Origin of the sequence: Comamonas sp. 26 (genome assembly GCF_002754475.1) — a bacterium.
Classification (GTDB): domain Bacteria; phylum Pseudomonadota; class Gammaproteobacteria; order Burkholderiales; family Burkholderiaceae_C; genus Comamonas.
Map to the genome: position 1 here is coordinate 346030 of NZ_PEFL01000003.1, position 56363 is coordinate 402392.

A 56363-nucleotide genomic window follows, 5' to 3' on the forward strand; every position below is an offset into this window, starting at 1 on the left:
GCAGGGTAGTCGGTATAGCCGTCTTCGCCACCGCCATAAAAGCGTTTGCTGTCCCACGCATTGAGCGGCAGATTGGCCTGCAGGCGGTGCACCAGATCGGGGTTGGAGATATAGGCTTTGCCAAAGGCCACCACGTCGGCGTAACCGCTTTCAACGGCGTTCATGGCCATCTGTCGGTCATAGCCGTTGTTGACCATCCACGCGCCCTTGCCACCTGCGGTGCGGTAGGCCTGCTTGAGTGCGTGGTAGTCAAACGGCCTGTCAGCCAGCTCGCGCGGGCCACCGGTCGAGCCTTCAATTACGTGGATATAGGACAGGCCCAGTGGAGCCAGCTGGCGCATCAGATGCTCAAACAGCGCTTGCGGGTTTTCGTCCGTAATGTCGTTGGCCGGAGTGACGGGCGAGATGCGAATGCCCACCTTGCCGCCGCCAATGGCATCGGCCACAGAGAGCATGCATTCGCGCACCAGACGGCAGCGGTTTTCGATGCTGCCGCCGTAATCGTCGGTACGGTTATTGGTGCTGGTTTTGAGGAATTGATCAAGCAGATAGCCATTGGCGGCATGCAGCTCCACACCATCAAAACCGGCAGATTTAACGGCCTCAACTGCGGCAACGGTGAAGCTGTGGACGATTCCCGGAAGCTCCTCAGACTGCAGTGCGCGCGGTGCAGAGGTGGGGAGGAAGTTGCCCTCGCCAGTCTTTGGGTCGATCAAATAGGTCTTGGACTGGGCAGTCAAGGCCGATGGCGCAACAGGCGCGTGGTTGCCGGGCTGCAGTGTCGTATGAGAAATACGGCCTACATGCCAGAGCTGGGTGACGATGCGACCGCCCTTTGCATGAACGGCGTGGGTCACTTTTTTCCAGGCCTGCAGCTGCTCTTCACTATAGAGGCCGGGCACGTCAGAGTAGCCCTGAGCCTGCGCGCTGATGGCCGTGCCTTCGCTGATCAGCAGACCTGCCGAGGCGCGCTGTACATAGTAAGTCTGCATTGCCGGTGTGGGCACCGCATTAGGTGCCCGGTTACGCGTCAGTGGCGCCATGGCAATGCGGTTGGGCAGGCGCAGGCTACCTGCTTCAATCGGATCAAACAGAGAGGGCATGCAAAGCTCCAGATGAAAAAAAGCCCGATGAATGACCGAGCTTTTTTGTAAACAGATGCGGAAAATTTACTTGATCAGGCCTTCGGCCTTCATGGTTGCCTGTACCGATGGGCGGGCCAGAATGCTCTCACGGTAGGCTGCAAGGTGCTTGAGGCTGGAGATATCCAGACCCACAAATTGGGCCCAACCTGTCACGGTGAACAGATAGGCATCGGCCACGGTGAATTGGTCGCCCATCAGAAAGGATTTGTTGGCCAGTTGCTCATTGACCCAGCTCAGGCGCGTGAGCACATTGGCACGCACCGTAGGCTTGAAGTCTTCAGGAGTCGTCGGGTTGAAGAGGGGGCCGAAAGCCTTGTGCACTTCGGTACCGATGAAGTTCAGCCACTCCTGCAGGTGATATCGCGCCATGGTGCCATTGGCAGGCGCCAGGTTCTTTTCGGGGGCCAGATCCGCAAGGTATTGCACGATGGCGGGACCTTCGTGCAAGGTGTCTCCGTTATCCAGCACCAGAAAGGGCACATAGCCCAGAGGATTGATGCTGTAGTAGTCAGTGCCATCCTGGAGCTTGTGGCTCTTGGTGCTGACCATTACGGCCTCATGCTGCAGGCCTGCTTCATGCAGCACGATGTGCGGAGACATTGAGCAGGCGCCGGGGCTGTAGTAAAGCTTCATGGTGAGTGGCTTTCGTTCAGTTGAAAAGACAAGCCGCCATGCTAAACCGGATACGCTTCTGCGACATGCAGGAGGCTGACAGTGACCCGTCTCCAGGTGGGTCAACAAAGATCCAGACTGGGCAAGAGATCGTTCAGGTAGAGCAAGGCGTCGTTGCCACTGGCCGTTGACATCTGTGCCAGAGATATTTCCTCATCCACTTCGGCATATGCGATGGACCAGCCTTTGAACTTGCGCTCTGCCTGCATGGGGCCATGCAGCTGTAGCTTTACATCCATGTGCCGCTGATCTTTTTTGATGCTGGTCAGTACATCCTCCAGCTTTTGTGCCGGACCTTCCAGGTACTGGCAAAAACGGGAACCATCAAAAATCAGAATACCGGTCAGTCCTAAATGCAGGTTCTTTTCCCGCGATGTGCGAACGATGTCGCCCACGCACTCAACAGGCTGCGACGGTTCGAAAACACTGCAGTACAGAAAAGCGTGAAGTGCGGAGGCTGTAGACACGGTCAATCTTGATAGAGGTTGAGATGGCTTGATCGTAGAGGATGAAACCTATTTTTTAGGTGAAAAGTATTCCGCAATAACCAGCTTGCCTTATTGAAACCGTCGTGCAGCCCATAGGACTTGCTCGACCAAGGCCTGCATGGCCTGTTGATCATGGCTGCGCTGCAGCTGGTTTTGCATATCAAACGCATCAGCGGCATGTGCCACCGCATGGCTGCGCGGTGCAACCCAGCATTGCAGATTCAATAGCAGTGGGGCGAGGTGTGACTGGGCGCGCAGCCCACCCATGCCACCCGGCGAAGCACTGGCCATGCCTACTACCTTGTTGCGAAAGGGCAGCGTGCCGTCAGACCACAGAGCATCGCCCTTCACGGGGCTGGAGGCCCAGTCGATGGCATTTTTAAGCAGGGCAGGATAGCTGCCGTTGTACTCAGGGCTGCAGATAATCCAGGCCGAATGGCTGTGCATGGCCTGCTTGAGCCGGATGACATCGGCAGGTGTGCCGCGAGCTTCCAGATCCGCGTTGTAGAGCGGAATATCAAAGTCCGAAAGTTCCAGCAACGTGGCTTGTGCGCCTTGTTGCTCTGCAATAGCCGCAGCCGCCTTGGCCAACTTGCGGTTGTACGATTCTTGGCGGGTACTGCCCGCAAAAATGAGGATGTTCATGCTGTCATTGCAGCACAGGGCCGGCGCATTTTTCCTTCAAAAATAGGCCTCTCAGGGCAAACGCCAGGGTTCATGTTTCACGTGAAACACCTGCCTCAACCCTTGCCAAGGCATTGTTGCGGCAATGGTGGGAAAATTGCGGGTTCCCCGCAGGGCAGGACATGAGATGAACACATGTCTGCCTGCCATGAGAGCCGAGGCATGGTTGCTTCGTGCAGGGGCAAGGGCCGGGCGAGGCCCCGGAGCAAGAACATGTTGTACCCACAGGAATTTGATGTGATCGTGGTCGGTGGCGGCCATGCCGGCACCGAGGCTGCGCTGGCCGCTGCGCGTATGGGCAGCAAAACATTGCTGCTGACCCACAATATCGAAACCCTGGGGCAGATGAGCTGCAACCCCAGCATCGGCGGTATTGGCAAGGGCCATCTGGTCAAAGAGGTTGATGCGCTGGGCGGTGCCATGGCATTGGCCACAGACAAGGGCGGTATTCAGTTCCGCATCTTGAACAGCTCCAAAGGCCCTGCCGTGCGCGCTACGCGTGCTCAGGCTGACCGTATTTTGTATAAGGCAGCCATCCGCGAGATGCTGGAGAACCAGCCGAATCTCTGGCTGTTTCAGCAGGCCGTTGATGACCTGATGGTCGAGGGTGACCGTGTGGTCGGTGCCGTGACCCAGGTCGGCCTCAAGTTCCGCAGCCGCACCGTGGTGCTGACGGCTGGGACTTTTCTTGACGGCAAGATCCACGTGGGTCTGAACAATTACGCGGCTGGCCGTGCTGGTGATCCTCCCGCCGTGTCGCTGTCTGCTCGCTTGAAGGAGCTGAAGCTGCCCCAGGGCCGCCTCAAGACCGGAACGCCTCCTCGGATTGATGGTCGCTCCATCGATTTCCGCCAGTGTGACGAGCAGCCCGGTGACGGCATGCCCGGAGGCGTGAACGAGGGCGAAGTGCCCGTGTTCAGCTTCATGGGCAACCGCGCCATGCACCCCAAGCAGATGCCCTGCTGGATCACGCATACCAATGCGCGCACCCACGAGATCATTCGCAGCGGTTTTGATCGCAGCCCCATGTTCACCGGCAAGATCGAGGGCGTGGGCCCACGCTACTGCCCTAGCGTGGAAGACAAAATCAATCGCTTTGCCGACAAGGAAAGCCACCAGATTTTCCTGGAACCCGAAGGACTGACTACCAACGAGTTCTATCCCAACGGCATCTCCACCAGCCTGCCATTCGACATTCAGTACGAACTGGTGCGCAGCATGAAGGGCATGGAGAACGCGCATATCCTGCGACCTGGCTACGCCATCGAGTACGACTACTTTGACCCTCGCTCGCTCAAGAGCAGCTTTGAGACCAAGCAGATTCAGGGGCTGTTTTTTGCGGGTCAGATCAACGGTACGACTGGCTATGAAGAGGCGGCAGCCCAAGGTTTGTTCGCAGGCCTGAACGCCGCGCTGCAATGCCGTGGTGAAGGCCCATGGATGCCCGGGCGCGATGAAGCCTATCTGGGGGTACTGGTCGATGATCTGATTACCAAGGGTGTGAACGAGCCCTATCGCATGTTCACCAGCCGCGCTGAGTTCCGTCTGCAGCTGCGTGAAGACAACGCCGACATGCGCTTGACCGAACAAGGTCGCCGCATGGGTCTGGTTGACGATGCCCGCTGGGATTCATTCAGTCGCAAGCGCGAAGCTGTTTCACGTGAAACAGAGCGCCTCAAGTCCACCTGGGTGAACCCCCGCGTGGTGTCGAACGAAGAGGCTGAGCGAGTACTAGGCAAGGCCATGGAGCGCGAATACAACCTGTTCGATCTGCTGCGCCGCCCCGGTGTCGATTACGAAAAGCTCGCGAGCATGAACGAAGGCCAGTACGCAACTGCCGCCGTTCTGCCCGAGGCTCTGGGTGAGCTAAGTGCTTCGGTTATTGAGCAGGTGGAGATTACGGCCAAGTACTCCGGCTATATCGATCGCCAAAAAGATGAGGTGGAGCGTGCTGCGCATTTTGAGCGTCTGCGCCTGCCTGCGGACTTTGACTACATGTCGGTCTCAGCCCTGTCTTTTGAAGTGCGTCAGACGCTGCAAAAGCATCGCCCTGAAACACTGGGTCAGGCTTCCCGTATGTCCGGGGTGACACCCGCAGCTATCTCGCTGCTCTTGGTTCACCTGAAAAAAGGCGGCTTCAAGGGCTTCACCGCACAGAATGAAGAGGCATCGGCATGAGCCAGGCATTGCGTACCCAACTCGAACAAGGCATTCAGGCGCTGAAGCTGGAGCTGGCTTCTACACAGGTTGATCTGCTTATGTCCTTCATGGATCTGCTGCAGAAGTGGAACAAGGTCTACAACCTGACCTCCGTGCGTGACCCGCAGGAAATGCTGACGCATCATTTGCTCGACAGTCTGACCGCGGTACCCGCTCTGCTGCGCCATGTGAATACGCTTCCGGTAGAAGAGGGCAAGCGACTGCCTTTGCTGGACGTTGGCTCGGGCGGCGGCTTACCCGGCGTGGTTTTTGCCATCTGCTGCCCACAGATCGATGTGAACTGTGTGGACACCGTGGGCAAGAAAGCGGCCTTCATTCAGCAAGTGGCGGCGTCGCTGCGCTTGCCTAATCTGCACGGCATTCATGACCGGGTGGAAAACCTCAAGACCCAGTACCCTGTCATTAGCTGCCGTGCTTTTGCATCGTTGGTGGATTTCACTACCTGGTCGCGCAAGGCATTGGCCGACGGCGGTATCTGGTTTGCCATGAAGGCCAAACATCCCGATGAAGAGATTACAGCCCTGCCTGCCGACGTGCAGGTGTTTCACGTGGAACCTTTGCAGGTTCCTGGCTTGGATGTCGAGCGCTGCGTGATCTGGATGAAAATTGAGTAACCCCCTGAGCGGCTTTGCCGCTTCCCCCTGAAAGGGGGACGACGCCTTCGCCGCAGGGCGGCCCTTGCTCGGCGTCTCTGGTCTGGGGCGATAGCGTGTCAGTCGCAGATGGGCGACAGCAAAATGGTTTTTTACACACTGAAGCAAGCAACATCTGTGCAATGCAGATGCGTTAGTGATGGCCCTCGCATAAACTTGCTGTTTTCCATCGCGCAGGGTTTGAATGTTTGGCATCTCTGATTACGGCGCTTTTGCTGCGGCCGTCACCGTTTTCTTGCTGATACCAGGGCCCGGTAATCTGGCCTTGATTACCTCGACAGGCAAGGGCGGATGGAGGGGCGGTATCGCATGCTGTCTGGGGGTGATGGCTGCCGATCAGGTGCTGATGTGGCTGGCCGTTGCCGGTGTGGCGGCAGTGCTGGCTGCCTATCCAGCGGCGTTCAATGCGGTGCAATGGGTAGGGGCGGCTTATCTGGCCTGGCTGGGCTACAAGCTGTTGACGGCCAAGCCCGGCGATGCCCCGGCCATTGATATTCAGCCACGCCAGTATTTTCGCCAGGGTGCGCTGATCACCTTGATGAACCCCAAGGCCATCGTGTTCTATATGGCATTTTTCCCCATGTTTGTGGATCCTGCAAAGCATCAGGGAGTCGTCACCTTTGGCGTGATGGCAGCCACAGTTGCGGTGATTACTTTGATTTACAGCGTCATCGTGGTGACGCTGACGAAGCTGCTGGCAGAGCGTTTGCGTGCCAACCCTGCGGTGGTGAAGTGGCTGGAAAAAACAGCCGGAGTGTTTCTGATCGGTTTTGGCCTCAAGCTGGCCGCCAACTAAAAAGAGAAGTTCAATGGCCAAAATTTTCTGCGTTGCCAATCAAAAGGGTGGAGTGGGCAAGACCACCACCACGGTCAATCTCGCCGCGGGCTTGGCCAAGGTCGGCCAACGTGTGCTGTTGATTGACCTGGACCCCCAGGGCAATGCCACCATGGGGTCAGGGGTGGACAAGCGCGCACTGGAGCTGACGGTCTATGACGTGCTGCTGGAAAACGCCAGCATCAAGGAAGTGGCCATCAAGTCCGAGCAGGTGGGCTATGACGTTCTGGGTGCCAACCGCGAGCTGTCGGGTGCCGAGATTGAGTTGGTGTCGCTGGAGCGCCGCAATGACCGCCTCAGGACCGCGCTGCAAAGCGTGAACGCCGATTACGACTTTGTGTTGATTGACTGCCCGCCCTCGCTGTCCATGCTGACCTTGAACGGCCTGTGCTCCGCCCACGGCGTGATCGTGCCCATGCAGTGTGAATACTTTGCGCTGGAAGGCCTGACCGATCTGGTCAACACCATCAAGCAGGTGCACGCCAATATGAACCCTGATCTGGAGATCATCGGCCTGCTGCGCGTGATGTTTGATCCGCGCACCACGCTGCAGCAGCAGGTCAGCGACCAGCTCAAGGAACACTTTGGCGACAAGGTGTTCGACACCGTGATTCCGCGCAATGTGCGCCTGGCCGAAGCACCCAGCTACGGCCTGCCCGGCGTGGTGTTTGATGCATCTGCCAAGGGCAGCAAGGCCTTTGTCGAGTTTGCGGAAGAAATGGTGCGTCGCATCAAGAAGAAGTGATGTTTCACGTGAAACAGCACACGACCCCATATCAATCAAGCGCTTGCAGCTATGACATCTGAAGCATTGAATCCGCAGGATGTCTGGCTGCTTCCCGGTTGGCAAAACTCGGACGCCGGTCACTGGCAGAGCCTATGGCAGCAGCAATTTGGCTTTCAGCGGCTGGAGCAGCACAACTGGCAGCACCCGCTGCGCGGTGACTGGAGCATTCGGCTGCAAGAGACTGTGCTTGATGCCCCCGGCCCCGTCACGCTGGTAGCGCACAGTCTGGGCTGCGTGCTGGTGGCGTGGTGGGCTGCACATTCGCAGGTCGCCAAGACCAAGGTGCGCGGCGCTTTGCTGGTGGCACCCGGTGATACGGAGCAGGAAGGCCTGCGCGGAGTACTGTCCGGCTGGTCGCCTGTGCTGCTGCAGAAGCTACCCTTCCCATCGATACTGGTGGGCAGCGACAACGACCCGAATTGCTCTCTGGCGCGGGCGCAGACCATGGCCGATGGCTGGGGCAGCCGCTTTGTGAATGCAGGCGCTGCGGGCCATATCAACACCGCCAGCGGATTAGGACTCTGGGATGACGGCCTTGCGCTACTCAAGACCCTTTAAGGAAAGATTTCAGCAATGGTGACTAAGAAACCCAAGGGCCTGGGACGTGGTCTGGAAGCCCTGCTGGGCCCCAAGGTCAGCGAAAAAGAAGCTAGCACTGTCAGCGGTGCTGTGGCGAATTTGCCCAGCACACTGGCGCTCAATGTGATGGTGGCAGGCCAGTACCAGCCGCGCACGCGCATGGATGAAGGCGCGCTGTACGAACTGGCCGAAAGCATCAAGGTGCAGGGCATCATGCAGCCGATTCTGGTGCGCCAGCTCAGCAAGGGCGAGCATTCGGGCAAGTACGAAATCATTGCCGGTGAACGCCGTTTTCGTGCCGCGCATATCGCGGGTCTGGCCGAGGTGCCGGTGCTGGTGCGCGAAGTCCCTGATGAAGCTGCCGCTGCGATGGCGCTGATTGAGAATATTCAGCGCGAAGACCTGAACCCGCTGGAGGAGGCGCAAGGCCTTGCCCGTCTGGTCAAGGAGTTTGGCCTGACCCATGAGCAGACTGCACAGGCGGTGGGCCGCTCGCGCAGCGCAGCCACCAATTTGCTGCGCTTGCTGAATCTGGCTGAACCTGTGCAGACCATGCTGATGGCTGGCGATATCGACATGGGCCACGCCCGTGCGCTGCTGGCGCTGGACCGCGCCACTCAGATCACGGCGGGCAACCAGATTGCCGCCAAGAAAATGTCGGTGCGCGAGGCGGAATCGCTGGTTAAAAAGATTGGTGCCGAGTTCAATCTCACGCGCCAGAAGGTCAAGAAGGATGGCAAGTCACGCGACGTCAAACGCATCGAAGAAGAGCTGTCTGACCTGCTGACTGCCGATGTGGAAGTGCGCATCAAGAAGACCGTGCGCCGCCAAGGCAAGCTGCATGAAATGGGCGAAATTGCCATTCAGTTTGGCTCGCTCGAAGAGCTGAACGGCATCATCGAAAAGCTGCGCGGCGAAGTCTGATTGAGGCTTAAAAAATAAAAAAGAGCATCCTCACGGATGCTCTTTTGCATTCAGCAGCTGCGTTTTAATGGCTGTAGCTGGGGTCTGTTTTGTGGAGTTTGCGCAGCAGTGCCGGCCATGCAAACTGGCCGCCCAGCCCACCGGTTTGCACCTTCATCGCATGGGCCACGCCTTCAATGATTTGTGGATGAACCTGCGTCAGTTCAGTGCCGCCGGACTGGGCCGAAATTTGAATTTGGCAAGCCGATTCAAACACGTACATCGATAGAAATGCATCGGCAATCGTGCTGCCGCAGACCAGCAAGCCGTGGTTGCGCAGCATGAGGAAATTGGCCCCGCTCATGTCTGCGACCAGCCTTGGCTTTTCCTCTTCGCGGAAGGCCACGCCTTCATAGCCGTGATAGGCCAGCGAGCCCAGCACAAACGTGCTTTGCTGGCTGATGGGCAGCAGGCCATTCTTCTGCGCAGCGACTGCTACGCCGGCACGCGTGTGGGTATGAATCACGCATTGCGCATCGGCCCGCGCTTCATGCACGGCGCTGTGAATGACGAAGCCCGCAGGGTTTACGGGGAAGGGCGAGTCCATGAGTTTGTTGCAGCCCAGGTCCACCTTGATGAGGGATGAGGCCGTGATCTCGTCAAACATCAGCCCGTAGGGGTTGATGAGAAAGTGGTGCTCAGGCCCCGGTAGCCTGGCGCTGATATGGGTGAAGACCAGATCGCTCCAGCCATACAGCGCCACCAGCCGGTAACAGGCCGCGAGGTCCACGCGCAGCTGCCACTCCTCGGGGCTGACCAGATGCTGCACGCTGGGGATATTCAGGCTGGGTGCGGATGTCATGGCGGCTCTCTTTCATCGTTGATGCCTTGAATGTAGAGACTCGCCTGGCTGCAGTCTGTTGGCTAGGTGACAGAAGCGGGAATGAGGTGTTGGCATTCGCCTTGAGCACAGGAATCAGACAGCCACAGTCTTTAGCCACGGCTTACATTGCACCCGCCCATAAAAAAGGAGCTTGCAGCGCAAGCTCCTTATGGTTTTTAGATCGCTTCAGACTTGAAATCAATGCAAATCAAGCGTTGGAAGCTATCAAAAAATTCTCACTTGATCTGGCCTTGCGACAGGTCCTGAATCATGCGCGCTGCGAGATACAGGCGCGGAGCGATGGTGCTGATCTGCACATATTCGGCATCGTTGGAGTGTGCGCCATAGCCCGACAGGCCAAAGCCTTCAATCACACCGCCCTTGGCCTTGAGTGCGGCAAAGGCTGCATCTGTGCCGCCGCCCGTTGCCTTGTCCATGACCTTCATGGGCAGTTGCAGTTCCTTGTCGTAAATGCCTTGCGCGTGCTTGGCCAGCTTGAGCGCGACGGCATTGGCCTCCAGCGGTGGGCGGCGCACTTCAAACTTCAGCTCCACCTTGCTGGCGGGCAGCAGCTTGTGGCTGATCTTCTCGCGCATGGCTTTTTCCAGCGCGCCAAAATCTTCAACGCGCAGTGCGCGGGCATCGGCCTGAGCGGTGGATTCTGCTGGGACCACATTGCGATTGGTGCCGGCTTTGGAGACGGTCCAGTTCAGCTTGAGTCCTTGCTCGGGCTTGGACAGATCCTTCATCTGCAAAATCTGGTGCGAGATTTCGTACAGCGAATTCACGCCGTCTTCGGGCTTGGCGCCTGCGTGCGATGCCTTGCCAATCACCTTCAGATAGGCCGAGCCAATGCCGCTGGTGGCCAGACGCAGGCTGCCGTCGGTGCCGCCTCCTTCAAAGCTGAACACGGCATCCTGCTCGGCACCCAGACGCGTGATGGTGTTGCGTGCGCCGGGCGAGCTGATTTCTTCATCGCCGTTGATCAGCACGGTCAGCGTGCCGTAGTTGTCTATGCCCAGCTTCTTGAGCAGCGGGGCGATATGCATGATCAGCGCCACGCCTTGTTTGTCGTCTGCAATACCCAGACCATAGGCCTTGTCGCCGTCAACGCGAAACGGCTGGTCTTTGAGCATGCCGGGCAGATAGACCGTGTCCATGTGCGCAATCAGCATGATGCGGCTTGTGCCTTTGCCCTTGAATTCGGCGTGCACCATGGGGCCGACTTTCTCGGGCGTGTCATCCAGTCGGTAGATGTCGGTGGGCTCGATCACCTCGGCCTTGGCTCCCTGTGCGCGCAGCTTGCCGGCGATGTATTCGGCAATCTTTTTCACGCCTTCCACATCCTTGCTGCCAGACTCGATGTGCACCAGATCACGCAGCGTATCCAGATAGGGTTGCTGCTCTTTTTTAGCCTGCTCCAGTAGCTCGGCCTGAGGCGCGGCATGGGCCGCACCAAAGGCCAGTACCAGCGCCAGAGGCAGGGTGCGCAGCAAGGGGGAAGAGGGCATGAAAAGTCTCCTGAGGTCTATGAATAGTGCGAATCAGCTTAGCAGCCGATTAGCGTGTTTTGAGAAGTTGCGTATTGGGATTTACGCTAGGCGGGATGGGTGCAAAAAAGCCCTGCAGCGTTCGCGTACAGGGCTTGTGGGGTGCATATGGCCGGGCCAGTCAATCAGGCTGCGGGAGCCAGAGCGGCCTTGCTTTTCTTGCTGACGCCATCACCCACGATGACGGCCGACACCACGGACAGCACCAGCGCAATGGCCGAGCCGTAGAACACCGCGTTGTTCATCTGATGATCAAGCATGTAGCCAAACACGGGGGCGGCCAGACAGAAGCCCAGATCCAGACCCGAATACACCGTGCCATAGACGCGGCCTGTCGCGCCGGGGGGCGCTGCGCGCTTGATGAGCATGTCTCGTGATGGCCCTGCAAGGCCGGTACCCAGACCCGCCAGCGATGCAACCACCACGGCCACCATGGCGGGTAGCCAGCCCGTGCCGACGATGAACAGCAGCAGGCCTGAGCCCAGCATGCAGATCGAGATCACTGTCTCCAGTCGCTTCACGCGGCCTACCAGAAAGCCGCCAACCACCATGCCGGCTGCGCCGCAGAGCATGTAGCCGGTGACGATCAGTGCTGTGACCGACAGTGGTAGGCCGTACATGGACTGCATGGCGGGGCTGGCAAAGGTCTGGATGGCGCTGAGCGCGCAGGTGCTCCAGAAGAAGAAGGAGAAGCACAGCCACACCGACGGCAGTTTCATGAAGGCCATGGGGTGCTCTTGCGGGGCCGCAACGGCTACGGCGGGCTTGTCCGCGGCTTTGATTGCGTCAGCGCGGTCATTCAGTGCATCGCGGTTGAGCACCATGATGACCAGCACCACCAGTGCCCACATGGCACCGCAAAAGCAGGCCGTGCGCCAGGAGCCGGTAGCGGTGGTGATGCCCGCCATGAACACGGGTGCCAGTGCCCAGCCGATATTGCCCGACAGGCCGTGTACCGAGAAGGCATGGCCTATGCGCTGCTGCGATACGCGCTTGTTCAGAATGGTGAAGTCCACTGGGTGGAAGGGCGCATTGCCCAGACCCGCAAAGAACGACGCGGCCAGCAGCATGGCATAGCCCTGTGCCGTGCTGGCGATCAGACCCGCGACCGTGAAACTGCCCAGCGCGGCAAACAGAATGGGGCGCGCGCCAAAACGGTCTACCGCAAAGCCGGCCAGCGCCTGCCCGGTGCCGGAGACAATGAAGAACAGCGAGACCAGCACGCTGAGTTCTGAATAGCTGTAGCCAAAATCCTTGATCAGCCATGGGAACAGCGGCGGCAGCAGCAGGTGAAAGAAGTGCGAGGAGCCGTGAGCAAGGCCGATGAGGCCAATCGTGCGCGCATCGCTGCGCAGCGTCTCTGGCGCCTGGTTTTGAGGTGTTGTAGAGGCAGGGCGGGTCATATGTCGCATCTTAGGCAGAAGGCTTGCGTCTTGTATGCGATAGTCTGCCAATTGCTATCGCGGGTAAGCCAACCATCATGACCAGCCTTCAAGCGCCAGAGCCGCTGCGTGCGGGCAAAGCCACCGCCTATGTGGAGACGCTGACGCCGCATCTCTATGTGCCAACGGCCGAGCGCCCGGTGCGTGCCAAATGCCGCTGGCTGGAGGCCGATACCCAGGTCAAGCCGCATCGCCACCCCTGGGGGCAACTGGCCATCTCTACCACGGGCACCATCCGGCTCACGGTGGCGCAAGGCACATACATCGTGCCGCCATCGCGTGCGCTATGGGTGCCGCCGGGCATGGAGCATGCGGTGACCATGGTGGAAAGCGCCGATCTGCGCACCCTGTACTTTTTTCAGACCCATGGCCGCTGCGGCCCTGATGTGGGGCCGGAGGAAGAAATCGCCTGGCGGCAATGCCGTGTGCTCAATGCCTCAGACCTGCTGCGCGCCGTGGTGCGCGAGCTGCCCACGGTGCCCGATGACAGCCTGAACCTGTCTGACCAGGACAAGGCGCGCGAGCATCATTTGAGCGAGCTGCTGCTCGATGAACTGCGCCGCGCCAGCGCCGTGCAGCTGGGTGTGAACCTGCCGCAGGACAAGCGCCTGCGCCTGCTGTGCGAGGCCGTGCTGGAAGACCCCACGCGCTTTGAAACGCTGGAAGACTGGGCTCGTGACACAGGGGCCAGCCCGCGCACCGTGGCGCGTCTGTTCCGTCAGCAGCTTGAGTGCAGTTTTACCCAGTGGCGCCAGCAAGTGGTGCTGGCCCATGCCGTGAGTCTGGCGGCGCGCAACTGGCCCATTCAGCGCATAGCGGCCGAGCTGGACTACAGCCCCAGCGCCTTCAGCGCCATGGTGCGCCGCACGGTGGGTATGCCGCCCGCCCAGTTCTTTGGCATGCATACGCAAAAGTTATAGCTGCTTGCGCTTGATGTACAAGGGCTTGAGGCTTTTTTGACGTGAATTCTTGTGCCGCAGCTCAAAAATATTTGCAGCCGCATGGAATGAAAGCGGCGGCCCTGCGCTCTTTAGCACCATGATCTTCTCCGCCGAGTCGCGCTACAACCAGTGGGTACGTGAGCATTACCGTTTTTTGCTGCGCAGCGCCTGGGCGCTGACGGGCTCGCGCGCCACCGCCGAAGACGTGGTGCAGGACTGCTTCACCAGCGCCTGGCGCTTCAGGCACCAGTTGCGGGACCAGAGCATGGCCCGTGCCTGGCTGTTCCAGATCATGCGCCGCCATGCCTTTCGCCACTTTGATCCTGCGCAACTACAGGCTCAGCCGCTGGATGAATCGAACGAAGAGAGCATCAACCACCACGATGCGCTGGATGCGCAGCTGGACGTGGTCAAGGCGCTGGGACGCATCGCTCCTATTCACCGCGAAGTGCTGGTGCTTTACTACTTTGACGACATGACCACGGCGTTGATGGCCGAGGCGCTGGACATTGCCCCCGGCACCGTGCTCTCGCGTCTGGCAAGGGCGCGTGATGCGCTCAAGACCGCGCTGCAAGAGCCTGCACGCGCAGCAGTTCCCCGCCATGACGACTCTTCTTCCGCCCCCGCTGCGGCCAGCGTGATTCCGCTGAGAAAGCGCACACCATGAAACACCAAGATCGCCCCGACGAAACCGCCTTTGACCTGCGCGCCCGAGCCGAGCTGGCGCTGGCCTTCGAGCCCGGTGAAGCCCCTGGGCACCTGCTGCGCCACACTCCTTGGTACTCGCACAGCGGCGTAAAGCGCATGTTTGCGGCGCTGCTGGTGGGTGGGTCTGTCACCGGCGGCGTGTTTGCCATGCGCCCGCCAGAGATGGTGCGCTCGGCCATTGAGCATGAGTACTACGAGCGCACGCTGCGCGGCCAGTTCGTCCCAGAGGCCGAGATCGCCAAACACATGGACTGGCCTGCAGACCAGAAGCTGCCCGGCTACACCCAGCTGATGCGCCCCTGCGATATCGATGGCAGCCGGGCGTATCACCTGACGACCTTCTTTGAAAAAGGCGGCATCGTTACCGTACTGGCCTTCGACCAGCCCCTGCAGCTTGCCGACGGGCAGGGCTGGTGGGCTAACACCTACTGGCAGGTAGTGCGTTCACGCGAGGGCCGCCCGCTGGTGCTGATTGCACAGAAGAAACAGGCTCTGGCCGTCGCATCGCGCGCGCTGGGCCAGGCCGATAGCTGAGCCGTATTCATTCGCCCCACCCTTAACCATAAGTAACGAGGAGACACCATGCAACAACCCACATCTCTGCCCCGCCGTCGCCTGCTCGCTGGTAGCGCCAGCGCTTTGGCCGCAGCGGGTCTGGCCAGCTTCCAGAACCAGGCCATGGCACAAGCCGCAGCGCCCGCCGCCAAGCCCTTGCCCGGCTATGCCAGCTTCAAAAATGCAGACGCGGTGATCGTGCACGGTTCCACCACCATCGAGACCAAGCGCAGCGCGTTTGGCTCCAGCGTGATCACGCCAACCAATCAGCTGTACGTGCGCAACAACCTGCCCACCCCCCCGAATCCATCGTGGCTGACCGTGATGCATGGGCCGTGCAGATTGAGGGCGTCAAAAAGCCCAAGCAACTGACGGTGCGCGAGCTCAAGTCCATGGGTCTGGAGACGGTGACCATGGTGCTGCAATGCTCGGGCAATGGCCGTGGCTTCTTCCCCAGCAAGCCCAGCGGCACGCAGTGGACCGTAGGTGCTGCAGGCTGTGTGGTCTGGAGCGGCGTGCCCGTGCGTGACGTGGTCAAGGCCCTGGGTGGCGTGGCCGACGGCATGGTCTACATGACTGGCACCGGCGGCGAAGTGCTGCCCGCAGGTCTGGACCCCAAGAGCGTGATCGTAGAGCGCTCCGTGCCGCTGGCAGCCATGGAGGATGCGCTGCTGGCCTGGGAGATGAATGGCGAGCCCGTGTCACTGGCTCACGGTGGCCCGCTGCGCCTGATCGTGCCCGGCTACACCGGCGTGAACAACATCAAGTACGTCAAGCAGCTGGCTTTCACCGCCAAGGAAAGCGAAGCGCACATCATGTCGCACGGCTACCGCATCTCGCCCCCCGGCAGCAAGGGTGACCCCAGCCAGCCTTCGGTGCAGGAGATGAGCGTCAAGTCGTGGATCAACAGCCCTATTCCTGAAGACGGCAATCAGGCGGCTGGCACGGTGCAGATTCAGGGCGTGGCCTTTGGCGGCATGAACGCCGTCAAGGGGGTTGAAGTCTCCATCGACGGCGGCAAGACCTGGAAGCAGGCCCGTCTGGTGGGCCCCGATATGGGCAAGTTCGCATGGCGCCAGTTTGTGCTGCAGGCACAGCTGCCCAAGGGCACTTACCAGCTGGCCAGCCGCGCGACTGACGTCAAGGGCAATGTGCAGCCCGAAACGCGTGGTGAAAACCAGAGCGGCTACAACAACACCAGCTGGGCCGATCACGCCGTGACCGTCACCGTGGCCTGATCGCCGCGTCTGTACCCCTCATGCCCGGTGCCGCTACCTGTGGCACTGGGCATGCATTCAGTCCCCGATGAATTGCATTTCCCAAAAACAATGATCAAGACTAACTACACCCTCGCCGCTCTGGTGTTGACCGCCTTTGTGGGCACAGCGGCACATGCCGATCAAGCGGCCCAGATGGCGCGCGGCAAAGAGCTGTTTATTACGGCTTCGGTCCCTGCCTGTGCCGTGTGCCACACCCTGAAGGACGCTGGTACCGAAGGCGCTATCGGCCCTGTGCTGGACGAGCTGCAGCCCGATGCCGCCCGTGTGGCCCGCGCGCTGAAGGATGGCATTGGTGCCATGCCTTCTTTCAAGGCCACCATGAGCGAAGCCGACATTGCCGCAGTGGCGCTGTACGTGAGCAAGGCCAGCGGCGGCGCCAAGTAAGACCGTATCAGCTGCGTTCTGCGTCATCCAGCGGCATGGCGTAGATCCACACCTTGTGGCGGCTGTTGCCTTCGAGGCAGGCCGTAGCCTCCACCCCCGGCAGCTGGAAGTCCAGGCTGACCAGCCAGCTGCCGGGCTGCATCTCGGTCGCCGCCTTGACGGCTGCGCGGCCCATGCTCTCGGGTCGCTGGAAGAGATAGACCAGCTGGTAGCCGCTCCAGTCCGCCAGCCAGATATCGCCGCGCCGCACACGCGCCCAAGGGCAGCGCAGAGCGCAGGCCAGCGTTAACGGCCAGCTCCATTCAAGACCTTGCAAGCGCGCATCTGGCAGTTCGCTGCGCAGTGCGCGCAGGCCATCTCCCAGGCCACATCCAGCATCCAGCACCACAGCTTGCTCAGGCAGTTTCACCACCTTTGCCAGCCCCTGCAGCGCAAGCGCTGGCGTAGGGAAGACGGGCGCATCACGCCAGGCGTTGATGGGGTAGATCAGTAGCAGCAAAGCCAGTGGCAGCAACCAGCCCCACGCGGGCAACTGGCTGGCGCTGAGCACCACAAAGGACAGAGGAAACCCCGCTGCAATCATCAGCCGACGCCACCAGCTATGGCCCCAGAGGCTGGCGAGTGAGCTGACGACGCCCGCTAGCAACAGGGCCAGCCACCAGGGAGCGACACGGCTGCATCCAAAAAAAATGACCCAGGAGAGCAGCCAGGTCAGCAAGGCGGGCAAAGGCCAGATCAGCGAGGGCAGATGTTTAAACATAGATCTGATATTTACCAGCCCAGAGCATGGGCAGCATCTGATATGAGCGGCAAATAAGCTATTAAGAAATCAAATCAATCGCCTGTAGCTATTAATTTGGGGCTTCTTATGAAGACGGACTGAGCGATTTGGCAAGTATTGTCAAGAATGCGTAAAAACCTGCGCAAACTGCTTCGGTATACTTTTTCGGTTTCACCGGCTGAAAATCAAGGGGAGATATTCATGCGCCTGGTTCTACCAAGCCTTTCTTTGGCCGCTCTTGCACTGGCAGGTTGCGCTGCGCAGTCGCCGCAAGACCAGCTTGCACCGACGTCGCCTACCGTGCGTCTGTGCGAAGGCAATAACTGTTCAGATCTGCCGCGCAATGTGGCGACCTTCCGTGGCGAGCCCGTCAATCCTGAAGCCGAGCGCCGCCGTCTGGCGCTGGAGCAGAAGGCCGAGTCAGATCCTCGTGCGGCCTATGACCTGGGTCTGCGCTATCTGCGCGGCGATGGAGTGGAGCGCAACAGCTATCAGGCCATTGAATGGATGCGCAAGGCCGGTGATGCAGGCAATGGCAATGCGCAGTTTGCGCTGGGACGCCTGTACCTGCTGGGGTTTGAGGAGATGGGGCCAGACCCCGCAGAAGCCGAGGCCTGGCTGTCGCGCGCAGCGGCCAAGGGCTTCAAGGAAGCCAAGCGCCTGCTGCCTCAGGCACAGGCAGCCAAACAGAATGCGCAGGCACGCTATCAGGCCATTGAAGACGAGCGCAAGTCCTGGAACACCTGGTACATAAGCGGACCTTATTACATGAGCTGGGGTTCATCGGGTTGGTACTGGCGCTGATCGCAGATCAGCGGGTTGGTTTTTCATTTTTGTTAGAAAGCATCAATATGTCCAAGAAGACAACGCTGCGCCTTGCAGCCATCGCATCCGCACTGGCACTGGGGGGCTGTGTGACTCCCGGTGGCGGCACCATCTCGACCGGCACAGCGCCCACAGCGGCAACCGGTGCAGCGGGCGGCGCAACCAGCGTGAATGCCAATCCCACGCTGGAGCGTTGCGATGCACCTCTGGGCACGCTGGCGGTGGACGATGGTCGCGGCAAGGAGTGGTATGCCAGCTTTGGCGCTGCGACCAAGATCACGACCATTGAGCCGCTGATCCGTCTGGCCGTGCAGCAGTCCAACTGCTTTGTGATCACTTCCGTCGGCAACAACCGCACGGAAAGCAAGATGTCTGCCATTACCGACAAGCAGCGCAACTCCGGTGAATTCCGTGCCGGCTCCAAGCAGCAAAAGGGCCAGCGCGTGGCTGCTGACTACTACATGGAGCCTTCCATCATCATCGACAACGATGCCACCGGTCAGCTGGCTGCCGGCGTGGGCGGCCTGTTCGGCAACGTGGGCTCGTTGATTGGCGGCGCCATGCAGAGCAAGGCTTCGGTGGTGACGCTGAGCATGTTCGACATCCGCTCCGGCGTGCAGATCTCGATTTCCGAAGGCAATGCCACGGCCACCAACTTCGGTGCTGCCATGGGTGCGTTCGGCGGCGGTGTGGGCGGTGGCCTGGGCGGCTTCTCGCGCTCGCCCGAAGGCAAGGCCACCGTGGCCGCTTTCATGGACGCCTACAACAACATGGTGATCTCTCTGCGCAATTACAAGGCACAGGAAGTCAAGGGCGGCCTGGGTCGTGGCGGCCAGCTGAAGGTCGGCAAGTAAGCTCGCTCCAGCGACAAAAAAGGGCCTGAATATTCAGGCCCTTTTTTCATGCTTTCGCTTATCGATAAAGCGTTGGCGGCTCTGCTTATTGAAGCTGAAAGATCTTGCCGGGGTTGAGAATGTTCTTGGGGTCAAGTGCCTGCTTGATGGCCCGCATCATCTGCACCGCGCCAGCACCGGCTTCTTCGAGCAAAAAGTCCTGCTTGTGGATGCCAATGCCATGTTCGCCCGTGCAGGTACCGCCCAGCGCAATGGCGCGTGCTACCAGCTGGTGGTTGAGCTGCTCGCCCTGCTGGCGCTGGGCATCGTTATCGGGGTCGATCAAATAGCCGAAGTGGAAGTTGCCATCGCCCACGTGGCCCACCAGGAAGTAGGGAATGCCGCTGGCATCAGCCTCGGTCACGCACTCCAGCAATGCATCGGCCAGGCGGCTGATGGGCACGCAGGCATCGGTGGTGATACAGCGGCAGCCGGGCACGCTGGACACGGCGGCAAAGTAGGCGTTGTGACGTGCGGTAAACAGGCGTGTGCGGTCTTCGGGGCGTTCTGCCCATTCAAAGGCATTGCCACCAAATTCATTGGCAATGTCCTGCACCATTTCCGCTTGCTCTTTCACGCCCGTTGGCGAGCCGTGGAACTCCATCAGCAGCATGGGTTCTTCACGCAGATCCAGCTTGCTGTAGGCGTTGACCATGCGCACGGAATTCACATCCACCAGCTCCACGCGAGCAATCGGAATGCCCATCTGAATGGTCTGAATCACGGTGTGCACCGCGTTCTCTATGCTGACAAAAGAGCAGATGGCCGCACTCACTGCTTCAGGCAGCGGATAGATGCGCAGCGTGATCTCGGTGAAGATGCCCAGCGTGCCTTCGCTGCCCACCATCAGGCGTGTCAGGTCGTAGCCTGCGGCGCTCTTCTTGGCACGGTTGCCGGTGCGGATCACGTCGCCATTGGCCGTTACCACCTCGAGAGCCAGCACGTTCTCGCGCATAGTGCCGTAGCGCACGGCATTGGTGCCGCTGGCGCGGGTAGATGTCATTCCGCCAATCGATGCATCAGCACCGGGGTCTATGGGGAAGAAGAAGCCCGTGTCCTTGATCGCATCGTTGAGCGCCTTGCGCGTGATGCCAGGCTGCACAGTAATCGTCAGGTCTTCGGTGTTGACCGAAAGCACCTGCTTCATGCGACTCACATCGATGGTGATGCCGCCTTGCACGGCCAGCAAATGGCCTTCCAGCGACGAGCCAGCGCCATAGGCAATCACGGGAGCGCCGTACTGGTCGCAGAGCTTGACAGCGTCTTGCACGTCCTTGGTGGACTCGGCAAACACCACGGCAGCCGGTGGTGGCGCGGCAATCGAGCCTTCATCGCGGCCATGCTGCTCGCGTACCGCCAGAGCGGTAGAGCACTGGCCGTCAAAGCGTGCGGACAGGGCTTGCAAAAATTCATCAGGAATCGGGCGCTGCACAAATTCAGGCTGCAGCACGGTAGGGGCAACGGGTGCGTTCATCAGGGTCTCCAGAGGAGAAAAAGAATACCACCGCAGCTGCGCGGGCGTTGTACGTATTGCGTACTAGAACGGTCGTGCTCAAGTCTGCGCAAGTGTCGATCCGCGTGTCTGCTGGGACTGGCTGGCATCGCGTATACGCGATGACCAAAAGCGTGCTGCTGTTGGCTTATAGATAAGTTTTGCTCTAGCTAATGAGAAATGACTGTTTAGCGTTTGAGGGGGGCATGCCTATATTGGGAAGCCTTATGGCGTGCGCTGCAGAGCTCGCTTCAAACCACAAGCAGTTCAGAGGGCGGAGCTATGCGCGATACAGGTCGCAGATCATTCATACAGGGGCTTGCGGGTGTATCGGCGGCATGCGTTTTTGGTGGTGCCATGTCTGCACGAGCGGTACAGACGCAGCCCTGGCCGACGCGGCCTATCAAGCTGGTTGTGACCTTTCCACCCGGTGGTTCCAGCGATATCGTGGCGCGTGTTCTGGCACCTCTGCTTTCCGAGAAGCTGGGGCAGAGCATCGTCATTGAAAACAAGCCCGGCGCTGGCTCCTCTATAGGGGCGCAGATCGTGGCCCACAGTGCCAATGACGGCTACACGCTGCTGGTCTCCAACTCGGCCGCTATGTCGATTGCTCCTTCGCTGCTGCAAAGTCCCGGTTACGACCCCGTGCGCAGCTTTGAGCACCTGGCCTATATCGGTGCAGTGCCCACGGTGTTCGCCGTCCATCCATCGGTGCCTGTCAACACCTTGAGCGAACTGGTGAGCTGGATCAAGGAGCAGCCGGCCCCCGTGGCCTTTGGCAGTGGCGGCGCGGCCTCGGTTGGGCATCTGGTGGGTGAGCAGTTTGCACAGACGCTGAAGCTACCCATGGAGCATGTGCCCTATCGCGGTGCAGGGCCCATGCGCGCAGACCTGCTCAGCGGCCATATCAAGATCGCCATTGATGCGTTGCCGCAGAACATCGCGCTGCAAAAACAGGGGCGGCTCAAGCTGCTGGCCTTGACCTCGCCACGCCGTGTTGCGCAAGCTCCCGCAGTGCCCAGCGTGGCCGAGCTGGGTCTGGCACAGCTGGTGTCCGAAAACTTTGTCGGCATATCGGCCCCCGCTGGATTACCCAAGGCATTGGGCGAAAAAATCGCTACCGCCGTGCGGCAGATCAGCGCCCGCGCCGACTTTGCGCAGTCGCTTGAAACACAGGGTTTTGTGATGCGCGACATGGAAGCATCCGCCTTCAGCAAATTGATTCCTGACCAGCATCAGGCATGGGCAGGGATTGCCAAAAAAACTGGTGCTCGACTTTAAAAATGAGAAAAAACAATGATAAATAACAAGCAGATTTCCCCTAGAAAGCCGCGTTACGCTGTGGTGCTTTTCGGGCCTGAAGGACAGGGTAGTTTCAATGAGTCCGGCCTGCAGGGCGTGCGCAAGTCCAGGCTTGCAGGGTATGAAGTCGATGTGCTGTGGGTGGCCGCTCAATCCGCACAACAACGGGCCGAGGAAATGAGCGTGCTGGGCGGTGGCAGCTTCGACCTGATTCTGGCCCACGGCGGTCAGGGCGATGGCCCGGTGCAGATACTGGCCGAGCGCTGGCCCGCACAAGCTTTTGTGGTCACCCAGGGCAGCTGGAGCGCCCCCAATGTGGCGCGCTATGAGGTCTTGCAGGAACAGTCCGCTTTTCTGGCCGGAGTGCTCGCCAGCCAGTGGAGCCAGACGGGCAGCGTGGGGCACTTTTCCGGTGAGAAAGTGCCACCCGGCTTGCGTGGCCGTGCGGCTTATGCAGACGGTCTTAGAAGTGCTGGTTTTCATGGCGATTTGGCCACGCTGTTCTGCGGCCATCAGCATCGGCCCGAGTGGGCGAAAACCTGCGTCTCGCAAATGATCGAGCAGACGGGTCTGGACATTGTGTTTGCCATGATTGATGGCGGCCGCCCCGGTGTCACCCAGGCCTGCCGCGAACATGGCGCGGTGCAGATTGGCAACGTGCTTAACTGGGTGGAGCGCGATCCCTCGGTGTTTGTCGCCTCGGCCATTTGCGACTCGGGTGAGGCCTTGTTCCGTGCGATTCAGGATCATGAGCGCGGGGCGCTGCCACTGGGCGGCTACCGGGCGTTTGGGCTGGAAGAGCCGGAGCTGGTGCGGCTGGAAATGGGCGCGCGCGTCACCACCAAACACCGGGCTATCGTCGATGAATGGGCGCATAAGCTGGTGAGCAGCCAGCACCTCATCGAGCTGAGTTATGGTGGTGCCGAGTTCCCCTTGCCGAAAGCAGAATTGGTGAGCTGATTGGCATGCTTGAGGCGAGGGTGTTCCATCGGTCAAGCACAATCAAGGCCTGCAACGCATTGATTCAAAAGGACGACTTATGGGCAACCGCCTCTCGCAAATCGCCACTCGCACCGGCGACGATGGAACCACCGGCCTGGGTGACAACACCCGCGTATCGAAGAACAGCGGCCGCCCGCACGCCATGGGCGATGTGGACGAGCTGAACTCCCATATCGGTCTGCTGCTGTGCGAGAACTTGCCGCAGGATGTGCGCGACCTGTTGGTTGAGGTGCAGCACCAGCTGTTCAATCTGGGGGGGGAGCTGTCCATGCCCGGCTACGAGCTGCTCAAGGACGATGCGCTTTTGCAGCTTGATAACGCGCTGGCCCACTACAACGCCAACCTGCCGCGCCTGCTTGAATTCATCTTGCCCGCAGGCACACGCGCAGCATCGCAAGCCCATATCTGCCGCACGGTAGCCCGCCGCGCCGAGCGCCATGTGGTGGCGCTGGAGCAGGCAGAAGCCATGCGCCCCGCGCCGCGCCAGTATCTGAATCGCTTGTCTGACCTGCTGTTTGTTCTGGCCCGTGTCCTGAACCGTGTGGACGGTGGCGATGATGTGTACTGGAAGAGTGAGCGACTGGCCAAGAGTCAGGCCGAATCTGAATAATTGACTGCTATTTAATTCGAAGCTGCTTGCGCTTATTAATAAATGGTTTCAAGGCTTTTTTTCCTTAAGTCATTGATTAGCAAGCGCAGGAAGCTTCTGTTTTAAGAGCAAATTACTCAGTAAGTTTCGAGGTGAAGACGTCCTTCGCGCTTGAGTTTTGTGCCCAGATCTTCCCAGCTTAGACCGGCTTGCTGCGCCACATCACACAGGGCCAGCACCACGCCTTCTTCCATGCTTTTAAGGCCGCAGACATAGATGTGCGTGTTGTCATCGCGCAGCAGCTCCATCAGGTCTGCGGTACGCTCGCGCATGGCGTCCTGCACATAGCGCTTGGGTTGGCCGGCGATGCGCGAGAAGGCAAAATTGCTGTCGATGAAGTCCTTGGGCAGGCTTTGCAGCGGGCCGAAATACGGCAGTTCTTGCGGCGTGCGTGCACCAAAAAACAGCAGCAGTTTTCCACCTTCAAATTTTCCGCTCTTGCGCAGTCTGCGACGCCACTCTGTCATGGCGCGCATGGGCGCACTGCCGGTGCCGGTGCAGATCATCACGATGTGCGAGCGTGGATGGTTGGGCATCAAAAAGCTGCTGCCAAACGGGCCTATGACCTGCACCTTGTCACCCACCTGCAAATCACACAAATAGTTGCTGGCCACGCCACGCACCGCCAAACCTTGGTGATCTTCAACCACGCGTTTTACCGTCAGCGCCAGATTGTTGTAGCCGGGGCGCTCGCCATTGCGTGCGCTGGCAATCGAGTACTGGCGTGCCACATGCGGCTTGCCGCTGGCGTCCACACCGGGCGGAATGATGCCCAGCGACTGACCTTCCAGCACAGGAAAAGGCATGGCACCAAAGTCCAGCACGATGTGGTGCGTCTCGTTGTCAAAACCCGCTTCTGTGCAGTTGAGGTTGCCGACCACGGTGGCCGTCACCGGTGCCTTGGGCCCGTGCAGATTGGTATAGGCATGGGCAGCCGACCATGGCGGTGTGGTGGCCCCATAACTGGCTGCGCGAAATGCATCGCCGTCGGCACTGCTTGCACCGCTGGCTGCAAGGCCTGCCGCTGCGGCAATCACGGCCTGTGCCTGACTTAAATCATGCACCTCGGCCGCATTGTCACCACCTTGTGCTGCGGCCAGTGCATCGCCTGAAAGCTCGGAGGGAAGGCTCTCCCAGCCCAGTTGCTCTTGCACGCCATAGGGCTTGCTGACGGGCACCAAGCGCCAGTTGTCGATGGAGCCCGTGGGGCAGGGCGAAATACAGTCCATGCAGCCATTGCACTTGTCTGCCATGACGACGTAGTTGGTGTCGTCATGCGTGATGGCTCCTACCGGGCAGGTTGCCTCGCAGGTGTTGCAGCGAATGCAGATTTCCGGGTCAATCAGGTGCTGCTTCAGGATGCCGTTTTCAACCAGTGTGGTGCTCATCTTCTTCTCCTGACATGGCGTAAAACTGGCGCGATCGAGAGCTAGTTAAATCTGACGTAATCAAAGTCCACAGGCTGGCGATTGATGCCCATGACGGGCGGTGCAATCCAGCCCGCAAACTTGCCGGGTTCCAGGCATTGCTTCATCAGCGATGACACATAGTTTCGGTCGTCATTGGTGGCCAGCCATTCGTCTTTTTTGACCTGCCATTCTTGCTCGTTCACGGGGCGGCCATCAGGGCTTACGCGCACGCCAGCCAGTGCGCCAATCTGGCGGTTAAAGGCTTTGTGCGGAACCGTCAGGCGGAAGTCGATTCCGGCCTTTTCCATCACCTTGTTCCAGCGGCCAACGCCTGCATTGCTGTCCTTGATGTAGTCGTCGCGCAGCACCTCGTTCAAGGCGTTGAGCATGGGGACTTCTTTCTCCTGCAATTTGCCATCCACCACCTCCAGAACCTTGTAATTCTGGTCGTGCAGCTTGTGGTCGTCTTCGCGTTTTCCTTCTTCATAGCGGCCCTTGAGCCCCGAGCTGTAGAAGGTTGCCGCATTGCTCGACTGGTCCGCGCCAAACAGGTCAATGGTCACGCTGTAGTGAAAGTTCAGATAGCGCTGAATCGTGGGCAGATCAATGACGCCGGCATTGCGCAGCTTGTTTACATCATCGGTCTTGAGTTCATTCATCACCTGGCAGGTGCGAGCCAGCACGCGCGAAACGCCAGACTCGCCCACAAACATGTGATGCGCTTCTTCGGTCAGCATGAATTTGGTGGTACGTGCCAGCGGATCGAACGCGCTTTCAGCCAGCGCCGCGAGCTGGAATTTTCCGTCTCTATCGGTGAAGTAGGTGAACATGAAAAACGCCAGCCAGTCCGGTGTTTTTTCATTGAAGGCACCGAGGATGCGCGGATTGTTTTCGTCACCGCTTTGGCGCTCCAGAAGTGCCTCGGCTTCCTCGCGTCCATCACGGCCAAAATGCTTGTGCAGCAGGTAGACCATGGCCCACAGATGGCGGCCTTCTTCCACGTTGACCTGGAACAGGTTTCGCAGGTCATACAGCGATGGCGCTGTCAGGCCCAGATGGCGTTGCTGCTCCACCGAGGCAGGCTCGGTATCACCCTGTGTGACGATGATGCGGCGCAGGTTGGCACGGTGCTCTCCGGGCACGTCTTGCCAGACTTTTTCACCCTTGTGATCACCGAAATGTACGTTGCGATTTTTATCGGCGGGATTGAGAAAAATGCCCCAGCGATAGTCGCGCATCTTCACGTGACCAAACTGCGCCCAGCCTTGGGGATCAACGCTGACAGCGGTGCGCAGATACACATCGTGATTGGTTGATCCTTCGGGGCCTACATCGTCCCACCATTTGATGAAATTGGGCTGCCAGCTCTCCAGTGCACGCTGCAAGGTTCGGTCGCCGCTGAGGTCCACGTTGTTGGGGATTTTCTGGCTGTAGTCGATGCTGCTCATGGAGGTCTCCTGAATGCTTTGCTTATCAAACGCGATTGAAGTCGAAGCCGGCCTTTTGGCCTGTTCCGTAAAGCTTCAACGCGCCTTTTTCACCCACGGCATTGGGGCGATTGAAGATCCAGTTCTGCCATGCAGAAAGGCGGCCAAAAATGCGTGTGGCCATGTTCTCGTGGCTGGCAAAGCGCAGGTTGGCTTCAAGGCCTGTGAGGGCATCGGGTGACATGGCAGCGCGCTCTTCCATGGCGATGCGGATTTCGTCTTCCCAGTCGATATCGTCCAGCGATGCGGTAACCAGACCGAGCTGCTGCGCCGCATCGCCATTGAGTGCTTTGCCGACGGCAGCCAGCGCCGCTTCAAGCGGTGCCGATTCTTCGTAAAAGCGGCGTTGCAGACGGCTTTGGTCATTGACCAGCGGCAGCAAGCCAAAGTTGAATTCGTCAAGCTGAATGACGGGCTCGCGCTGGGCATCATCGGGCAGCACCAGCATGTAGGCACGGTCGGCGCAGAAGGCCAGCTCGGCCAGCATGCCGGCAAAGCAGGAGCCGGGCTCGATCAGTGCAAACAGCGAGCGCGATGACACATCGAGGCGCGCAAAGGTGCGGCGCAGCAGGCCCAGCGTTTGCTGCACCAGCCAGTGGTCTTTGTGTGCGATCAGGCTCTGGTCTGCGGCCAGCACCGCGGCGGCATCGCCTTCGGTTTTGAGAATCCAGGTGCCCACATCCAGCTCATTGGTGCGCAGGTGCAGGATGGCGTCATCCAGCTCACGGCCCATGGCCAGCGGCCACCATGCGGCACCTGCGTTTTCAATCGCTTTAATGCTGCTGGGCTGCGAGCCCTGCGGGGCTTTGACAGTGATGGTTGCGCTGCGCTTGCTGCGGTCAATCTGCACGCTGACATGGGTGTAGTTCAGAGCGTCAGCAGACTCTTGGCGCTGCAGTTTTGTGAGCTGTATTCCTTTGCCAGATGCCGGGCGTGAGCTTTTTTCGCTCAAAGTAGCTGCACGCTGATTCACGGCTTCGGCAAACTGCGCGGGTTTGGCGATGGCGTCCACCAGTCGCCAGTCAACCGCGCGCTGGCCGCGCACGCCTTCTACGCTGGTGCAGAAGATGTCGGCGAGGTCATGGCGTACATGGCGCTTGTCGGTCACACGGGTCAGCCCACCGGTGCCGGGAAGTACGCCCAGCAGCGGCACTTCGGGCAGCGATACGGAAGATGATCGGTCGTCGATCAGCACGATGTCATCGCAGGCCAGAGCCAGCTCATAACCGCCCCCGGCGCAGGCACCGTTGACGGCGGCGAGGAACTTGAGCCCGTCATGCTTTGAGCTGTCTTCCATGCCGTTGCGCGTTTCGTTGGTGAACTTGCAGAAGTTCACCTTCCATGCGTGGGACGAGACACCCAGCATGAAGATGTTGGCACCTGAGCAGAAGATGCGGTCTTTGCCACTGGTGACGATGACGGTACGCACCTGCGGTTGCTCGAAGCGGATGCGGTTGAGCGCATCGTGCAGCTCTACATCCACGCCCAGGTCATAGCTGTTGAGCTTGAGCTTGTAGCCGGGGCGTATGCCGCCGTCTTCGGCAATGTCCAGCTTGAGCCGGGCCATGTTGCCTTCCACTTCAAACGACCAATGCCGGTACTGGCTGGGCTCGGTGCGGTAATCGACGACGGGTTGCTGCTGCATGCTCGGCTCCTGCTGAGATGAAAGATAGTGCAGTTGTTGAATCGGTTCTGGCACAATTATGCAGATTTAATCCAAAAATGCACGCAGGTTTAGGCACTATGTTGCATGTTTTGCGATTTCTAAGGGAAATCCTTAGCGCCATATATCTCGCCTTCGTCGAGCAGGATTTCAAGTGTTTTGGACCTCTGGCGCATGTCAATAAAGCGCTAACAGCTATCAATAAATGAGTAAATCGACGCTTGGCGGAAAAATGATTGAACCCAGTACATGCGCTGGGCCATGCGCTGCTTGCACAATGGCTTCACCATGCTGACCTATGCAGATATCCAAGCCGCCGCGCAGCGCCTGAACGGCGCAGTCCTTCAAACCCCTTTCGTGGAATCGCGCACGCTCTCGCAGATTACGGGTGCGCAGGTCTATCTCAAGTTCGAGAACCTGCAGTTCACTGCATCCTTCAAAGAGCGCGGTGCGCTCAACAAGCTGCTGATGCTGACCGATGCCGAGCGCGCCCATGGCGTGGTCGCGATGAGCGCCGGCAATCACGCGCAGGGCGTGGCCTATCACGCGCAGCGACTGGGCTTGCGTGCCGTCATCGTCATGCCACGCTTTACGCCGGGCGTGAAGGTTGAGCGCACACGTGGTTTTGGCGCCGAGGTGGTGCTGCATGGCGACACCTTGGCCGAGGCCCGCGCCCATGCCTACGAGCTGGCGCAGGCGCAACAACTGACCTTTGTCCACCCCTATGACGATGAAGCCATTGCCGCAGGCCAAGGCACGCTGGCACTGGAGATATTGCAGGCCCAGCCTGACCTGGACACTCTGGTGGTGGCCATTGGCGGTGGCGGCCTGATTGCCGGCATTGCCACGGCGGCCAAGGCGATCAAGCCCGGGATTGAAATTGTGGGCGTGCAGACGCAGCGCTTCCCCTCCATGTTCAACGTGGTGCGCCATAGCGATCTGCCCATGGGCACATCGACGATTGCCGAAGGCATTGCCGTGACCCAGCCCGGCGTTATCACCCAGGAGGTGGTGCAGCGCTGTGTCGATGATTTGCTGCTGGTGGATGAGGGCGATATCGAGCAGGCCGTGCTCATGCTGCTGGAGATTGAAAAAACCCTGGTTGAAGGCGCAGGTGCTGCGGGCCTTGCGGCTTTGCTACGTCATCCCGATCGCTTCAAAGGCAAAAAAATTGGCCTGGTGCTGTCGGGCGGCAATATCGACCCGCTGCTGCTGGCCGCCATCATCGAACGTGGCATGGTGCGCTCTGGCCGTCTGGCGCGCATCCGCGTTAGCGCCCGTGACATTCCCGGCGTGCTGGCGCAGATCACGGCTACCGTGGCCGGTGCGGGTGCCAATATCGAAGAAGTCCACCACCAGCGCGCCTTCACCATGCTGGCCGCGCAGAACGTGGAAATTGAATTCGTTCTCCAGACCCGCAACCAGCCCCATGTGGAGCAGGTGCTGCAGGCGCTGAGGGCCGCAGGCATGGAGGCGGCCCTGACGTGAATCTGGTCGCTGTCACTCAGGTTTGAAGGGGTACGGCTTTCTTGAGCAGTGGCGTCAGCAGATCCATGGGCAAGGGGAACACCACCGTGGTGTTCCTGTCCGCGCCGATCACGGTCAGCGTCTCCAGATAACGCAGCAAGATGGCCTGAGGCTCCTGCGCCAGCACTTTCGCGGCCTGGAACAGTTTTTCCGATGCCTGCAACTCGCCCTCGGCATGAATCACCTTGGCACGGCGTTCGCGCTCGGCTTCGGCCTGACGGGCAATCGCCCGGATCATGGATTCGGTCAGATCGACTTGCTTGATCTCCACATTGGAGACCTTGATGCCCCAGGTGTCGGTTTGCGCGTCCAGCGCCTGCTGAATGTCCAGGTTCAGCGATTCGCGCTCCGCCAGCATCTCGTCTAGCAGGTGTTTGCCCAGGACGGAGCGCAGCATGGTCTGCGCCAGCTGGCTGGTGGCTTCCAGATAGTTGACCACCTGGATGACTGCTTTTTCGGCATTCACCACACGCAGATAAATCACGGCATTGACCTTGACCGAGACGTTGTCGCGCGAGATCACATCTTGCGCCGGAACCTCTAGCACCACGGTGCGCAGATCTACCCGCACCACTTGCTGAATGCCGGGAATCATGAAGATTAGCCCCGGCCCCTTGACCTTCCAGAAGCGCCCCAGCGTAAAGACCACACCACGCTCGTACTCACGAAAAATCCGGATGGAGACGGACAGCAGGCCGATGACTAGCAGCAAGACGATAGGCCAGAACAAAAAAGAGGCAGTCAGCATATTGACCATCCTTTCGGAGATGGACTTCGCTGCCGCGCGCAGGCCTTGCACACTGTCTGTGACCGGCATCGAATCATCCACGGGTTCAGCATATTCCTATGCACCAGCGGTGCGCATTTGTCTGCGCATGGCCGACATCAAAGCAGTGCTGTTCACCCTTGCTGACTCCTGCGCAATGAGAACGAAGCTGCTCGCATCAGCGTCGACGAGCTTGTGCGGCTATGGCTTTCCCTGAGCACGGCAGCAAGGGCTGTGCCTAGAATGGACGCAGAGATTGCTTGTTTCAACGCCAGCTTCAGGAGGAGCATTGATCACATGTCAGATGATTCCGCAGTGAACCACGAACCACTGGATGCGGCAGAAGCCGTGGTGCCCTATATCCCTGTCATCATTCCCGCCGCTGGCGCCGTGATGATGTTTCTGCTGGCCTTCATCGCCGTGAACATGGCCTAGCCATTCCAACCTTCCTGTACAGAACCCCGCATGGCGGGGTTTTTTTATGGCAGCGCAGGTCATGGATGGATACATGTTTGCATATATTGATGCTCAGAATGCATAAATATTGCCGGTGATTTGCTGACAAATCGATGGCCTCTCCCTAAAATCGATCTCCCGCTGCCATATAAAACAAGGCAGTTTTGACTATTTCAGACGGATTTCAGCTGCTGACAAGCGCTAGGAAAGTCGGTAAGACGCCTTCAAAAGCCTTTTTTCAAAGAAACAGTCGCCACAGTCCACAGGACTGCTTCTTTGAAAAACTGGTTTTTTAATTGAAGGACTTCCCCATGAACGCCGCTGTGCAAAGCCTGAACATTCAGGCTCCTGAATACGTCAAGAACCCCAAGCTCATCGCCTGGGTGGCCGAGATGGCTGCGCTGTGCAAGCCCGCCCAGATCCACTGGTGCGATGGCTCGCAAGCCGAATACGACGCCCTGTGCCAGCAACTGGTGGACGCCGGTACCTTCAAGCCCCTGGCCAAGCGCCCCGGCTCTTTCCTGGCCTGGACCGATCCTTCGGACGTGGCCCGCGTGGAAGACCGCACCTATATCTGTTCCGCCAAGAAGGAAGACGCCGGTCCCACCAACAATTGGATGGAACCCGCGGACATGCGTGCCACGCTGAACCCGTTGTTCGACGGCTGCATGGCTGGCCGCACCATGTATGTGGTGCCTTTCTCCATGGGCCCTCTGGGCTCGCCCATCGCTCACGTGGGTATCGAGCTGTCTGACAGCCCTTATGTGGCCGTCAACATGAAGATCATGACCCGCATGGGCAAGGCCGTGTATGACGTGATAGGCACCGACGGCGAGTTCGTGCCCTGCGTGCACACCATTGGCGCACCTCTGGCCGCAGGCGAGAAGGACGAAACCACCTGGCCTTGCAGCAAGACCAAGTACATCGTTCACTACCCCGAAACCCGCGAAATCTGGTCCTACGGCTCCGGCTACGGCGGCAACGCGCTGCTGGGCAAGAAATGCTTTGCGCTGCGCATCGCTTCCACCATGGGCCGCGACCAAGGCTGGCTGGCCGAGCACATGCTCATCCTGGGCGTGACGAATCCTGAAGGCAAGAAGTACCACGTGGCTGCCGCTTTCCCCTCGGCTTGCGGCAAGACCAACTTCTCCATGCTGGTGCCGCCCAAAGCCTTCGACGGCTGGAAGGTCACGACCATCGGAGACGACATCGCCTGGATCAAGCCCCAGGCCGACGGTTCGCTGCGCGCCATCAATCCCGAAGCCGGTTACTTCGGCGTGGCTCCCGGCACCAACATGCTGACGAACCCGAACTGCATGTTGAGCCTGGACAAGAACGTGATCTTCACCAACGTGGCGCTGACCGATGACGGCGACGTGTGGTGGGAAGGCCTGGAAAAAGACCAAGGCAAGCTGCCCGATCACCTGATCGACTGGCAAGGCAAGGACTGGACGCCCCAGATCGCCAAGGAAACCGGTGCCAAGGCTGCTCACCCCAATGCCCGTTTCACCGTGGCTGCCACCAACAACCCCGCGCTGGACGAGGCCTGGGACGACCAGAAGGGCGTGAAGATCGATGCCATCATCTTCGGCGGCCGCCGCTCGACCACCGTGCCTTTGGTGACTGAAGCCCGCAACTGGACCGAAGGCGTGTACATGGCAGCCACCATGGGGTCTGAGACCACGGCCGCCGCCTTTGGCGCGCAAGGCGTGGTGCGCCGCGACCCCTTCGCCATGCTGCCGTTTGCTGGCTACAACATGAGCGACTATTTCCAGCACTGGCTGGACATGGGTGCCAAGATTGAAGGCCAGGGTGCGACTCTGCCCAAGATCTTCACCACCAACTGGTTCCGCAAGAACGCTGACGGCAAGTTCGTCTGGCCCGGCTACGGCGAAAACATGCGCGTGCTGAAGTGGATGATTGACCGCCTGGAAGGCCAGGCCGAAGGTCAGCCAACCGCTTTCGGTATTGCGCCACAGTACGCCGAAATCAACTGGACCGGCCTGGACTTTGACGCAGCCCAGTTCGACAGCGTGACCAACATCGACAAGGCTGCCTGGGCTGAAGAAATGAAGCTGCACGGCGAGCATTTCGACAAGCTGGCCTACAACCTGCCCAAGGCCATGCTGGATACCAAGGCCAAGCTGGAAGAGCGTCTGTCCGCTTAAGCCGTCAACGGTTTGAAACAAAGCCATGCAAGCCATTGGCCGCAGGGCTTTGTTGTCTGGAGTGCATTATTTTGATAGCTGTCTACGGTTATTAGATAAGGGCCTGAGCCTGATTTCATGCAAATCCCGGCGAGGTATGAAAAAAGCCGCTGCCTTGTGGGCAGCGGCTTTTTGCGAGAAGACTTCGAGCGCTTAGCGGCTCTGGCGATCCATGGCGCGGGCCAGATCAGCCATCAGGCGGGCGTCTTGTAGAGCGGCGTTCCAGACGCGTTCATCGGTAGCTGCCTGTTGGCGGCTGTTGATCCAGGCGCGATAGGCTGAGCGTACGGCGCGGATGGCACGACGGGCGGGTGTGGAGAACAGGGCGACGCTGGCGAAGGCCATTGTCCATACAACCATCCAGGCGGTCAGCATGGGAATATTGCCTTGCAGTTCGGTGGTTTCAAGCCAGTGGGCGAGCAGTACAGCTAAAACAGCGGAGCCAGCAATCAGATAGCTCAGCAGAGGCTGGCGTGGATATTCCACACGGCGGCGTGCAGGTGCTGCGGCAGCGGCCAGGCGCTCTTCCTCAGTTTGATAAATACGCACCACACCAGGGTGCTCGACACAGTAGGAGTTGTAGATGAAATTGCTCATGGCAGTTAACCCTTTGACCCACGCTTTTGGCGACATGCCCGGGGAATAGGTGTAACTATAGGGATTACCCTATATATGTTCAAATTTATATTTTGAATCTGTAGCATTCACAGCAATGATGAATTGAGCAGACCATGCCCTTGAACTTTCGATCGCTAGACCTCAACCTGCTGCGCGTCTTTGATGAAGTCATGTCCGAGCGCAGCCTGACGCGCGCTGCACACAAGCTCAGCATTACTCAGCCGGCCGTCAGCAACGCCATGCGCCGCCTGCGTGAGGTGCTGGGCGATGAGCTGCTGGTGCGTCAGGGGCAGGGCGTTGAGCCCACGCCGCGCGCTCAGGCCTTGTGGCCGGTGATCCGCGAGGCGCTGCAGCACCTTGAAGGGGCGCTGGCCCCCGATGAGTTCAACCCCGAGACAGCGAACACCACGTTTGTCATCGCCATGGCCGATGCCACGGCCGCCACGCTGATTCCGCCGCTGTATCCGATACTTGAGCAGGAAGCGCCTGGCATAGGCATACGGCTTTTGCCGCTGATAACGCGCGACCCCAGGCCTTTGCTGGACGCTGGCGAGGCCGACATGGCCGTAGGCTACTTTCCCGCCGTGCTGGCCGATCTGACGGCCCGCGCTCAGGCGGGTGGGCTGGTTGCGTTTGACAGCCGCCGCCTCTATGAAGGCGAGTACCTGTGTGTGATGCGCAAGGGCCACCCGCTTGAGCATGTACCGCTCACGCTCGATAACTACTGCGCCGCGCGCCACATGCTGGTCAGCTTCTCGGGCCGCTCTTTTGGCTTTATTGATGAAGCACTGGCCTCGCTGGGACTTACGCGTGAAGTGGTGCTTACCGTCAACCAGTTTTTCACGGCGGCGCGTGTGGTGGCCAATTCAGACTTGCTGACCATACTCCCGCGCCACTTTGTTCCAGTCACAGGCATGGGCGACGAGCTGGTGCTGCGCGATCTGCCGTTTGATGTGACGGCTGTGCATGTTGATGCCCTGTGGCGCCGCCGAGGCCCGCACCCGCAGGCCTATGACTGGCTGCTGAAAACGCTGTCGCGCGCGGCCGAAATCACTTTTGCCAACGGCTCTGCGCAGGTGACCCAGCACGGTTGATTCGGATTTGTTGAGAGTTGCAGCGCGATCTTCGATCAGACCTCAACAGACTACTAAACTAGTCACATGAAGATCCAGCTACTGTCCGACTTGCACCTTGAAGTCCACCCCCAATTTGTGGCCGAACCGGCGGCGGGCGCCGATGTGCTGGTGCTGGCCGGCGATATTGGCTCCTACCAGAGCAGTTCCCAGCTGGATGGTGAGAATTTTGGACTGGAGCGCTTTTCGCCTCTGCCGCAGTACGCGGGCTGGCCCACGCCCGTGCTGTTTGTGCCTGGCAATCACGAATACGACATGCAGGACTTTGACGAAGCGCGTCTGCGCCTGCAGCGCAGCTGTGAAAAGCTGGGTCTGATTTGGCTGGACCGTGAAACCGTGGTGATGGATGGTGTGCGCTTCATCGGCACCACGCTGTGGAGCGACTTTGATGCCATGGCCATGAACGAAGGCGTGACCGACACCACCCGCCTGCACAGGCTGCGCGAGAAGGCGTTTCGCGCAGCCAATTTTTACCTACGCAAGACCGGCGGAACCCGCCAGGGGGACCCCTTTCTGGCCGCGCCCATGCGCGATGAAAGCCTGTTGTGCCAGGACTGGTTGCGCGCCGCGCTGCAGCAGCCTTTTGACGGCCCCACTGTGGCCGTGACGCACTTTGCGCCCAGCCTGCGCAGCGCCGACCCGCGCTACGGGCTGGTGCCCGGAACGGCCGGTTTTTGCAACGTGATGGATGACTATCTGCCCTATGCCCAGCTGTGGCTGCATGGTCACCTGCATTGCGCCAGTGACTATGTGGCAAAGGGCCTGCGTGATGACGGCAGTGAGTGGCAGTGCCGGGTGGTCGCAAACCCGCTGGGTTATGCCCGCAAGGGCGAGCAGGATGACTTTCTGCCAGCATCGACAATTGACTTGAGCCAAGTCAAGATGAGGTCAACCGCAAGCCTTTAGTCTTGAGGTATCAACAAGGAGAAATTGGTATGAAGATCTTGCTCGCTGTGGACGGAAGTGCGTATACCCAGAAAATGCTGACCTATTTGACCTCGCATCAGGAGATGCTGGGTGCAGGCCAAGAGTACACCATCATCACCGTGCAACCGTTGCTGCCTCCGCGTGCCCGCGCTGCGCTGGGTAAGGAGGTGGTGGACGAGTATTACGACGAAGAATCCACCAAGATTTTGCAGCCCGTGCAGGAGTTCCTGAAGGGGCGTGGCGTCGAGGCGCAAAGCATCTCCAAGGTGGGCCCCATTGCCGACACCATCATCCATGCAGCGCAGGACGGCAAGTTCGACCTCATCGTCATGGGCACGCATGGCCACGGTGCGCTGGGCCGTCTGGTCATGGGCTCGGTCAGCTCGCAAGTGCTGGCTGGCTGCACCATCCCTGTACTGCTGATTCGCTAAAAATCATAGCGGCTAGCGCCTGATTTACATGTATTTCAGGCAGAAATCAGCTTTGTATCAAGGATAGTTGAGCGCTCACAGCTACAAAAACCAAAGCACCTCCGTTTGAAATAAATTCTTCCAAGGCCGCGCTGTAAAGCATGGCCTTTTTTCTTGCGCGATTCAGAGTGGCTTCACGCCACTTGAAGCAACTGCTGCGCCTTGTGTAGCAGCGCCTGACTGACACGCGCCAGCACAAGTGACTCCAGATTCCAGCAATGCCAGTACAGCGCAATGGCCAGTGCGTGGCCGGGAGCGACATTGACCAGATCACCGGCCTGCAGCGCGGGCTGTACCAACAGCTCTGGCAGCACGCCTATGCCCCAGCCCGCACGCACGGCGCGCACTTGCGCCTCGCAGCTGGGCAGCAAGATTTGATGCTGCAGCGACAGGTTGCGCAGGCCCAGGCAGCGCGTCACAAACTCGGCCTGCATATCGTCTTTGCGGTTAAAGGACAGATAGGGCTGCTGATTGAAATTCTTGCGCGTCAGCCCCTGCGGCAGCTTGTCACTGGCAAAGTCAGCCGATGCCACGGCCACATAACGCATGGCCCCCAGCGGCTGTACCGTGCAGCCGCGCAGAGCCTGACTGAGTGTGGTCACGCAACCCATCACCTGGCCTGATCGCAACAGCTCTTGTGTGAAGTCCTGATCGTCCACCACCACCTCCAACGGCAGGCCGCTGCGCACCAGTTCATCCAGCGCCGTCATGGCCCAGGTGGCAATGCTGTCGGCATTGATGGCGATGGAGACAATTTCGCCGGCCAGACTCTGCCCGGACTGCGGTGCCAGCTCTTGCAGCTCATGCGCCAGATCGGCGCGCAGCAGGCGAAGCTGCTTGGCGTGTTTGAGCAGCAACCGCCCCGCGCTGGTGGGTTTGACGGGGCGTGTGCGCTCTACCAGCACCGAGCCCACTTGCGACTCCAGCGCACGCAGGCGCTGGGACACAGCGGACTGGGTAATGTGCAGCTTTTGCGCGGCACGCTCAAAGCCACCTTCTTCGACGATGGCGGCCAAGCATTCCAGCGCAGCGGGGTCCCAGGAGGTCATGCAGTAAATCCATTAGCCAAACTGATAAAACTGCTGAAAATTTAATGGTGCTTTTGATTGCCCGCAAGAGTGCAGACACTGGTCGCATGAACATCATCGTCCTTGGCGCCGGCATCATCGGCATCAGCACCGCCTGGCATCTGCGTGAGCGCGGTCATCACGTCACCGTGGTCGACCGCCAAAGCGGCCCGGCGCTGGAGACCAGCTATGCCAATGGGGGCCAGATCTCGGTCAGCTACTGCGAGCCATGGGCCAATCGTCAGGCGCCATGGAAGGCATTGAAATGGATGTTCGACAAACAAGCGCCGCTGCTGTTCAGGCCTCAGCTTGACCCAGCGCAATGGCGCTGGTGTCTGCAATTTCTCGCCCAGTGCAATGACAAGGCATTTGCGCGCAATGTGCAGCAGATCGTGGCGCTGGGGGTGTACAGCCATGTGGCGCTCAAAGACATGGTCAAAAAAACCGGTATCAGCTTTGAACGACTGGAGCGCGGTATTGCCCATTTCTACAGCAGCCAGCAGGCCTTCGATGAGGCCGCTGAAGGTGTGGATCTGATGCGCCAATACGGCGTGCAACGCCGACTGGTCAGCCGCGATGAACTGCTCAAAATCGAGCCTGCCTTCACCCCGTATGCCGCGCAGATTGCGGGCGGCACGTTTACCGAAACCGATGAGTCTGGCGATGCCCGCGTCTTTACCGAAAAGCTGGCTGAGCTTTGCGTCAGATCCGGTGTGGAGTTTCTTTACGACCAGCAGATTCTGCGCCTGCAGGCTGCGTGCAAAGGCCAGCCCGCCCGCGTGAAGATTCGCGCTAACAAAGCGAACGAAGCCGGTGCAGAGCGCACGCTGAGCGCGGATGCTGTGGTGGTCGCCTGCGGCTCTTACACACCGCTGCTGCTCAAGCCGCTGGGCGTGAATATGCCCATCTACCCCGGCAAGGGCTATAGCGCCACGCTGGCGCTGCTGCAGCCCGAAAAAGCGCCTGTTGTCTCAACCATAGACGACAGCCGCAAGGTCGCCATCAGCCGACTGGGCAATCAGCTGCGCGTGGCAGGCACCATAGAGTTGGGCGGCTTTGACATGCGTCTGGACACGCCCACGGCGCGTGCGCGCTGCGAGATGCTGGTCAAGCGGGTCGAAGAGCTGATGCCCGGTGTCTGTGACACACGTCTGCCCGAAGAAGGGGGCGACCCGCAGTTCTGGTGCGGCCTGCGTCCCGCCACGCCCACCAACATCCCCTGCATTGGCGCTACGCAGGCGGCAGGCATCTGGGTGAATGCTGGCCATGGCACGCTGGGCTGGACGCATGGCGCAGGCTCTGGCAAAGCCATGGCCGCCTTGATGAGTGGAGAGCAGCCTGCGTTGGATTTTGGCTTCTGGGGTGCAAAGCCCACGGACGCTGGGCAGGAGGCGATGGTTCTGCATGTCTGACTGACACTTTTGCCCAGATTGACGCTATCGCGGAGCGGGGCTCTTACATACAATCGTGCCAGCTAACAGCCCATGTCATGACTGTGCACGACACCACCTCAGCCACCCCATCCTCGCGCTCTTTGGCGCACTCCCTGCCTATGGCCTTGCTCAAGGCCAGAGAGGCCGTCATCGTGCGCTTTCGGCCAGCCCTGCGCGCACGCGGGCTGACCGAGCAGCAATGGCGGGTGTTGCGCGTTCTACACGCGACTGATGAGCGCCTGCGCCCCATGCAGCTGTCGCAGCTGACCTTCATCAGCATGCCTAGCCTGTCGCGCCTGCTTAAAACGCTGGAAGGCCGTGAGCTCATCAAGCGCGGTCGCCATGTGGCGGATTTGCGTGGTTCGGAATTTGTGCTGACGCCTGAAGGTCAGGCGCTGGTGGTCGGAACCCTTCCGGAGTTTGAAGCGATTAACGCTGAGATTGAGGCGCTGCTTGGCGTTCAGAGCAGGGCTCAGTTGCTTGGCGTGCTGGAGCATGTGGTGCAAAGCCTTGGCCTGCCCGGCGAAGACGAGCTGGGGACGGACTGACTCAGCCCCTGCCGCCCGCACGGCACAATGCAGGCATGAGTTCTGCGATTGCCGTCATCGACTTTGAAACCACGGGCATGACGCCCACACAGGGTGCGCGTGCGACCGAAGTCGCCATCGTGCTGCTGGAGCAGGGCCGCGTGGTCGATCGCTTCCAGAGCCTGATGCAGACCGGGGCATGGGTGTCGCCCTTCATCACGGATCTGACAGGCATTACCAACGAGATGCTGCGCACTGCGCCGCCTGCCGCCGAGGTCATGCGCGACGCAGCCCGTTTTGTGGGCAGCGCGCCCATGGTGGCGCACAACGCAGCGTTTGACAGCAAGTTCTGGCAGGCCGAGCTGGAGCTGGCGGGCGAGCCCGCACCCCAGCCCTTCGCCTGCACAGTGCTGTTGTCGCGCCGCATCTACCAGCAGGCGCCCAGCCATAGTCTTGGCAACCTGGCGCGCTATCTGCAGCTGCCAAGCACAGGTCGCGCTCACCGAGCCCTGGCCGATGCTGAAATGGCCGCAGCCTTGCTGGCGCGCATGCAGCAGGATTTATGCGCCCGCCACGCCTTGCCCTGGCCTGAACATGCGCTGCTGATGCAGCTACAGCGCTGCACCAAGGCCAAAGTCAACGGCTGGCTGCTGGAGCAGGCAGGGCAGAGCCTGCTGGTACCCCAAGCAGGTGTTTTACAGGTTTCTGCCCTCTAGCCTCTGTCAATAAAGCGCAAGCAGCTATTAAATTTGATGAGATCGACCTGCAAACCCTTATGGTTTGTGACCGGTGGGGTTCAAGTTGATAATTGGTAACGCCCTGCAGCTGCCCCTGGCGCTGCTGAAATTGAACTGTGGCGCGCCTTTGTGGTCGCCGTTTTGTGCTGCTAATTTCGTGAACTCTGCCTTGCCTACCTCCGTCTTGCGTTCGGCCTTGCCCTTCTCGCAGCGCGAATTTCGTGATGCGCTGGGGCAATTCGCCACTGGCGTGACCATCATCACGGCGCGTAGTGCAGAGGGTCATGCGGTGGGAACCACCGTCAGCTCTTTCAATGCCGTGTCGCTGGCGCCGGCGCTGGTGCTCTGGAGCCTGGGTCAGCATGCCAATTCGCTGCCCGTGTTCCGCCACAGCACGCATTACGCGATTCATGTACTGTCTTCCGCGCAAAAGCCGTTGGCCGAGCTGTTTGCACGCAAGGGTGTAGACCGCTTTCTCCATACCGCCCACCATGACTCCGAGCATGGCGTGCCGCTGCTGGAAGGCTGCACCGCCGTCTTTGAATGCCGCAATCTGCGCCAGCATGAAGAGGGCGATCACCTGCTCTTTATCGGCGAGGTGGACCGCTGCGAGCACCATGCGGACCGCACCCCGCTGCTCTATCACGCGGGTCATATGCACAGCCACGGCATCCAGAAGTAAGCCTGTGCCTGACTAGGTGCGCTACCTAGTCGGCTTGAACGATACCGATCTCTCCCGCTCGCTCTAGATTGCTTCGCATGCCTGCAGACCGCAGGACAACCTGCAACGCTTTGGAGAGACGTCATGATCGATTGCGAAGACAGCATCAGCCATACACAGGCCCGCGTGAATGTTGCCAGCCAGACGGGTATTGAGTTCAAGCGCATCTCCCCCGCCATTGGCGTGGAAGTGTCTGGCTTAGATCTGCGCCAGCCGCTCAACGATGAGCAGGCGCAGGAGCTGCGCCAGGCGCTGGTGGAGCACAAGGTACTTGTCTTTCGCGATCAGAACATCACGCCAGCCCAGCATGTGGCGTTTGCCCGGCGTTTTGGTGATCTGGAGCATCACCCCGTGCTGCCGCAGCACCCAGAACATCCTGAGCTGGCGCTGCTGGGTGGCAACAGCAAGATTCCGGGGACTGAGAACGTCTATCACACCGATGTGTCATGGCGCGAGATGCCTTCTACGGCATCGGTGCTGCGCTGCGTGGAATGCCCCGAGGTGGGCGGCGATACGGTGTGGGTCAATATGGAAGCGGCTTACGAAAAGCTGCCCGAAGCGCGCAAGCAGCAAATTGCCAAGCTGTTTGCCGTGCATGACATCCTGCCCTCATTCGGCGCGCGCATGACGCCTGCAGAGCAGGCGCAGGCGCGCGGCAAATACCAGCCCGTGGTGCACCCGGTGGTGCGCACCCATCCTGAAAGCGGCAAGAAAATTTTGTATGTGAACGAAACCTTCGTCACCCACTTTGCCAACTTCACATCGGACTTCAGCGGCTTTCGCTCGGCCAACGAAATTCACGCCCAGCAGCATGACCTGATGGAGTATTTGCTGCGCCAGCCCGCCATGCTGGAGTACCAGATGCGCCTGCGCTGGCAGCCCAACACCATCGCCATGTGGGACAACCGTTCCACCCAGCATTACGCGGTTCAGGACTACTTTCCGGCCGTGCGCCGCATGCACCGGGCGACCGTCATTGGTGACAAACCGTTTTAACAAGGGCTTAAGCCACATGCTGCATTCTTGTCTTGTAGAGTTCAACGCAGAGCGCAACGGCGTTGAGCATTCAATCAAGCGAGACAGAACATGCAGCAACAAGACTTTGATTACGACTTTCTGGTGATTGGCGGCGGCTCGGGTGGAGTGCGCGCCAGCCGCATGGCGGCAGGGCTGGGGGCCCGCGTGGCGGTGGTCGAAGCGGCCCAGCTGGGCGGCACTTGCGTCAACGTGGGCTGCATTCCTAAAAAGCTGCTCAGCCACGCCGCGCACTTCAGTCAACTGGTGGATGAAGCCAAGGGCTTTGGCTGGCAGCTAGCCCAGCCCCAGTTCGACTGGCCCACGCTGATTGCCAATAAAGACCGCGAAATTGAGCGTCTGAACGGCATTTACGACCGCATGCTGACGGGCGCGGGCATCACCATTGTGCGCGGCCATGCGGTGCTCTCAGGCCCTCACAGCGTGCTGGTCAACGGCCAGACCATCAGCGCTCATCACATTCTGATCGCCACCGGCGGCACGCCGCGCCTGCCTGCGATACCGGGTGTGGAGCATGCCATCAGCTCTAACGAGGCATTTCACCTTCAGCAGATGCCGCAGCGCGTGGTGGTGGTGGGCGGCGGCTATATCGCTGTTGAGTTTGCTTCCATCTTCAACGGGCTGGGCGCGCAGACCACTTTGCTGCACCGCCACCGTCAACTGCTGCGCGGCTTTGATGCCGATCTGGGCCTGCATCTGGCGCAAGAGATGGCACTGCAAGGCGTGAACTTCCGCTGGGATGAAGAAATTCAGTCCATCGACAAACAGCAAGACGGCCTGCATCTGCAGCTGAAGAGCGGCGAGCATCTGGTGGTGGACTGCGTGATGTACGCCACGGGCCGTGTGCCTTATACGGAAGGTCTGGGCCTTGAAGCGGCAGGTGTGCACCGCAACCACAAGGGTGCGGTGGAGGTGGATTCGCACTTCACCACCAATGTGCCGTCCATTCACGCCGTGGGCGATGTGGTTGACCGCATGGCGCTGACACCGGTGGCGCTGGCGGAGGGCTCGGTGGTGGCCCATCACCTGTTTGGCCAGGGCGGCAAGAGCGCGCCTGATTACGAGCTGGTGCCTACGGCGGTGTTCTCGCATCCACAAATTGGTACTGTGGGCCTGTCGGAAGAAGTGGCCCGCGAGCGCTTTGGTGCGGTGCAGATTTTCCAGTCCAGCTTCAGGCCGCTGACCAACCGCATGGGGGCCGAGCCAGAGCATGTCTTTCTCAAACTCATCGTCTCCAAGGCCGACCAGCGCGTGCGCGGCGTGCACATGGTGGGTGAGGGCGCGGGCGAGCTGATGCAGGGCTTTGCCGTGGCGCTGCAATGCGGCGCGACCAAGCAGCAGTTTGACGCGACGATTGGCATTCACCCCACGGTGGCCGAAGAGCTGGTGACCATGAGAGAGCCGGTACGGGAATAAAAAACGGGCCTTTTCAGGCCCATTCCTTTATCCATCAAGCGCAATGCGCTATGAATTAATGAGTTAATTAGCGAGTGCCTGCCGCGACCCCTCCCGCGCGGCGAGAGAGGGGATGTGGCATGGCCGCTCAGGGGGTGACCCTGGTCTCCGGCAGCTCGATCTTTACTTCAAGCACTTCCAGATTTTCCTGGCGTTCCAGCTGCACCTTGATGTCATTGGGATTTATATCCACATACTTTGAAATCACGGCCATCAACTCTTTTTGCAGAGCGGGCAGGTAGTCAGGACGGCTGCTTTCACCACCGCCCACGCGTTCACGCGCCAGAATGATCTGCAGGCGCTCCTTGGCGACCGACGCGGACTTTTTCTTTTCTCCGAGCAGAAACGACAACATGGACATGAGGCTTACCTCCCACCAAACATACGCTTGAAGAAACCAGGCTTGACCGCTTCCGTAAAGCGCATGGGCTTTTCTTCACCCAGAAAGCGGGAAACCACGTCCTGATAGGCCTCGGCCACATCCGTGCCCTGCATGTGCACGGCGGGAATGCCCTGGTTCGAGGCTTGCAGCACGGTTTCAGATTCAGGAATCACGCCAATCAGCTCGATGCGCAGAATGTCCTGAATGTCTTCCAGCGACAGCATCTGGCCATCTTCCACCCGGTTAGGGTTGTAGCGGGTGATCAGCAGGTGCTCCTTGATGCTCTCGCCCTTGGTGGCGCGCTCCGTCTTGGAGCTGAGCATGCCCAGAATGCGGTCAGAGTCACGCACGGAAGAGACTTCGGGGTTGGTCACCACCAGCGCTTCATCGGCGTAGTGCATGGCCATCAGCGCGCCGCTTTCAATGCCGGCGGGCGAGTCGCAGATGATGAAGTCGAAGTCCATGGCGGACAGATCGTCCAGCACCTTCTTCACGCCTTCTTGCGTCAGCGCTTCCTTGTCGCGTGTCTGCGATGCAGCCAGCACGAACAGGTTGTCGCACTGCTTGTCCTTGATCAGGGCCTGATGCAGATTGGCTTCGCCCTGAATGACATTGATCAGGTCATAGACCACGCGGCGCTCGCAGCCCATGATCAGATCTAGGTTGCGCAGACCCACGTCAAAGTCAATCACTGCGGTCTTGTGGCCGCGCAATGCGAGGCCGGATGCGAAGCTGGCGCTGGTAGTGGTCTTACCGACACCGCCTTTGCCAGAAGTCACGACGACGATTTTGGCCATGTTTGCACGATTCCTTAAAGACAAATAGAGCAGGTTGATTGGGCGACCGGTGTGTCTCTCACACCGGCTCGATAATGATTTTTTCCCCCTCCAGACGCACCTTGGCAGGCTTGCCGGCAACTTCTTTGGGGAGATCGGTTTCAATTGTGCGATAGATACCTGCAATAGACAGCAGTTGTGCCTCCATGCAAGTGCTAAAAATCCTGGCATTGGTGTTGCCGCTGGCTCCCGCCACGGCGCGACCGCGCAGCGGTGCGTAAACGTGGACGTTGCCGTCGGCAATCACCTCAGCACCATAGCTGACGATGTCCAGAACCACAATGTCAGTTCCCTTGGCATAGACGCGCTGACCTGAGCGCAGTGGCTTGTCCACAATCACGGCATCGGCCAGTGGTGCGGGTACTTCGACCTCATGCACCACTTCCACCTCGCGGATGATTTCGTGAATTTCTGGCTCGGCCCTGCGTGCGGGCATGACGTCAGGGGCGGCGGTCAGTCCCAGAGCATTGGCGGCGGCCATCTGCGCTTCATTGCCGCCGCGCACGGCCACGGGTATGGTACGGTGGGCGCGCAGGGCGTCGATCAAGGCCGGAAAGTCGATTTCTTCCTCAGCGTCGTTGACCTGGCTGAGGTCGATGAGCACGGGGTCGTTGTCGAAAAAGTCGGGGTCATCGCTCAGGCGCTGCTTCAGGTCCTGAACCAGCGCCTGCATGTCGGTGCCGCGCAGCACCACGGACAGCACTGGTAGTTGAGCACTTTTGAGGTCAAAGCTGGGGCGCACGGCGCCGGTCGATTCAACAGACATGTATGAGATCAGCGCACACAAGGTGCTCTATGAAGACGTCAAAGTGTACCTGTGTACTGGGAAAAAATATGGTCACCGAGTGTTTGCACTGCAACACTTGATGCGGCACAGATACCCGAAGTTGCGCGAGTCTGGATGAAAATACAGTCATGTCTCCAGAGTTATTGATTCAGGGCACCTGTGCCAGCATCACCCTGCGCCGCCCCGAAGTGGCCAACAAACTGATGCCTGAAGACCTGATCACGCTGCGCCGCCAGCTGGATGAGGTCAATGCCAACCCCGCCGTACTGGTGCTCACGCTGCAGGGAGTGGGCAAGCATTTTTGCAGCGGCTATGACATTGGCGAGATCGCCAACAGCCAGAACGAAGGCAGCTCCTTCGGCGAAATGGTGGATGCCATCGAGAACTGCCGCCCCGTCACCATTGCGGCCATTCAGGGCGGTGTGTTTGGCGGTGCCACCGATATGGCGCTGGCCTGCGACTTTCGCGTGGGCGGCTCCAGCAGTCAGATGTTCATGCCCGCCGCGCGGCTGGGGCTTCACTTCTATCTCTCGGGGCTGGAGCGCTATGTGACCCGTCTGGGGGTGGATACGGCCAAGCGCCTGTTCCTGACTGCGGAAAAGCTGAATGCTCAGGCCATGAAGGACTGCGGCTTTCTGACGGATCTGGTGGATCTGGCTGATGGCCCCGATATCAGCGCGCGCGTGGCCCAGTTGCAGACCACGCTGGCTGGAATGGCCCCGCTGGCGCTGCTGGGCATGAAAAAGCACCTCAACGCCATTGCGCGTGGGGTGCATGACAAGGCCGGGATTGATGCGGCTGTGCAGGCCACGATTGAATCGGCTGACCTGCAGGAAGGCGGTGCGGCATGGCGCGAGAAGCGCCAGCCGCAGTTCACCGGCCGTTAAACCGTCGTTTCGGTCTTGGCCAGATGCTCTCTGGCAAAAGTCTCGTACCAGTCCAGACAGCCGGGGTTGGCCATGGCGTCTTTGTTGACCACCTTGGCCAGCGGCTGGCCTAGCAGCAGTTTTTTGATGGGCAGTTCCTGCTTTTTGCCGCTCAGGGTGCGCGGTATCTCGGCCACGGCAAAGATATCGTCGGGCACAAAGCGCGGCGAGAGGGCGGAGCGGATGGCGGCGTTGATGCGACCGCGCAGGGCATCATCCAGCGTCACGCCGGGGCGCAGGGCCACAAACAGCGGCATATAGCTGTCTTTGCCCAGATATTCCAGATCGACCACCATGCTGTCCAGCACCTCGGGAATGGCCTCGACGGCGCTGTAGATCTCGCTGGTACCCATGCGCAGGCCATGGCGGTTGATGGTGGCATCGCTGCGGCCGTAGATGATGCAGCCGCCTTCCGTCTGCAGCTTGATCCAGTCGCCATGGCGCCAGACAGGGCCCATGTCGGGTGCACCGTCGCCGCCGCCGGGCTGGCGGCCATGACCGGCCGGGTACATGTCGAAATAGCTGCTCAGATAGCGCTTGCCTTCGGTATCGCCCCAGAGATACAGCGGCATGGAGGGAATGGGCTGGGTGCAGACCAGCTCGCCCACTTCATCCATCACAGGCTGGCCTTGCTCGTTCCAGGCTTCGACGGCTGCCCCCAGCTGGCGGCATTGCATGATTCCGGGCACCAGCGGCAGGTCGCGGTTGCCGCCGATGAAGGCGCCCGCAAAGTCGGTACCGCCCGAAAGATTGTTCCACCAGATGTCGGGATGACCGAGCTTGGCAAACTGCTCCGTGCCCCATTGCTGCACCTCGGCCGACAGCGGCGAGCCCGTGCTGCCCAGCCCGCGTATGCGCGACAGATCGCCACAGTCAGCAAGATCAACCCCTGCTTTCATGCAATTGGCATAAAAGGCCGCGCCTGAACCAAAGCTGGTCACACCCGTCTCGGCGGCAAAGCGCCACAGCACGTTCCAGTCGGGCTTTTCCTTGCTGCCGCCGGGGCTGCCGTCAAAGATCACGCAGGTGGTGCCGCCCAAGAGGCCGCTGACCTGTGCATTCCACATCACCCAGCCCGTGGAGCTGTACCAGTGGTAGCGCTCGCCCCAGCTATTGGGTTCGTAGCTGCAGCCAATGTCGTTGTGCAAGGCCTTGAGCTGCAAGGCCACCATCACCATGCCGCCGTGGCCGTGAACAATGGGCTTGGGCAGGCCGGTGGTCCCGCTGGAGTACACAATCCACAGCGGATGGTCAAACGGCAGCCATTCGGGCTCGAAGGCCGCAGTTTCAGCATCATTTCTGCCTGTAACGCTTGTGTAATTTGCGGTGCCAGCTATCTTTATTGATGTGTCCAGATTGGGCACCAGCACCACATGCTGCACGCTGGGCAGGCCGGCACGCAGCTCCTGCAGCACTTCGCGGCGGTCTATGTCCTTGCCTGCGTAGTGCACGCCGTCCACGGCAATCAGCACCTTGGGCTCAATCTGCTTGAAGCGGTCAAGCACGGCGTTTGTGCCCATATCAGGCGCGCAGATGCTCCACACCGCGCCCAGGCTGGCGCAAGCCAGAAAAGCGATGATGGCTTCGGGAATATTGGGCAGATAGGCGGCGACCCGGTCGCCTTTGCCTACGCCTTGTGCGCGCAGGTGCAAGGCCAGCGCGGCCACTTGTTGCTGAAGCTGGGGCCAGCTCAGCTCGCGCTTGAGGCCTTGCTCGTTGCGACTGATGACGGTGGGCATGCCCGCAGCATGGGCGGGCTGCACATGGCGCAGCACCTGGCGCACGTAATTCATCTGCGCGCCCGGAAACCACTGCGCACCGGGCATGACATTGCGCTCCAGCACCGTGCTGTGCGGCGTGGGGGATTGCAGTTCGAAGTAATCCCAGATGCTTTGCCAGAAAGCGTCCAGATCGCTGGTGGACCAGCGCCACAGCGCGTCATAGTCGGCGAAACTCAGGCCACGCGTTTCACGCAGCCAGTTTTGATACAGCCGGATTTGTGGAATGTAAGGAGCGGGGTGTTGGGGTGCGGAAGACATGAGTCCAGCCTAGCGCTGCAGCCTGTGCAAGTCATTGGTGGTGGCCCCCTCAGATGTCACCTGTGCAGCACGGATGCGCGGTCAAACCGATAATCGAGGCCTGTCTTCACCGTCAACGGCGCTTGCCGACGACCTGCACCTCATGTCCGCCTTGCCTACCCGCGTGCTGGCCGTCATCCCGCCGATGACGCAGCTCAACACCCCTTACCCGTCCACCGCCTACCTCACGGGCTTTTTGCGCTCGCGCGGCATTGCGGCTGTGCAAGAAGACTTGGCGCTGGCGCTGGTGCTGGAGCTTCTCTCGCCCGATGGCCTGCGTGCCGTGGCCGAGCGCATCCGGGCGCTACCTGCCAAAAAGCACACACCTGCCGTGCAGTCCTTTGTGGCGCAGCAGGATCGTTATCTGGCCACCATCGGCCCGGCGATTGCCTTTTTGCAAGGGCGCGATTCCACGCTGGCCCACCGCATTGCCGGGCGCCACTACCTGCCTGAAGGCCCGCGCTTTGCCACGCTGGATGTGTACGAGGACGAAGAGGGCGGCGACCCGCTGGGCTGGGCCTTTGGCGCGCTGGGCCTGACCGACAAGGCCAAGCACCTGGCCACGCTGTATCTCAACGATCTGGCCGATGTGCTGCGCGACGCGGTGGACGAGCGCTTTGAATTTGTACGCTATGCCGAATCGCTGGCGGGCAGCCAGCCCACGTTTGACCCCTTGGCCAACGCACTGGCCGCTGGGCCTAACTTGGTCGACGACATGCTTAAGCGCCTGACGCTGGCCGCCATTGAGCGCCACCAGCCCACGGTGGTGCTGCTGTCTGTGCCCTTTCCCGGTTCGGCCTACGCGGCGTTTCGCATTGCGCAGACCATCAAAGCCAAGCACCCGCACATCAGAACCGTGCTGGGCGGCGGCTTTGTCAACACCGAGCTGCGCGAGCTGGCCGAGCCACGCGTTTTCGACTACTTCGACTTTGTGACGCTGGATGCGGGCGAGCGCCCCTTGCTGGCGCTGCTGGAGCACTTGCAGGGCGAGCGCGGCCAGTCGCGTCTGGTGCGCACTTTTGTGCGGGGTGATGATGGTGCGGTGAAGTACGTCAACATGATGGAGGCGGATATTGCCTTCGCTGAGGTGGGCACGCCCACCTGGGATGGCCTGCCGCTGGACAAATATCTGTCGTTGCTGGACATGCTCAACCCCATGCACCGCCTGTGGAGCGACGGGCGCTGGAACAAGCTCACCGTGGCCCACGGTTGTTACTGGAAGAAGTGCAGCTTCTGCGACGTCAGCCTCGACTACATTGGCCGCTACGAAGGCGCCAGCGCCGAGGTGCTGGCCGATCGCATTCAAGCCATCGTGGCTGAAACCGGCCAGACCGGCTTTCACTTTGTCGACGAAGCCGCGCCGCCCAAGGCGCTCAAAGCGCTGTCGGCCGAGCTGATTGCGCGCAACGCCGGTATCAGCTGGTGGGGCAATGTGCGGTTTGAGAAAACCTTCACCCCCGAGCTGGCTGAGCTGATGGCCGACAGCGGCTGCATCGCCATCTCCGGCGGGCTGGAGGTCGCGTCTGACCGCCTGCTGCAGCTGATGAAAAAAGGCGTCACCGTCGATCAGGTGGCGCGTGTGACCAAGGCGTTTGCGGACGCCGGCATTCTGGTTCACGCCTATCTGATGTATGGCTTTCCCACGCAGACCGTGCAAGACACGGTGGATGCGCTGGAGTACGTGCGCCAGTTGTTTCTCAACGGCTGTATTCAAAGCGGCTTCTTTCACCGCTTTACCTGCACCGTGCACTCGCCCGTGGGCCTCAACCCCGAGGAATACGGCATTGAGCTGCCGCCGCTGCCTCCCGGTGACTTTGCCAAGAACGACCGCCCCTTCATCGACCCCACCGGCGTGGACCACGATGCCTTGGGCAGCGCGCTCAAAAAAGCCATCTACAACTACATGCATGGCATTGGTCTGGAAGAAGATGTGCGCATGTGGTTCCCGTTCAAGGTGCCCAAAACCACGGTCAAGCGCGACCGCATCGCCCGCGCGCTGCAACAGTAAGCTGATTTTTTGATAGCTTCTAGCGCTTGTTAAATCATGGTTTCAAGTGGTTTTCTATCTGGAATTAATGAATAAATGGCGCTGAAAGCTATTGATTTGATAGCTTTCCTCTGAACAAGCAGGCTGACTGCGTGCGCCAGACACTGCCGCTGGCCACTTACCAGTGGTTGCACGCTCCCATTGGACAAGCATGGCTTGCCATAATCTGCTCCGTTTTGACCTCCAAGGAGAGATGGGATGGGAATGTTTGACTGGACGCCGAAGTCGTCCGATGTTTTGCAGGATGGCGGCGTTATCGGCCCCGATGAGCGACTGCCCTGGGCGCAAACCGGCTTGATGGGGATTCAGCACGTGATCGCCATGTTTGGCTCCACCGTGCTGGCGCCCATTCTTATGGGCTTTGACCCGAATCTGGCGGTGCTGATGAGCGGTATCGGCACGTTGATCTTCTTCATCATCACTGGCGGCAAGGTGCCCAGCTATCTGGGCTCATCCTTTGCCTTTATCGGCGTGGTCAACGTCGCCACCGGCTATGTGGCCAGCCACGGTGCCAATGCCAATATTGGCGTGGCGCTGGGCGGCATCATTGCCTGCGGTCTGGTGTACATGCTGGTTGGCGTGCTGGTGCAGGCCATTGGCACGGGCTGGATTGAGCGCTTCATGCCCCCGGTGGTGACCGGCGCGGTGGTGGCGGTGATTGGCCTGAATCTGGCTGGCATCCCCATCAAGAACATGGCATCCAACAACTTCGAGTCGTGGATGCAGGCACTGACCTTCCTGTCCGTGGCGCTGGTAGCGGTGTTCACACGCGGCATGCTGCAGAGACTGCTGATTCTGATTGGCCTGCTGGTGGCCAGCGTGCTCTACGCGGTGTTCACCAATGTGCTGGGCTGGGGCAAGCCGGTGGATCTGAGCGGCGTGGCCAATGCGGCATGGTTTGGCATTCCTTCCTTCCACGCACCAGTGTTCAGCACCAACGCCATGCTGCTGATTGTGCCCGTGGTCATCATTCTGGTGGCTGAGAACCTGGGCCACATCAAGGCCGTGACGGCCATGACCGGCAAGAACCTGGACCAGTACATGGGCCGTGCCTTCATCGGTGATGGCGTGGCCACCATGGTCTCCGGCGCGGCTGGCGGCACAGGTGTGACCACCTATGCTGAAAACATTGGTGTGATGGCTGCTACCCGCATCTACTCTACCGCTGTGTTCTTTGTGGCTGCCCTGCTGGCCGTTCTGCTGGGCTTCTCGCCCAAGTTTGGCGCGCTGATTCAGGCCATTCCTCTGCCCGTGATGGGCGGTGTGTCCATCGTCGTGTTCGGTCTGATCGCCATTGCTGGTGCCAAGATCTGGGTGGACAACAAGGTGGATTTCTCCGATATCAAGAACCTGATCGTGGCCGCTATCACCCTGATTCTGGGTACGGGAGAGTTCACGCTGAAGTTCGGCGAGTTTGCACTGGGCGGTATCGGCTGTGCCACCTTTGGTGCCATCATCATGTATGCGCTGCTGGCGATGGGCGATCGCCAGTCTGAAACTAAGGTACAGAACAAGTAAGCGCCAACATGTAACTCAGGGACATTCCCCTGACAACAGCGCGGGGCCTTGATGGCTTAACCCAATGTTTATGTTCCGCGCTGGTAACATTTATCTCTGGAGATACTCCGCCCTATCCGGGCGGTTTTTTTTAGAGGTGCCGACCAGGCATCGAGCATGGGCCACAAAAACACCATCGTCTGCGCTGGTCAGGCTCGCATGTTCGGGCGGGGTCTCTGAGCTTGGAGCAAACAATGACCATCGCAGATCGCGTACGTTACCCAGAATTCCTCTCGCGCGTCATGACGGCCGAAGAGGCTGCCGCCATGATCCCTCATGGTGTCAATGTCGGCATGAGCGGCTTTACCGGAGCCGGCTACCCCAAGGCATTGCCCCAGGCTATCGCGGCCCGTGCCAAGGCTGAACATGCCCAAGGCAAGCCCTACAAGATCAATGTCTGGACGGGTGCCTCCACCGCCGCTGAGTGCGATGGCGTGATGGCTGAGGCTCATGCACTGGGTCAGCGCCTGCCTTTCAATACCGACCCCGTTGCCCGCAAGGCCGTGAATGCCGGTGAGATCGACTTCATCGACATGCACCTGTCCCATGTGGCACAGCACGCATGGTTTGGCTTTCTGGGCCACATGAGCATCGCCGTGATCGAAGTGCTGGGTGTGACGGCCGATGGCCTGCTAATCCCTTCAACAGCCGTGGGCAACAACAAGACCTGGCTCGAGATCGCCGACAAGGTGATTCTGGAAGTCAACACCAAGCCGCCCGCCAAGATGGAAGGCATGCACGACATCTACTACGGCACGGCCATTCCGCCCCGCCGCATGCCCATCAACATGACGCATGCCGACGACCGTATTGGCGAGCCTTATCTGAAGGTTGACCCTGCCAAGGTGATCGCCGTTGTGGAAACCCACAAGGGTGACCGCGACAACGTGTTTGCCACACCGGACGAGAACTCCAACAAGATTGCTGGCTACATCATCGACTTCCTCGCTCACGAGATGAAGATGGGCCGCCTGCCCAAGGAAATGCTGCCCATCCAGTCGGGCGTGGGCAATGTGGCTAACGCCGTGCTGGCCGGTCTGTTGACCAGCCCGTTCGAGAACCTGCTGGGCTTCACCGAAGTGCTGCAAGACGGCATGCTGGAGCTGCTGCGCGTGGGAAAGATGAGCAAGGCATCGGCCACCTCGATTTCTCTGGGCAAGGAAGCTTGCAAGGACTTCGAGGACAACATCGACTTCTATCGTGAGCGCATCATCCTGCGTCCGCAGGAAATCTCGAACCACCCCGAGCTGGTGCGTCGCCTGGGCATCATCGCCATGAACTCGATGATCGAAGCCGACATCTACGGCAACATCAACTCCACCCACGTCATGGGCACGGGCATGATGAACGGCATCGGTGGCTCGGGCGACTTTGCGCGCAACGGCTATCTGTCCTTCTTCGTCACGCCTTCCGTGGCCAAGGACGGCAAGATCAGCTGCATCGTGCCCATGTGCTCGCACGTGGACCACACCGAGCACGACACGCAGATCATCGTCACCGAACAAGGTCTGGCCGACCTGCGCGGCCTCTCGCCAAAGCAGCGCGCGCAAGTGATCATTGACAAGTGCGCTCACCCCGACTACCGCGACCAGTTGCAGGACTACTTTGACCGCTCGCGCCAGCAGGGTGCGCAGCATACGCCGCACATCCTGACCGAGGCCCTGAGCTGGCATCAGCGCTTCATGGACAAGGGCGACATGCGAGCCTGATCGCCACCTAGTCCGCTTGGTGCTAGCTTCTGCCGCACCAAGTCCGTAGCATCGAAGGGCACTCTGCAAAGAGTGCCCTTTTTTCATGCACAACAAGGACTGGTATGGCGATCTGGACCCGAGAGCTTGATCTGAAAGCACTGAACGCAGGCAGTGCCAATACGGCAATTTCCCACCTGGGCATTGAGTTCACCGAATACGGTGACGACTATGTCTGCGCCCGTATTCATGTGGATGAGCGCACCTGCCAACCCTATGGCATCTTGCATGGTGGTGTGAGCGTCGTGTTGGCTGAAACGCTGGGTTCGCTGGCTGCGGCTTGCAGCATTCCTGAGGGCTATCGCTGCGTGGGTCTGAGCGTGACCGCCAACCATGTGCGCGCAGGCCGCAAGGGCAGCTGGATCACCGCCACAGCGCGGCCCACGCATCTGGGGCGCACCACCCATGTCTGGGGCATAGAGCTGCGTGATGAGGAAGGCAAGCTGACCTGCAGTTGCAGCCTGACCATGGCGATTTTGCCGCCAGAAGTGGCGAAAAATGCTCGCCTGGATGCTGCATCGCTGGGCGGTGTGGCCTAAGCGGAATAAAGCAAAAAAGTGAGCTGCTTGCACTTATAAATAAAGGGCCATGCGGCCCTTTTGCTTTATACGCCCAGCAGGCTTGAAAGCTGCTCTGGCTGCTGCTGCAATTGCGCAGAAGGGGCTTGCAAGGCCAGCTTGCCTTTTTCCATCACAGCCGCGTAATCGGTGTGGGCCAGTACTTTTTTATAGTCGCGGTCCACGATCAAGGTGGAGATACCGGTGGCGCGAATTTCGGCAATCACGCGCCAGATTTCTGCGACCACCAATGGGGCCAGACCTTCGGTGGCTTCATCCAGAATCATCAGGCGTGGATTGGTCATCAGCGCCCGGCCAATCGACACCATTTGCTGCTCGCCACCTGATAGCTGATCGCCGCCGTTGGACAGCCGTTCTTTGAGGCGCGGAAAGGTCTCCAGCACGCGCTCGTATGTCCAGTTTTTCTGGCCGTCCAGTCCGGCTCTGGCGCTCATCAGCAGGTTCTCTTTGACGGAGAGATTGGGGAACACGCCGCGCCCTTCTGGCACATAGCCAATGCCCAGTTTGGCCATTTTTTCAGGGGCGAAATTCGTCACCTCCTTGCCGTCCGAGAACACCCGGCCAGAGCGGGCCCGTACATAGCCCATCAGCGTGCGAATCAGCGTGGTCTTGCCCATGCCGTTGCGCCCCAGCAGGCCCACGGCCTTGCCTTGCGGCAGCGCCAGAGAGATGCCGTGCAGGATATGACTGTCGCCATAAAAACTGTGCACATCCTGCAGGCTGAACAGCGCTTTTTCTGTCTGCGTTGAGGGGCTGATTTCTGCCACGGCTTCAAGCATGTTCTTCCTCTCCCAGATAGGCGGTGCGTACCACGGGGTCTGTGCGAATCTGGTCGGGGGTGCCGGTCGCCACCACGCTGCCATTGACCATGACGGTGATGCGATCTGCGATGCGAAACACGGCATCCATATCGTGTTCCACCAGCAGTACGGCATGGGCTTTTTTCAGCTCTTGCAGCAACACCAGCATGCGTTCGGTTTCTTCTGCGCCCATGCCGGCCAGCGGCTCATCCAGCAGCAGCACGCGCGGTGCGGTGGCAAGGCACATGGCGACTTCTAATTGGCGCTTTGCTCCATGGCTCAGGCTGCCTGCAATGCGCTGCGCATGTTGCGCCAGACCTGCGCGTATGAGGGCCGATTGCGCGCGCTCCATGCTGGCGGCGCAATGCTGGGCAGATTCCCAGATGCGCCAGGGGCGTGGCTGGGCCTGCGCCTGTGCGGTCAGGCGGCAGTTTTCCAGTACCGTGAACTCCGGGAAGATGGTGGTGCGCTGGTAGCTGCGGCCAATGCCTGCTTTGGCGCGCAGGGGCTGGGGCATGCGGGTGACATCATGACCTTCCAACGCAATGCTGCCGCTGCTAACCGCTATCTCGCCCGAGAGCATATTGATCAGCGTGGATTTGCCCGCGCCGTTGGTGCCGATGACGGCATGGACCTCACCCTGATGCAGATCCAGATTCACCTCATTGACGGCCACCAGTCCGCCAAAGCGCCGTGTCAGGCCGCGTACCGAAAGCTTGGGAGCATCACTCATGGTTTGCTCCTTGATTGGTAGCTGCTTGCGCTTTATCTGTCTGCGCTACAGCCTTTTTCTGCCATTTATCGTTGATGCCTACCAGCCCCTTGGGCAGCAAGGCGACGAGCACGATGATGGCGATGCCCAGCGTCAGCTGCCAGTGGTCGGCCGCATTGCCCATGAGGGCGTGCGTGCTCAGCAGCTCCTTGAGCAGCACAAAGGTGATGGTGCCCAGCACCGCGCCGCGCAGTGAACCCACGCCGCCCAGAATTAGCATCAGCAAGACCTCGCCCGAGTGGTGCCAGGCCAGCAGTTCGGGGTTGACCACGGCATCGCGTGCAGCCAGCAGAAAGCCTGCCAGTCCCGCCAGAGCGCCCGCAATCACAAAGCCCGCGAGCTTGTAGCCGTAGGTCGAAAAACCGGCGGCGCGCATGCGCTGCTCGTTGACGCGAATGCCTGACAAGGCATGACCAAAACGCGAGTGGCGCAGCATGGCGATGAAGGCGTAGACCAGCACCAGCGCGGCCAGCACCACGAAGTACTGGGTGCTGCTGTTTTCCATGTCCAGCGCGCCAATGGCCGGGCGCTGCATGAGGTAGATGCCGTCGCTGCCGCCAA

54 protein-coding genes and 1 pseudogene (2 of these 55 only partly in view) are annotated in these 56363 nt (G+C 59.9%); 33 read left to right on the plus strand and 22 right to left on the minus strand.

Annotated features, from left to right (window positions below):
• The 4 genes from CLU84_RS19720 to CLU84_RS19735 all read right to left on the minus strand — a co-directional run.
• Positions 1 to 1103, minus strand: the 5' portion of a protein-coding gene (locus tag CLU84_RS19720; RefSeq protein ID WP_099739624.1) for an alkene reductase. It extends 16 nt beyond the left edge of the window; only the first 1103 of its 1119 coding nucleotides appear in the window; its start codon is at positions 1101 to 1103; the stop codon falls past the left edge of the window.
• A gap of 66 nt (positions 1104 to 1169) precedes the next feature.
• Positions 1170 to 1778: a glutathione transferase GstA gene (gene gstA / locus CLU84_RS19725; protein WP_099739625.1), complete on the minus strand. Its 609-nt coding sequence runs from the start codon at positions 1776 to 1778 to the stop codon at positions 1170 to 1172.
• 101 nt (positions 1779 to 1879) lie between these two features.
• On the minus strand, positions 1880 to 2284 hold the full coding sequence (locus tag CLU84_RS19730) for a BLUF domain-containing protein (RefSeq protein WP_158235248.1): 405 nt from the start codon (positions 2282 to 2284) through the stop codon (positions 1880 to 1882).
• 90 nt (positions 2285 to 2374) lie between these two features.
• The gene (locus CLU84_RS19735) at positions 2375 to 2950 is read right to left on the minus strand and encodes an NADPH-dependent FMN reductase (RefSeq protein WP_099739629.1); all 576 of its coding nucleotides are present in this window, start codon (positions 2948 to 2950) and stop codon (positions 2375 to 2377) included.
• Positions 2951 to 3202: 252 nt separating this feature from the next.
• Between CLU84_RS19735 and mnmG the strand changes: the two genes are divergently transcribed.
• The 6 genes from mnmG (at position 3203) to CLU84_RS19765 (ending at position 8987) form a co-directional block, all read left to right on the plus strand.
• Positions 3203 to 5167: a tRNA uridine-5-carboxymethylaminomethyl(34) synthesis enzyme MnmG gene (gene mnmG, locus CLU84_RS19740; RefSeq protein ID WP_099739630.1), complete on the plus strand. Its 1965-nt coding sequence runs from the start codon at positions 3203 to 3205 to the stop codon at positions 5165 to 5167.
• Entirely contained in the window at positions 5164 to 5823 is a 660-nt protein-coding gene (gene rsmG, locus CLU84_RS19745; protein ID WP_099739632.1) for a 16S rRNA (guanine(527)-N(7))-methyltransferase RsmG, read from the plus strand. Before mnmG ends, rsmG begins: the two co-directional genes overlap by 4 nt.
• A 223-nt stretch (positions 5824 to 6046) precedes the next feature.
• Entirely contained in the window at positions 6047 to 6658 is a 612-nt protein-coding gene (locus CLU84_RS19750) for a LysE family translocator (RefSeq protein ID WP_099739633.1), read from the plus strand.
• A 13-nt stretch (positions 6659 to 6671) separates the two neighbouring features.
• Positions 6672 to 7442 carry a ParA family protein gene (locus CLU84_RS19755; RefSeq protein WP_099739635.1) on the plus strand — a complete coding sequence of 257 codons (771 nt, stop codon included), beginning with the start codon at positions 6672 to 6674 and terminating at the stop codon, positions 7440 to 7442.
• Between the two features lie 51 nt (positions 7443 to 7493).
• Entirely contained in the window at positions 7494 to 8042 is a 549-nt protein-coding gene (locus tag CLU84_RS19760; RefSeq protein ID WP_099739637.1) for an alpha/beta hydrolase, read from the plus strand.
• Positions 8043 to 8057: 15 nt separating this feature from the next.
• A complete protein-coding gene (locus tag CLU84_RS19765) occupies positions 8058 to 8987 on the plus strand; it encodes a ParB/RepB/Spo0J family partition protein (RefSeq protein ID WP_099739639.1) in 930 nt (309 codons plus the stop codon).
• A 64-nt stretch (positions 8988 to 9051) separates the two neighbouring features.
• On the opposite strand, the gene CLU84_RS19770 is transcribed toward CLU84_RS19765, so the two are convergent.
• The 3 genes from CLU84_RS19770 to CLU84_RS19780 all read right to left on the minus strand — a co-directional run bounded on the left by CLU84_RS19770 (position 9052) and on the right by CLU84_RS19780 (position 12802).
• The gene (locus CLU84_RS19770; RefSeq protein ID WP_099739641.1) at positions 9052 to 9828 is read right to left on the minus strand and encodes a class II aldolase/adducin family protein; all 777 of its coding nucleotides are present in this window, start codon (positions 9826 to 9828) and stop codon (positions 9052 to 9054) included.
• A 257-nt stretch (positions 9829 to 10085) separates the two neighbouring features.
• Positions 10086 to 11360 carry a M20/M25/M40 family metallo-hydrolase gene (locus CLU84_RS19775; protein WP_099739643.1) on the minus strand — a complete coding sequence of 425 codons (1275 nt, stop codon included), beginning with the start codon at positions 11358 to 11360 and terminating at the stop codon, positions 10086 to 10088.
• Between the two features lie 164 nt (positions 11361 to 11524).
• Positions 11525 to 12802 carry an MFS transporter gene (locus CLU84_RS19780; protein WP_099739645.1) on the minus strand — a complete coding sequence of 426 codons (1278 nt, stop codon included), beginning with the start codon at positions 12800 to 12802 and terminating at the stop codon, positions 11525 to 11527.
• 77 nt (positions 12803 to 12879) lie between these two features.
• Here CLU84_RS19780 and CLU84_RS19785 point away from each other — a divergent pair, with 77 nt between their 5' ends.
• From CLU84_RS19785 to CLU84_RS19805, 5 genes and pseudogenes are all read left to right on the plus strand, one after another.
• Positions 12880 to 13761 carry a helix-turn-helix domain-containing protein gene (locus CLU84_RS19785; RefSeq protein ID WP_099739647.1) on the plus strand — a complete coding sequence of 294 codons (882 nt, stop codon included), beginning with the start codon at positions 12880 to 12882 and terminating at the stop codon, positions 13759 to 13761.
• Between the two features lie 118 nt (positions 13762 to 13879).
• On the plus strand, positions 13880 to 14449 hold the full coding sequence (locus CLU84_RS19790; protein WP_099739649.1) for an RNA polymerase sigma factor: 570 nt from the start codon (positions 13880 to 13882) through the stop codon (positions 14447 to 14449).
• Positions 14446 to 15024 (plus strand): hypothetical protein, encoded by a 579-nt coding sequence (locus CLU84_RS19795; RefSeq protein WP_099739650.1) that lies wholly within the window; start codon positions 14446 to 14448, stop codon positions 15022 to 15024. The genes CLU84_RS19790 and CLU84_RS19795 overlap by 4 nt, the downstream gene beginning before the upstream one ends.
• Positions 15025 to 15072: 48 nt before the next feature.
• Positions 15073 to 16283 (plus strand): annotated as a pseudogene (locus CLU84_RS19800) (sulfite oxidase).
• 90 nt (positions 16284 to 16373) lie between these two features.
• Positions 16374 to 16709, plus strand: a complete 336-nt coding sequence (locus tag CLU84_RS19805) for a cytochrome c (protein ID WP_099739651.1) — start codon at positions 16374 to 16376, stop codon at positions 16707 to 16709.
• 7 nt (positions 16710 to 16716) lie between these two features.
• On the opposite strand, the gene CLU84_RS19810 is transcribed toward CLU84_RS19805, so the two are convergent.
• Positions 16717 to 17469, minus strand: coding sequence for a methyltransferase type 12 (locus tag CLU84_RS19810; RefSeq protein ID WP_099739652.1), 753 nt, complete (start codon positions 17467 to 17469; stop codon positions 16717 to 16719).
• Between the two features lie 222 nt (positions 17470 to 17691).
• Between CLU84_RS19810 and CLU84_RS19815 the strand changes: the two genes are divergently transcribed.
• Together CLU84_RS19815 and CLU84_RS19820 are read left to right on the plus strand one after the other, a co-directional pair.
• Entirely contained in the window at positions 17692 to 18294 is a 603-nt protein-coding gene (locus tag CLU84_RS19815; RefSeq protein WP_099739654.1) for a tetratricopeptide repeat protein, read from the plus strand.
• Positions 18295 to 18341: 47 nt separating this feature from the next.
• Positions 18342 to 19169 (plus strand): hypothetical protein, encoded by an 828-nt coding sequence (locus tag CLU84_RS19820; protein WP_099740066.1) that lies wholly within the window; start codon positions 18342 to 18344, stop codon positions 19167 to 19169.
• An 85-nt stretch (positions 19170 to 19254) separates the two neighbouring features.
• Here CLU84_RS19820 and CLU84_RS19825 read toward each other — a convergent pair whose 3' ends face one another.
• Entirely contained in the window at positions 19255 to 20682 is a 1428-nt protein-coding gene (locus CLU84_RS19825) for an FAD-binding oxidoreductase (RefSeq protein WP_099739655.1), read from the minus strand.
• Between the two features lie 300 nt (positions 20683 to 20982).
• Between CLU84_RS19825 and CLU84_RS19830 the strand changes: the two genes are divergently transcribed.
• The 3 genes from CLU84_RS19830 (at position 20983) to CLU84_RS19840 (ending at position 23614) form a co-directional block, all read left to right on the plus strand.
• Positions 20983 to 21981, plus strand: a complete 999-nt coding sequence (locus CLU84_RS19830; protein WP_099739656.1) for a tripartite tricarboxylate transporter substrate binding protein — start codon at positions 20983 to 20985, stop codon at positions 21979 to 21981.
• Positions 21982 to 21996: 15 nt separating this feature from the next.
• Positions 21997 to 22962: a BMP family ABC transporter substrate-binding protein gene (locus CLU84_RS19835; protein WP_099739658.1), complete on the plus strand. Its 966-nt coding sequence runs from the start codon at positions 21997 to 21999 to the stop codon at positions 22960 to 22962.
• A 79-nt stretch (positions 22963 to 23041) separates the two neighbouring features.
• The gene (locus CLU84_RS19840; protein ID WP_099739659.1) at positions 23042 to 23614 is read left to right on the plus strand and encodes a cob(I)yrinic acid a,c-diamide adenosyltransferase; all 573 of its coding nucleotides are present in this window, start codon (positions 23042 to 23044) and stop codon (positions 23612 to 23614) included.
• Positions 23615 to 23730: 116 nt separating this feature from the next.
• On the opposite strand, the gene boxA is transcribed toward CLU84_RS19840, so the two are convergent.
• Genes boxA through boxC form a run of 3 tightly spaced genes read right to left on the minus strand, consistent with a single transcriptional unit; the run spans position 23731 to position 28194 of the window.
• Positions 23731 to 25041 carry a benzoyl-CoA 2,3-epoxidase subunit BoxA gene (gene boxA, locus CLU84_RS19845; RefSeq protein ID WP_099739661.1) on the minus strand — a complete coding sequence of 437 codons (1311 nt, stop codon included), beginning with the start codon at positions 25039 to 25041 and terminating at the stop codon, positions 23731 to 23733.
• A 41-nt stretch (positions 25042 to 25082) separates the two neighbouring features.
• Positions 25083 to 26510: a benzoyl-CoA 2,3-epoxidase subunit BoxB gene (gene boxB / locus CLU84_RS19850; RefSeq protein WP_099739662.1), complete on the minus strand. Its 1428-nt coding sequence runs from the start codon at positions 26508 to 26510 to the stop codon at positions 25083 to 25085.
• A gap of 25 nt (positions 26511 to 26535) precedes the next feature.
• Positions 26536 to 28194 carry a 2,3-epoxybenzoyl-CoA dihydrolase gene (gene boxC, locus CLU84_RS19855; protein ID WP_099739664.1) on the minus strand — a complete coding sequence of 553 codons (1659 nt, stop codon included), beginning with the start codon at positions 28192 to 28194 and terminating at the stop codon, positions 26536 to 26538.
• 306 nt (positions 28195 to 28500) lie between these two features.
• Between boxC and CLU84_RS19860 the strand changes: the two genes are divergently transcribed.
• A complete protein-coding gene (locus CLU84_RS19860) occupies positions 28501 to 29700 on the plus strand; it encodes a threonine ammonia-lyase (RefSeq protein ID WP_099740067.1) in 1200 nt (399 codons plus the stop codon).
• A gap of 16 nt (positions 29701 to 29716) precedes the next feature.
• On the opposite strand, the gene CLU84_RS19865 is transcribed toward CLU84_RS19860, so the two are convergent.
• Positions 29717 to 30487: a slipin family protein gene (locus tag CLU84_RS19865; protein WP_099740068.1), complete on the minus strand. Its 771-nt coding sequence runs from the start codon at positions 30485 to 30487 to the stop codon at positions 29717 to 29719.
• Positions 30488 to 30802: 315 nt separating this feature from the next.
• Between CLU84_RS19865 and CLU84_RS22265 the strand changes: the two genes are divergently transcribed.
• Positions 30803 to 30940, plus strand: coding sequence for a hypothetical protein (locus CLU84_RS22265; RefSeq protein WP_199173806.1), 138 nt, complete (start codon positions 30803 to 30805; stop codon positions 30938 to 30940).
• Positions 30941 to 31272: 332 nt separating this feature from the next.
• A complete protein-coding gene (locus tag CLU84_RS19870) occupies positions 31273 to 33129 on the plus strand; it encodes a phosphoenolpyruvate carboxykinase (GTP) (RefSeq protein ID WP_099739666.1) in 1857 nt (618 codons plus the stop codon).
• A 192-nt stretch (positions 33130 to 33321) separates the two neighbouring features.
• On the opposite strand, the gene CLU84_RS19875 is transcribed toward CLU84_RS19870, so the two are convergent.
• Positions 33322 to 33765 (minus strand): hypothetical protein, encoded by a 444-nt coding sequence (locus CLU84_RS19875; protein ID WP_099739667.1) that lies wholly within the window; start codon positions 33763 to 33765, stop codon positions 33322 to 33324.
• Between the two features lie 134 nt (positions 33766 to 33899).
• On the opposite strand from CLU84_RS19875, the gene CLU84_RS19880 reads away from it, so the two are divergent.
• From CLU84_RS19880 to CLU84_RS19890, 3 genes are all read left to right on the plus strand, one after another.
• Entirely contained in the window at positions 33900 to 34880 is a 981-nt protein-coding gene (locus CLU84_RS19880; RefSeq protein ID WP_099739669.1) for a LysR family transcriptional regulator, read from the plus strand.
• Positions 34881 to 34946: 66 nt separating this feature from the next.
• Entirely contained in the window at positions 34947 to 35825 is an 879-nt protein-coding gene (locus CLU84_RS19885; protein ID WP_099739671.1) for a metallophosphoesterase, read from the plus strand.
• 29 nt (positions 35826 to 35854) lie between these two features.
• Entirely contained in the window at positions 35855 to 36277 is a 423-nt protein-coding gene (locus tag CLU84_RS19890) for a universal stress protein (RefSeq protein WP_099739672.1), read from the plus strand.
• A gap of 173 nt (positions 36278 to 36450) precedes the next feature.
• Here CLU84_RS19890 and CLU84_RS19895 read toward each other — a convergent pair whose 3' ends face one another.
• Positions 36451 to 37365, minus strand: a complete 915-nt coding sequence (locus CLU84_RS19895; protein ID WP_099739674.1) for a LysR family transcriptional regulator ArgP — start codon at positions 37363 to 37365, stop codon at positions 36451 to 36453.
• 44 nt (positions 37366 to 37409) lie between these two features.
• Between CLU84_RS19895 and CLU84_RS19900 the strand changes: the two genes are divergently transcribed.
• From CLU84_RS19900 to gorA, 6 genes are all read left to right on the plus strand, one after another.
• Positions 37410 to 38795, plus strand: coding sequence for a D-amino acid dehydrogenase (locus tag CLU84_RS19900; protein ID WP_099739676.1), 1386 nt, complete (start codon positions 37410 to 37412; stop codon positions 38793 to 38795).
• A gap of 77 nt (positions 38796 to 38872) precedes the next feature.
• Positions 38873 to 39364: a MarR family transcriptional regulator gene (locus tag CLU84_RS19905; RefSeq protein ID WP_099739678.1), complete on the plus strand. Its 492-nt coding sequence runs from the start codon at positions 38873 to 38875 to the stop codon at positions 39362 to 39364.
• 35 nt (positions 39365 to 39399) lie between these two features.
• Positions 39400 to 40059: a PolC-type DNA polymerase III gene (locus tag CLU84_RS19910; RefSeq protein ID WP_099739680.1), complete on the plus strand. Its 660-nt coding sequence runs from the start codon at positions 39400 to 39402 to the stop codon at positions 40057 to 40059.
• 178 nt (positions 40060 to 40237) lie between these two features.
• On the plus strand, positions 40238 to 40762 hold the full coding sequence (locus CLU84_RS19915) for a flavin reductase family protein (protein WP_099740069.1): 525 nt from the start codon (positions 40238 to 40240) through the stop codon (positions 40760 to 40762).
• 123 nt (positions 40763 to 40885) lie between these two features.
• Positions 40886 to 41797: a TauD/TfdA family dioxygenase gene (locus CLU84_RS19920; protein ID WP_099739682.1), complete on the plus strand. Its 912-nt coding sequence runs from the start codon at positions 40886 to 40888 to the stop codon at positions 41795 to 41797.
• Positions 41798 to 41887: 90 nt separating this feature from the next.
• Positions 41888 to 43252 carry a glutathione-disulfide reductase gene (gene gorA / locus CLU84_RS19925; RefSeq protein WP_099739684.1) on the plus strand — a complete coding sequence of 455 codons (1365 nt, stop codon included), beginning with the start codon at positions 41888 to 41890 and terminating at the stop codon, positions 43250 to 43252.
• A gap of 127 nt (positions 43253 to 43379) precedes the next feature.
• Here the strand turns inward: gorA and minE are convergent, their stop codons facing one another.
• From minE to minC, 3 genes are read right to left on the minus strand one after another with little or no spacing between them, the layout of a single operon-like run.
• Positions 43380 to 43652: a cell division topological specificity factor MinE gene (minE, locus tag CLU84_RS19930; protein WP_099739686.1), complete on the minus strand. Its 273-nt coding sequence runs from the start codon at positions 43650 to 43652 to the stop codon at positions 43380 to 43382.
• A 5-nt stretch (positions 43653 to 43657) separates the two neighbouring features.
• Positions 43658 to 44470: a septum site-determining protein MinD gene (gene minD, locus CLU84_RS19935; protein WP_099739687.1), complete on the minus strand. Its 813-nt coding sequence runs from the start codon at positions 44468 to 44470 to the stop codon at positions 43658 to 43660.
• 58 nt (positions 44471 to 44528) lie between these two features.
• Entirely contained in the window at positions 44529 to 45275 is a 747-nt protein-coding gene (gene minC, locus CLU84_RS19940; RefSeq protein ID WP_099739689.1) for a septum site-determining protein MinC, read from the minus strand.
• A 149-nt stretch (positions 45276 to 45424) separates the two neighbouring features.
• Between minC and CLU84_RS19945 the strand changes: the two genes are divergently transcribed.
• On the plus strand, positions 45425 to 46183 hold the full coding sequence (locus CLU84_RS19945; RefSeq protein ID WP_099739690.1) for an enoyl-CoA hydratase/isomerase family protein: 759 nt from the start codon (positions 45425 to 45427) through the stop codon (positions 46181 to 46183).
• On the opposite strand, the gene CLU84_RS19950 is transcribed toward CLU84_RS19945, so the two are convergent.
• Positions 46180 to 48261, minus strand: a complete 2082-nt coding sequence (locus CLU84_RS19950; RefSeq protein WP_099739692.1) for an acetoacetate--CoA ligase — start codon at positions 48259 to 48261, stop codon at positions 46180 to 46182. The genes CLU84_RS19945 and CLU84_RS19950 overlap by 4 nt on opposite strands.
• Positions 48262 to 48403: 142 nt before the next feature.
• Between CLU84_RS19950 and CLU84_RS19955 the strand changes: the two genes are divergently transcribed.
• The 4 genes from CLU84_RS19955 (at position 48404) to CLU84_RS19970 (ending at position 54191) form a co-directional block, all read left to right on the plus strand.
• The gene (locus tag CLU84_RS19955; protein ID WP_199173807.1) at positions 48404 to 50308 is read left to right on the plus strand and encodes a radical SAM protein; all 1905 of its coding nucleotides are present in this window, start codon (positions 48404 to 48406) and stop codon (positions 50306 to 50308) included.
• Between the two features lie 237 nt (positions 50309 to 50545).
• Positions 50546 to 51865, plus strand: coding sequence for a solute carrier family 23 protein (locus CLU84_RS19960; protein WP_099739694.1), 1320 nt, complete (start codon positions 50546 to 50548; stop codon positions 51863 to 51865).
• 233 nt (positions 51866 to 52098) lie between these two features.
• Positions 52099 to 53613: an acetyl-CoA hydrolase/transferase family protein gene (locus tag CLU84_RS19965; protein ID WP_099739696.1), complete on the plus strand. Its 1515-nt coding sequence runs from the start codon at positions 52099 to 52101 to the stop codon at positions 53611 to 53613.
• A gap of 104 nt (positions 53614 to 53717) precedes the next feature.
• The gene (locus tag CLU84_RS19970) at positions 53718 to 54191 is read left to right on the plus strand and encodes a PaaI family thioesterase (protein ID WP_099739697.1); all 474 of its coding nucleotides are present in this window, start codon (positions 53718 to 53720) and stop codon (positions 54189 to 54191) included.
• A 65-nt stretch (positions 54192 to 54256) separates the two neighbouring features.
• Here the strand turns inward: CLU84_RS19970 and CLU84_RS19975 are convergent, their stop codons facing one another.
• The 3 genes in view from CLU84_RS19975 to CLU84_RS19985 are tightly spaced (at most 43 nt apart) and all read right to left on the minus strand, a layout consistent with a single transcriptional unit that may run on beyond the window.
• Positions 54257 to 54958 (minus strand): ABC transporter ATP-binding protein, encoded by a 702-nt coding sequence (locus tag CLU84_RS19975; protein WP_099740071.1) that lies wholly within the window; start codon positions 54956 to 54958, stop codon positions 54257 to 54259.
• Between the two features lie 43 nt (positions 54959 to 55001).
• Complete coding sequence (locus CLU84_RS19980) at positions 55002 to 55763, minus strand: ABC transporter ATP-binding protein (RefSeq protein ID WP_099739699.1); 762 nt, start codon at positions 55761 to 55763, stop codon at positions 55002 to 55004.
• Positions 55756 to 56363: the 3' portion of a branched-chain amino acid ABC transporter permease gene (locus CLU84_RS19985; protein ID WP_099739701.1), read on the minus strand. 475 nt of this gene lie beyond the right edge of the window; the window shows 608 of its 1083 coding nt (coding positions 476-1083); its start codon lies off the right edge, out of view; its stop codon occupies positions 55756 to 55758. The genes CLU84_RS19980 and CLU84_RS19985 overlap by 8 nt, the downstream gene beginning before the upstream one ends.

Coding starts and splice junctions, on each gene's coding strand:
- CLU84_RS19920 (WP_099739682.1), top strand. CDS start 40,886: ATGATCGATTGCGAAGACAGCATCAGCCATACACAGGCCCGCGTGAAT.
- CLU84_RS19765 (WP_099739639.1), top strand. CDS start 8,058: ATGGTGACTAAGAAACCCAAGGGCCTGGGACGTGGTCTGGAAGCCCTG.
- CLU84_RS19815 (WP_099739654.1), top strand. CDS start 17,692: ATGCGCCTGGTTCTACCAAGCCTTTCTTTGGCCGCTCTTGCACTGGCA.
- CLU84_RS19980 (WP_099739699.1), bottom strand. CDS start 55,763: ATGAGTGATGCTCCCAAGCTTTCGGTACGCGGCCTGACACGGCGCTTT.
- CLU84_RS19770 (WP_099739641.1), bottom strand. CDS start 9,828: ATGACATCCGCACCCAGCCTGAATATCCCCAGCGTGCAGCATCTGGTC.
- CLU84_RS19900 (WP_099739676.1), top strand. CDS start 37,410: ATGGTGCTTTTGATTGCCCGCAAGAGTGCAGACACTGGTCGCATGAAC.
- CLU84_RS19870 (WP_099739666.1), top strand. CDS start 31,273: ATGAACGCCGCTGTGCAAAGCCTGAACATTCAGGCTCCTGAATACGTC.
- CLU84_RS19955 (WP_199173807.1), top strand. CDS start 48,404: ATGTCCGCCTTGCCTACCCGCGTGCTGGCCGTCATCCCGCCGATGACG.
- CLU84_RS19910 (WP_099739680.1), top strand. CDS start 39,400: ATGAGTTCTGCGATTGCCGTCATCGACTTTGAAACCACGGGCATGACG.
- gstA (WP_099739625.1), bottom strand. CDS start 1,778: ATGAAGCTTTACTACAGCCCCGGCGCCTGCTCAATGTCTCCGCACATC.
- CLU84_RS19735 (WP_099739629.1), bottom strand. CDS start 2,950: ATGAACATCCTCATTTTTGCGGGCAGTACCCGCCAAGAATCGTACAAC.
- CLU84_RS19905 (WP_099739678.1), top strand. CDS start 38,873: ATGACTGTGCACGACACCACCTCAGCCACCCCATCCTCGCGCTCTTTG.
- mnmG (WP_099739630.1), top strand. CDS start 3,203: ATGTTGTACCCACAGGAATTTGATGTGATCGTGGTCGGTGGCGGCCAT.
- boxC (WP_099739664.1), bottom strand. CDS start 28,194: ATGCAGCAGCAACCCGTCGTCGATTACCGCACCGAGCCCAGCCAGTAC.
- CLU84_RS19945 (WP_099739690.1), top strand. CDS start 45,425: ATGTCTCCAGAGTTATTGATTCAGGGCACCTGTGCCAGCATCACCCTG.
- CLU84_RS19775 (WP_099739643.1), bottom strand. CDS start 11,360: ATGCCCTCTTCCCCCTTGCTGCGCACCCTGCCTCTGGCGCTGGTACTG.
- CLU84_RS19790 (WP_099739649.1), top strand. CDS start 13,880: ATGATCTTCTCCGCCGAGTCGCGCTACAACCAGTGGGTACGTGAGCAT.
- CLU84_RS19810 (WP_099739652.1), bottom strand. CDS start 17,469: ATGTTTAAACATCTGCCCTCGCTGATCTGGCCTTTGCCCGCCTTGCTG.
- CLU84_RS19755 (WP_099739635.1), top strand. CDS start 6,672: ATGGCCAAAATTTTCTGCGTTGCCAATCAAAAGGGTGGAGTGGGCAAG.
- CLU84_RS19795 (WP_099739650.1), top strand. CDS start 14,446: ATGAAACACCAAGATCGCCCCGACGAAACCGCCTTTGACCTGCGCGCC.
- boxB (WP_099739662.1), bottom strand. CDS start 26,510: ATGAGCAGCATCGACTACAGCCAGAAAATCCCCAACAACGTGGACCTC.
- CLU84_RS19860 (WP_099740067.1), top strand. CDS start 28,501: ATGCTGACCTATGCAGATATCCAAGCCGCCGCGCAGCGCCTGAACGGC.
- CLU84_RS19960 (WP_099739694.1), top strand. CDS start 50,546: ATGGGAATGTTTGACTGGACGCCGAAGTCGTCCGATGTTTTGCAGGAT.
- CLU84_RS19780 (WP_099739645.1), bottom strand. CDS start 12,802: ATGACCCGCCCTGCCTCTACAACACCTCAAAACCAGGCGCCAGAGACG.
- CLU84_RS19880 (WP_099739669.1), top strand. CDS start 33,900: ATGCCCTTGAACTTTCGATCGCTAGACCTCAACCTGCTGCGCGTCTTT.
- CLU84_RS19825 (WP_099739655.1), bottom strand. CDS start 20,682: ATGAACGCACCCGTTGCCCCTACCGTGCTGCAGCCTGAATTTGTGCAG.
- boxA (WP_099739661.1), bottom strand. CDS start 25,041: ATGAGCACCACACTGGTTGAAAACGGCATCCTGAAGCAGCACCTGATT.
- CLU84_RS19805 (WP_099739651.1), top strand. CDS start 16,374: ATGATCAAGACTAACTACACCCTCGCCGCTCTGGTGTTGACCGCCTTT.
- CLU84_RS19970 (WP_099739697.1), top strand. CDS start 53,718: ATGGCGATCTGGACCCGAGAGCTTGATCTGAAAGCACTGAACGCAGGC.
- CLU84_RS19785 (WP_099739647.1), top strand. CDS start 12,880: ATGACCAGCCTTCAAGCGCCAGAGCCGCTGCGTGCGGGCAAAGCCACC.
- CLU84_RS19820 (WP_099740066.1), top strand. CDS start 18,342: ATGTCCAAGAAGACAACGCTGCGCCTTGCAGCCATCGCATCCGCACTG.
- CLU84_RS19835 (WP_099739658.1), top strand. CDS start 21,997: ATGATAAATAACAAGCAGATTTCCCCTAGAAAGCCGCGTTACGCTGTG.
- CLU84_RS19760 (WP_099739637.1), top strand. CDS start 7,494: ATGACATCTGAAGCATTGAATCCGCAGGATGTCTGGCTGCTTCCCGGT.
- CLU84_RS19885 (WP_099739671.1), top strand. CDS start 34,947: ATGAAGATCCAGCTACTGTCCGACTTGCACCTTGAAGTCCACCCCCAA.
- minE (WP_099739686.1), bottom strand. CDS start 43,652: ATGTCCATGTTGTCGTTTCTGCTCGGAGAAAAGAAAAAGTCCGCGTCG.
- CLU84_RS19865 (WP_099740068.1), bottom strand. CDS start 30,487: ATGCTGACTGCCTCTTTTTTGTTCTGGCCTATCGTCTTGCTGCTAGTC.
- CLU84_RS19750 (WP_099739633.1), top strand. CDS start 6,047: ATGTTTGGCATCTCTGATTACGGCGCTTTTGCTGCGGCCGTCACCGTT.
- minD (WP_099739687.1), bottom strand. CDS start 44,470: ATGGCCAAAATCGTCGTCGTGACTTCTGGCAAAGGCGGTGTCGGTAAG.
- CLU84_RS19950 (WP_099739692.1), bottom strand. CDS start 48,261: ATGTCTTCCGCACCCCAACACCCCGCTCCTTACATTCCACAAATCCGG.
- CLU84_RS19965 (WP_099739696.1), top strand. CDS start 52,099: ATGACCATCGCAGATCGCGTACGTTACCCAGAATTCCTCTCGCGCGTC.
- gorA (WP_099739684.1), top strand. CDS start 41,888: ATGCAGCAACAAGACTTTGATTACGACTTTCTGGTGATTGGCGGCGGC.
- CLU84_RS19890 (WP_099739672.1), top strand. CDS start 35,855: ATGAAGATCTTGCTCGCTGTGGACGGAAGTGCGTATACCCAGAAAATG.
- CLU84_RS19895 (WP_099739674.1), bottom strand. CDS start 37,365: ATGACCTCCTGGGACCCCGCTGCGCTGGAATGCTTGGCCGCCATCGTC.
- CLU84_RS19875 (WP_099739667.1), bottom strand. CDS start 33,765: ATGAGCAATTTCATCTACAACTCCTACTGTGTCGAGCACCCTGGTGTG.
- CLU84_RS19830 (WP_099739656.1), top strand. CDS start 20,983: ATGCGCGATACAGGTCGCAGATCATTCATACAGGGGCTTGCGGGTGTA.
- CLU84_RS22265 (WP_199173806.1), top strand. CDS start 30,803: ATGTCAGATGATTCCGCAGTGAACCACGAACCACTGGATGCGGCAGAA.
- CLU84_RS19840 (WP_099739659.1), top strand. CDS start 23,042: ATGGGCAACCGCCTCTCGCAAATCGCCACTCGCACCGGCGACGATGGA.
- minC (WP_099739689.1), bottom strand. CDS start 45,275: ATGTCTGTTGAATCGACCGGCGCCGTGCGCCCCAGCTTTGACCTCAAA.
- rsmG (WP_099739632.1), top strand. CDS start 5,164: ATGAGCCAGGCATTGCGTACCCAACTCGAACAAGGCATTCAGGCGCTG.